The organism is Pseudoxanthomonas sacheonensis, from assembly GCF_031455975.1.
Taxonomy (GTDB): domain Bacteria; phylum Pseudomonadota; class Gammaproteobacteria; order Xanthomonadales; family Xanthomonadaceae; genus Pseudoxanthomonas_A; species Pseudoxanthomonas_A sacheonensis_A.
Window position 1 is genome coordinate 114183 of the sequence record NZ_JAVDTT010000002.1, and the last position, 57373, is coordinate 171555.

Annotated in this window: 53 protein-coding genes, 1 tRNA gene and 1 pseudogene (2 of these 55 only partly in view); 21 read left to right on the forward strand and 34 right to left on the reverse strand. The window is 64.4% G+C overall.

What is annotated here, in order from left to right; all coding sequences use genetic code 11:
- Positions 1 to 455 carry the 3' portion of a hypothetical protein gene (locus J2W94_RS07650; RefSeq protein ID WP_310091872.1) on the forward strand. The gene continues 118 nt to the left of window position 1, outside the view, so 455 of the gene's 573 nt are visible here — the last part of the coding sequence; its start codon lies beyond the left edge, outside the window; its stop codon occupies positions 453 to 455.
- Here the strand turns inward: J2W94_RS07650 and rarD are convergent, their stop codons facing one another.
- The 9 genes and pseudogenes from rarD to groES form a co-directional block, all read right to left on the reverse strand.
- Positions 456 to 1370: an EamA family transporter RarD gene (rarD, locus tag J2W94_RS07655; RefSeq protein ID WP_310091874.1), complete on the reverse strand. Its 915-nt coding sequence runs from the start codon at positions 1368 to 1370 to the stop codon at positions 456 to 458.
- A gap of 74 nt (positions 1371 to 1444) precedes the next feature.
- Positions 1445 to 2338: pseudogene (gene yedA / locus J2W94_RS07660) on the reverse strand (drug/metabolite exporter YedA); the annotation flags it as partial.
- 223 nt (positions 2339 to 2561) lie between these two features.
- Positions 2562 to 3383: a bifunctional transcriptional activator/DNA repair enzyme AdaA gene (locus tag J2W94_RS07665; protein ID WP_310091876.1), complete on the reverse strand. Its 822-nt coding sequence runs from the start codon at positions 3381 to 3383 to the stop codon at positions 2562 to 2564.
- Between the two features lie 89 nt (positions 3384 to 3472).
- Entirely contained in the window at positions 3473 to 5659 is a 2187-nt protein-coding gene (locus J2W94_RS07670; RefSeq protein WP_310091878.1) for a carboxy terminal-processing peptidase, read from the reverse strand.
- A gap of 165 nt (positions 5660 to 5824) precedes the next feature.
- A complete protein-coding gene (gene lipA, locus J2W94_RS07675; RefSeq protein ID WP_310091879.1) occupies positions 5825 to 6871 on the reverse strand; it encodes a lipoyl synthase in 1047 nt (348 codons plus the stop codon).
- Positions 6872 to 7380: 509 nt separating this feature from the next.
- A complete protein-coding gene (locus J2W94_RS07680) occupies positions 7381 to 9558 on the reverse strand; it encodes a hypothetical protein (protein WP_310091880.1) in 2178 nt (725 codons plus the stop codon).
- A gap of 26 nt (positions 9559 to 9584) precedes the next feature.
- Positions 9585 to 11522 (reverse strand): esterase/lipase family protein, encoded by a 1938-nt coding sequence (locus tag J2W94_RS07685; protein ID WP_310091881.1) that lies wholly within the window; start codon positions 11520 to 11522, stop codon positions 9585 to 9587.
- Positions 11523 to 11648: 126 nt separating this feature from the next.
- Positions 11649 to 13295, reverse strand: coding sequence for a chaperonin GroEL (groL, locus tag J2W94_RS07690; protein WP_310091882.1), 1647 nt, complete (start codon positions 13293 to 13295; stop codon positions 11649 to 11651).
- Positions 13296 to 13367: 72 nt separating this feature from the next.
- Positions 13368 to 13658: a co-chaperone GroES gene (groES, locus tag J2W94_RS07695; RefSeq protein WP_093285903.1), complete on the reverse strand. Its 291-nt coding sequence runs from the start codon at positions 13656 to 13658 to the stop codon at positions 13368 to 13370.
- Positions 13659 to 14205: 547 nt separating this feature from the next.
- Here groES and J2W94_RS07700 point away from each other — a divergent pair.
- From J2W94_RS07700 to accC, 6 genes are all read left to right on the forward strand, one after another.
- The gene (locus tag J2W94_RS07700) at positions 14206 to 14631 is read left to right on the forward strand and encodes a helix-turn-helix domain-containing protein (RefSeq protein ID WP_310091883.1); all 426 of its coding nucleotides are present in this window, start codon (positions 14206 to 14208) and stop codon (positions 14629 to 14631) included.
- 78 nt (positions 14632 to 14709) lie between these two features.
- Complete coding sequence (locus J2W94_RS07705) at positions 14710 to 17016, forward strand: protein-disulfide reductase DsbD family protein (protein ID WP_430540570.1); 2307 nt, start codon at positions 14710 to 14712, stop codon at positions 17014 to 17016.
- A complete protein-coding gene (locus J2W94_RS07710; RefSeq protein ID WP_310091884.1) occupies positions 17013 to 17612 on the forward strand; it encodes a TlpA disulfide reductase family protein in 600 nt (199 codons plus the stop codon). The genes J2W94_RS07705 and J2W94_RS07710 overlap by 4 nt, the downstream gene beginning before the upstream one ends.
- Before the next feature lie 226 nt (positions 17613 to 17838).
- Positions 17839 to 18279, forward strand: coding sequence for a type II 3-dehydroquinate dehydratase (gene aroQ, locus J2W94_RS07715; protein WP_310091885.1), 441 nt, complete (start codon positions 17839 to 17841; stop codon positions 18277 to 18279).
- Between the two features lie 64 nt (positions 18280 to 18343).
- Entirely contained in the window at positions 18344 to 18814 is a 471-nt protein-coding gene (gene accB / locus J2W94_RS07720; RefSeq protein ID WP_310091886.1) for an acetyl-CoA carboxylase biotin carboxyl carrier protein, read from the forward strand.
- A gap of 87 nt (positions 18815 to 18901) precedes the next feature.
- Positions 18902 to 20269 carry an acetyl-CoA carboxylase biotin carboxylase subunit gene (gene accC, locus J2W94_RS07725; protein ID WP_310091887.1) on the forward strand — a complete coding sequence of 456 codons (1368 nt, stop codon included), beginning with the start codon at positions 18902 to 18904 and terminating at the stop codon, positions 20267 to 20269.
- A gap of 35 nt (positions 20270 to 20304) precedes the next feature.
- On the opposite strand, the gene J2W94_RS07730 is transcribed toward accC, so the two are convergent.
- Together J2W94_RS07730 and J2W94_RS07735 are read right to left on the reverse strand one after the other, a co-directional pair.
- Positions 20305 to 20664: a hypothetical protein gene (locus J2W94_RS07730; protein ID WP_310091888.1), complete on the reverse strand. Its 360-nt coding sequence runs from the start codon at positions 20662 to 20664 to the stop codon at positions 20305 to 20307.
- Positions 20661 to 21557, reverse strand: a complete 897-nt coding sequence (locus J2W94_RS07735) for a hypothetical protein (RefSeq protein ID WP_430540571.1) — start codon at positions 21555 to 21557, stop codon at positions 20661 to 20663. The genes J2W94_RS07730 and J2W94_RS07735 overlap by 4 nt, the downstream gene beginning before the upstream one ends.
- A 262-nt stretch (positions 21558 to 21819) precedes the next feature.
- On the opposite strand from J2W94_RS07735, the gene prmA reads away from it, so the two are divergent.
- From prmA to J2W94_RS07780, 9 genes are all read left to right on the forward strand, one after another.
- Entirely contained in the window at positions 21820 to 22740 is a 921-nt protein-coding gene (prmA, locus tag J2W94_RS07740) for a 50S ribosomal protein L11 methyltransferase (protein WP_310091890.1), read from the forward strand.
- 66 nt (positions 22741 to 22806) lie between these two features.
- On the forward strand, positions 22807 to 23718 hold the full coding sequence (locus tag J2W94_RS07745; protein ID WP_310091891.1) for a DUF3426 domain-containing protein: 912 nt from the start codon (positions 22807 to 22809) through the stop codon (positions 23716 to 23718).
- Between the two features lie 126 nt (positions 23719 to 23844).
- Positions 23845 to 24114, forward strand: coding sequence for a DNA-binding transcriptional regulator Fis (fis, locus tag J2W94_RS07750; RefSeq protein ID WP_310091892.1), 270 nt, complete (start codon positions 23845 to 23847; stop codon positions 24112 to 24114).
- An 88-nt stretch (positions 24115 to 24202) separates the two neighbouring features.
- Entirely contained in the window at positions 24203 to 25804 is a 1602-nt protein-coding gene (gene purH / locus J2W94_RS07755; protein WP_310091894.1) for a bifunctional phosphoribosylaminoimidazolecarboxamide formyltransferase/IMP cyclohydrolase, read from the forward strand.
- Positions 25805 to 25962: 158 nt separating this feature from the next.
- Positions 25963 to 27246: a phosphoribosylamine--glycine ligase gene (purD, locus tag J2W94_RS07760; RefSeq protein ID WP_310091895.1), complete on the forward strand. Its 1284-nt coding sequence runs from the start codon at positions 25963 to 25965 to the stop codon at positions 27244 to 27246.
- A gap of 149 nt (positions 27247 to 27395) precedes the next feature.
- On the forward strand, positions 27396 to 29309 hold the full coding sequence (locus tag J2W94_RS07765; protein ID WP_310091896.1) for an MFS transporter: 1914 nt from the start codon (positions 27396 to 27398) through the stop codon (positions 29307 to 29309).
- A gap of 150 nt (positions 29310 to 29459) precedes the next feature.
- Entirely contained in the window at positions 29460 to 29765 is a 306-nt protein-coding gene (locus tag J2W94_RS07770) for a CD225/dispanin family protein (protein ID WP_310091897.1), read from the forward strand.
- A 53-nt stretch (positions 29766 to 29818) separates the two neighbouring features.
- The gene (locus J2W94_RS07775) at positions 29819 to 30145 is read left to right on the forward strand and encodes a CD225/dispanin family protein (RefSeq protein WP_310091898.1); all 327 of its coding nucleotides are present in this window, start codon (positions 29819 to 29821) and stop codon (positions 30143 to 30145) included.
- Positions 30146 to 30149: 4 nt separating this feature from the next.
- Positions 30150 to 30566 (forward strand): DUF2752 domain-containing protein, encoded by a 417-nt coding sequence (locus J2W94_RS07780; protein WP_430540572.1) that lies wholly within the window; start codon positions 30150 to 30152, stop codon positions 30564 to 30566.
- A 114-nt stretch (positions 30567 to 30680) separates the two neighbouring features.
- Here the strand turns inward: J2W94_RS07780 and J2W94_RS07785 are convergent, their stop codons facing one another.
- From J2W94_RS07785 to J2W94_RS07810, 6 genes are all read right to left on the reverse strand, one after another.
- On the reverse strand, positions 30681 to 31580 hold the full coding sequence (locus J2W94_RS07785; protein ID WP_310091900.1) for a hypothetical protein: 900 nt from the start codon (positions 31578 to 31580) through the stop codon (positions 30681 to 30683).
- 77 nt (positions 31581 to 31657) lie between these two features.
- Positions 31658 to 32581, reverse strand: coding sequence for an NAD(+) diphosphatase (gene nudC, locus J2W94_RS07790; protein ID WP_310091901.1), 924 nt, complete (start codon positions 32579 to 32581; stop codon positions 31658 to 31660).
- Positions 32582 to 32615: 34 nt separating this feature from the next.
- Positions 32616 to 33002, reverse strand: a complete 387-nt coding sequence (gene erpA, locus J2W94_RS07795) for an iron-sulfur cluster insertion protein ErpA (protein WP_310091902.1) — start codon at positions 33000 to 33002, stop codon at positions 32616 to 32618.
- A gap of 79 nt (positions 33003 to 33081) precedes the next feature.
- Entirely contained in the window at positions 33082 to 33837 is a 756-nt protein-coding gene (locus J2W94_RS07800) for a DUF6776 family protein (RefSeq protein ID WP_310091903.1), read from the reverse strand.
- Between the two features lie 183 nt (positions 33838 to 34020).
- Complete coding sequence (locus tag J2W94_RS07805; protein WP_310091904.1) at positions 34021 to 34431, reverse strand: bactofilin family protein; 411 nt, start codon at positions 34429 to 34431, stop codon at positions 34021 to 34023.
- A gap of 45 nt (positions 34432 to 34476) precedes the next feature.
- Positions 34477 to 35193 carry a DUF6776 family protein gene (locus tag J2W94_RS07810; RefSeq protein WP_310091905.1) on the reverse strand — a complete coding sequence of 239 codons (717 nt, stop codon included), beginning with the start codon at positions 35191 to 35193 and terminating at the stop codon, positions 34477 to 34479.
- 186 nt (positions 35194 to 35379) lie between these two features.
- On the opposite strand from J2W94_RS07810, the gene J2W94_RS07815 reads away from it, so the two are divergent.
- The 3 genes from J2W94_RS07815 to J2W94_RS07825 are packed head-to-tail and all read left to right on the forward strand — an operon-like array spanning position 35380 to position 40364.
- Entirely contained in the window at positions 35380 to 36000 is a 621-nt protein-coding gene (locus tag J2W94_RS07815) for a DUF4126 domain-containing protein (protein WP_310091906.1), read from the forward strand.
- A 60-nt stretch (positions 36001 to 36060) separates the two neighbouring features.
- Positions 36061 to 37944, forward strand: a complete 1884-nt coding sequence (locus J2W94_RS07820; RefSeq protein ID WP_310091907.1) for an EAL domain-containing protein — start codon at positions 36061 to 36063, stop codon at positions 37942 to 37944.
- A 2-nt stretch (positions 37945 to 37946) separates the two neighbouring features.
- Positions 37947 to 40364, forward strand: a complete 2418-nt coding sequence (locus J2W94_RS07825) for an ATP-binding protein (RefSeq protein WP_310091909.1) — start codon at positions 37947 to 37949, stop codon at positions 40362 to 40364.
- Here the strand turns inward: J2W94_RS07825 and bfr are convergent.
- The 3 genes from bfr to J2W94_RS07840 form a co-directional block, all read right to left on the reverse strand.
- Positions 40337 to 40807, reverse strand: a complete 471-nt coding sequence (gene bfr / locus J2W94_RS07830; RefSeq protein WP_310091910.1) for a bacterioferritin — start codon at positions 40805 to 40807, stop codon at positions 40337 to 40339. The two genes, J2W94_RS07825 and bfr, sit on opposite strands and share 28 nt — an antisense overlap.
- A 114-nt stretch (positions 40808 to 40921) precedes the next feature.
- The gene (locus J2W94_RS07835) at positions 40922 to 41146 is read right to left on the reverse strand and encodes a (2Fe-2S)-binding protein (RefSeq protein WP_310091911.1); all 225 of its coding nucleotides are present in this window, start codon (positions 41144 to 41146) and stop codon (positions 40922 to 40924) included.
- Positions 41147 to 41210: 64 nt separating this feature from the next.
- A complete protein-coding gene (locus J2W94_RS07840; protein ID WP_430540573.1) occupies positions 41211 to 41813 on the reverse strand; it encodes an RNA pyrophosphohydrolase in 603 nt (200 codons plus the stop codon).
- A gap of 119 nt (positions 41814 to 41932) precedes the next feature.
- Here J2W94_RS07840 and J2W94_RS07845 point away from each other — a divergent pair.
- Positions 41933 to 42009: transfer RNA gene (locus J2W94_RS07845), tRNA-Met, on the forward strand.
- Between the two features lie 187 nt (positions 42010 to 42196).
- Positions 42197 to 43498 carry a tyrosine-type recombinase/integrase gene (locus tag J2W94_RS07850; protein ID WP_310091912.1) on the forward strand — a complete coding sequence of 434 codons (1302 nt, stop codon included), beginning with the start codon at positions 42197 to 42199 and terminating at the stop codon, positions 43496 to 43498.
- A gap of 111 nt (positions 43499 to 43609) precedes the next feature.
- Here the strand turns inward: J2W94_RS07850 and J2W94_RS07855 are convergent, their stop codons facing one another.
- From J2W94_RS07855 to J2W94_RS07920, 14 genes are all read right to left on the reverse strand, one after another.
- The gene (locus J2W94_RS07855; protein ID WP_310091913.1) at positions 43610 to 43906 is read right to left on the reverse strand and encodes a helix-turn-helix transcriptional regulator; all 297 of its coding nucleotides are present in this window, start codon (positions 43904 to 43906) and stop codon (positions 43610 to 43612) included.
- A gap of 58 nt (positions 43907 to 43964) precedes the next feature.
- Positions 43965 to 45152 carry a TrbI/VirB10 family protein gene (locus J2W94_RS07860; RefSeq protein ID WP_310091914.1) on the reverse strand — a complete coding sequence of 396 codons (1188 nt, stop codon included), beginning with the start codon at positions 45150 to 45152 and terminating at the stop codon, positions 43965 to 43967.
- On the reverse strand, positions 45149 to 46135 hold the full coding sequence (gene trbG, locus J2W94_RS07865; protein ID WP_310091915.1) for a P-type conjugative transfer protein TrbG: 987 nt from the start codon (positions 46133 to 46135) through the stop codon (positions 45149 to 45151). Before trbG ends, J2W94_RS07860 begins: the two co-directional genes overlap by 4 nt.
- Complete coding sequence (gene trbF / locus J2W94_RS07870) at positions 46135 to 46845, reverse strand: conjugal transfer protein TrbF (RefSeq protein WP_310091916.1); 711 nt, start codon at positions 46843 to 46845, stop codon at positions 46135 to 46137. Before trbF ends, trbG begins: the two co-directional genes overlap by 1 nt.
- Positions 46846 to 46847: 2 nt before the next feature.
- A complete protein-coding gene (trbL, locus tag J2W94_RS07875) occupies positions 46848 to 47966 on the reverse strand; it encodes a P-type conjugative transfer protein TrbL (RefSeq protein ID WP_310091917.1) in 1119 nt (372 codons plus the stop codon).
- 4 nt (positions 47967 to 47970) lie between these two features.
- Positions 47971 to 48273, reverse strand: coding sequence for an entry exclusion lipoprotein TrbK (locus J2W94_RS07880; RefSeq protein WP_310091919.1), 303 nt, complete (start codon positions 48271 to 48273; stop codon positions 47971 to 47973).
- Between the two features lie 5 nt (positions 48274 to 48278).
- Complete coding sequence (gene trbJ / locus J2W94_RS07885) at positions 48279 to 49016, reverse strand: P-type conjugative transfer protein TrbJ (protein WP_310091920.1); 738 nt, start codon at positions 49014 to 49016, stop codon at positions 48279 to 48281.
- 5 nt (positions 49017 to 49021) lie between these two features.
- Entirely contained in the window at positions 49022 to 51439 is a 2418-nt protein-coding gene (gene trbE, locus J2W94_RS07890) for a conjugal transfer protein TrbE (protein ID WP_310091921.1), read from the reverse strand.
- A complete protein-coding gene (locus J2W94_RS07895) occupies positions 51436 to 51696 on the reverse strand; it encodes a VirB3 family type IV secretion system protein (protein WP_310091922.1) in 261 nt (86 codons plus the stop codon). The genes trbE and J2W94_RS07895 overlap by 4 nt, the downstream gene beginning before the upstream one ends.
- Complete coding sequence (locus J2W94_RS07900) at positions 51693 to 52037, reverse strand: TrbC/VirB2 family protein (protein WP_310091923.1); 345 nt, start codon at positions 52035 to 52037, stop codon at positions 51693 to 51695. The genes J2W94_RS07895 and J2W94_RS07900 overlap by 4 nt, the downstream gene beginning before the upstream one ends.
- A 161-nt stretch (positions 52038 to 52198) precedes the next feature.
- The gene (gene trbB, locus J2W94_RS07905; RefSeq protein WP_310093648.1) at positions 52199 to 53110 is read right to left on the reverse strand and encodes a P-type conjugative transfer ATPase TrbB; all 912 of its coding nucleotides are present in this window, start codon (positions 53108 to 53110) and stop codon (positions 52199 to 52201) included.
- A 38-nt stretch (positions 53111 to 53148) separates the two neighbouring features.
- Complete coding sequence (locus J2W94_RS07910) at positions 53149 to 53616, reverse strand: CopG family transcriptional regulator (protein WP_310091924.1); 468 nt, start codon at positions 53614 to 53616, stop codon at positions 53149 to 53151.
- Entirely contained in the window at positions 53613 to 55568 is a 1956-nt protein-coding gene (gene traG, locus J2W94_RS07915) for an IncP-type conjugal transfer protein TraG (RefSeq protein ID WP_310091926.1), read from the reverse strand. Before traG ends, J2W94_RS07910 begins: the two co-directional genes overlap by 4 nt.
- A 200-nt stretch (positions 55569 to 55768) precedes the next feature.
- Positions 55769 to 57373: the 3' portion of a M16 family metallopeptidase gene (locus J2W94_RS07920; protein WP_310091929.1), read on the reverse strand. 1302 nt of this gene lie beyond the right edge of the window; only the last 1605 of its 2907 coding nucleotides appear in the window; its start codon lies off the right edge, out of view; its stop codon occupies positions 55769 to 55771.

The following is a 57373-nucleotide window of genomic DNA, read 5'->3' on the forward strand; positions in this document are numbered from 1 at the left end:
AGCATCCGCGCTGCAGCAACTGCCACATCCCCGGCGATGCGCCGTTGCAGTTCGATGCGCAGACGCCGCACGCGATGGGCGTGGTGCGCGGCCCTGAAGGAAAGGGCGCGCTGGGCCTGCCCTGCGCCACCTGCCACGCCGAAGCCAACCCACCGGCCAGCTACGGCCCGCACGCACCTCCGGGCGCGCCGCACTGGTCGCTGCCGCCGCCGGAACACAAGATGGCGTGGATCGGACTGCCCGCTGCGCAGTTGTGCGCGATGATCAAGGACAAAAAGAGCAATGGCGACCGCGACTTCGCCGCGCTGCTCAAGCATGTGGGCGAAGACAAGCTGGTGCTCTGGGGTTGGAATCCGGGCGCAGGCCGCGCGCCGGTGCCGGTGCCGCATGACCAGTTCGTGGCCGCCTTCAAGCTGTGGGCCGATGCGGGCGGTCCCTGCCCGGGCGACGCCTAGCTAGCTCTCGGTCGCGACGATCGGCGCAAGCTTGCGCGAGCGCCAGACGCCGTCGATGGCGAAAATCGCCAGCCCGATCCAGATGAAGACGAAACCGATCGCGCGATCGCGGTCGAAGATTTCGCCGAACACCAGCACGCCGATCAGCAACTGCAAGGTCGGCGCGAGGTACTGCATGAAACCCACCACGCTGTAGGGAATGCGTCGCACCGCATAGGAAAAGCCGATCAGCGGCAGCGCGGTCAGCACGCCGCCGAATACCAGCAGCGCGTCGGTCTGCCAGCTCCAGCTGCCGACGAATCCGCCGCTACCATGGCTCTCGAGCCAGACCAGCGCCGCGACCGCCGGCAGAAACAGGTACAGGCTTTCGATGGCCAGGCCGGGAATGGAATCCACCACCGCCAGCTTGCGTATGAAACCGTAGAAACCGAATGAAGCCGCCAGCGACAGCGCGATCCACGGGAAGCTGCCGTAGTTGAAAGTCAGCCACAGCACGCCGGCGGCGGCGATCGCCACCGATACCCACTGCGCTACGGTCAGGCGTTCGCGCAACAGCAGCACGCCCAGCAGTACGTTGAGCAACGGATTGATGAAGTAGCCCAGGCTGGTTTCCACCACGTGGCCGGCGTTGACGGCCCAGATGTAGAGTCCCCAGTTGAAGGCGATCAGCAGGCCGCTCAGGGCCAGCATCCAGGGTACGCGTGGCCTTGCCATGGCTGTACGCAACCATTGCAGGCCTTGGGTGAGGCATAAGCCGATAACGACCAGCAAGGCGCTCCACACGATCCGGTGCATCACGATCTGCAGCGAAGGCACGTTCTTGAGCAGATGCCAGTACAACGGCATCAATCCCCAGATCACGAACGATCCCGCCGCGGCCCACAAGCCGCGACGGTCGATGGTCGCGGCGGTCATTCGATCTGCTCCGGACTGGCTTTGAGAGCGGCCGGCTTGGAGTTGCCAGGTTCGGAGCCGCTCAGCTTGGGGCTGCGCCCCTTACCCAGAGTGATGGCGACCACGCCCAGCAGGATCACCGCCATCGCACCCAGATCGTGAGCGGTGAACTGCTCGGCGGCCAGCCACGCGCCCAGCATCACCGCGATCACCGGATTGATATACGCATAGCTGCCGGCGAGGGTGGGACGCACGTGGTGCAGCAGCCAGACATAGGCGGTGAAACCGATGATCGAACCGAAGGTCATCAGGTAGACGACGGACAACGTGCCTTTCAGCGTCGGCATGCCGTGGAAACTTTCGCCGGTGACGAAACCCGCGAGCAGCATCATCAGCCCGCCGGTCAGCATCTGTCCGGCAGCGGACATGAAAGGCGAAGGCAGATCGCGGCCCTTGCTCCAGATCGAGCCGAAGGCCCAGGCGATCGGCGCGATCAACAGCGCCACCAGGCCGGCGGGCGTGGCCGACAGCGTGCTGCCCGCGTTGAGCCAGAGCACGCCGATGAAACCGATAGCGATGCCGATCCATTCCAATCCGCTCGGGCGTTGCCCGCGGGCCAGCGAAAACAGGCCCATCCACAGCGGCGTGGACGCAATGGCGACCGCGGCCAAGCCCGACGACACCCATTGCTCGGCGATGCTGACCATGCCGTTGCCGATGCCCATCATCAGCAAACCCATCAAGGCCATGTTCTTCCATTGCGCGCGCGTCGGTGCCGCTTCGCCGCGCAGGCGCAGCACGGCGAACATCATCGCTCCGGCCAGCAGGAAACGGCCGCCCGCCATCAGCAGCGGCGGATAGCCGCCTTCCAACGCGAAGCGGATGCCCAGATAGGTGGAACCCCAGATCAGGTAAACGGCAGCCAGCGCAACGGCGACGGCCAAGCCGCCGCGCGCCGGTGAGGCCACGTTGGAAACGGAGGAGTTCATGGGGGACACCCGATAGTCAGACCGATATTGTAGTCCCGCACTTCAGTGGACGGCAGCCGGGCCGCGTTGAAAGCTTTGGCATGCTGTGTTGCGTCTGGCTCAAGCCGGCGGTCTATCTTGCAGAACGATTCCGTAGGAGCGACGCGAGTCGCGAAGCTCTGAAACCGTCATGGCTTCGCGACTCGCGTCGCTCCTACAGCAAACAAGATGCGGACGCGGACATTCACGCGGCGCGCTCGCGTTCCAGCAGAGCCTGTTTCAACGGCAGGCCCCAGCGATACCCGCCCAAGGAACCGTCGCCACGGATGACGCGATGGCACGGCACCACCACCGCGATGCGGTTGTTGGCGCAGGCGCTGGCCACCGCGCGCGTCGCCTTGGGCGAACCCAGCGCGTCGGCAAGTTCGGCGTAACTGCGGGTTTGGCCGGAAGGGATTTTCATCAACGCATCCCAGACGCGCTTTTGGAAGGCGGTGCCCATCAGATCCACGGGCACGTCGCTGCTGCGGCCCGCCAGACGCTCGGCCACCGCCCGCAAACGCGGAGCGAGGAAGTCGTCGCTGCCCGCGTCCACGCGCTCGATCCTTGCGTGCGGGAATTCCTCGCGCAGGCGCTTTTCCAGCACTTGCGCATCGTCGCCCAGCTCCACCGCGCAGATGCCGCGTTCGGTAGCCGCGACTAAAGCGCTGCCCAGCACGGTGTCTACCAGCGCCCAGCGGATTTCCATTCCCGCACCGCCCGCGCGATAAGTGGCGGGCGTCATGCCGAGCTTGACCGCGCCCTGTTCGTACACGCGCGAGGGCGAGCCGTAGCCGGCGTCGTAAAGCGCAGCGCTGACGTCGTTGCCGGCGCGCAGGCCGGATTTCAGCGCACCGAGTTTTTTCTGCGCAAGGTATTCGGCGGGACTGATGCCGTAGCGGGCCTGGAACTTGCGCTGCAGATGCGAGGCGCTGAGTCCGACCGCGGCAGCCAGCTCGTTCAAGGTGGGCTCGCCGCCGTCCAGCAGCTCGCGGGCGCGTTCTAGTTTTTGGTCGTGGTTTTCCATGGCTCAAAGCGTAGCGGGCGCACTGGGCGCCCGCTATCCGATTCTTGCTGTTGCTGCTGTTTCCTTCTCCTTCGGGAGAAGGAAAGCAATCAATCCGCCCAGCGTCCCGGCATGGTCGATACCGGCAGCACCTGCGCCGACAAGGTGCGGTCGTTGCCCAGCACGTCGATGGCGTCGCCCAGGATCGCGGCCGATTCGCGCAACAGCGGATCGGGACGCTTGTCGGCCAGTTTCTCGCGGGCGGCGTCCTTCACGATATCGCGCTCGTTGGCGCCCAGGCCATCGTCGGCCGCATCGTCGGCCAGCGGATCCAGCGCCAGGCCCAGGGCCTTGCGTTCGGCCTGGCGTTCCTTGCGCTGGGTGTCCTGCTTGTCGCGTTCGGCGCGGCGCTCGGCTTCGTTGAGCGATACGTATTTCTTGGCGGCCTCGGCGCGGAAATCGGTCACGTCCTGCGACCACCACTGGAATTCCTTGTCGGTGGCCACGCGGGTGGCGTGCAGCGCTTCCAGGCGCGGCAGCAGCGGCGCGAAGTTGCCGTACTGCGTGTGCGGCACCGCGGCGATCTTGGTCCACGGCAACGCGTTGTCGTAGGTGCTCTCGCCGTATTCGGTGGCGTCCACGCTGACCGGGAACGCGATATCCGGCACCACGCCCTTGTGCTGGGTGCTGCCGCCGGCGACGCGGAAGAACTGCGCGATGGTCAGCTTGACCGAACCGAAGCGCGGCGTTTCATTGGCCGGCCAGCGATCCAGATCGGCCAGGTTCTGCACAGTGCCTTTGCCGAAAGTGGTCTCGCCGATCACCAGACCGCGTCCATAATCCTGGATGGCGCCGGCGAAGATTTCCGATGCGGAGGCCGAACCGCGATTGGTCAGCACCGCCAGCGGGCCGTCCCATGCCACGCCCGAAGTGCGGTCGGCATTGACGGTGACGCGACCGCCGGACTCGCGCACTTGCACCACCGGGCCCTTGTCGATGAACAGGCCGGTGAGTTCCACCGCTTCGTCCAGCGAACCGCCGCCGTTGTTGCGCAGGTCCATGACCACGCCATCGACGTGGTCGGCCTTGAACTGGACCAGCAGCTTGGCGATGTCGCGCGTGGCCGAGGTGTAATCGTTCGGATTCTTGCGGCGGCCCTCGAAGTCCTGATAGAACGCCGGCAGCTTGATCACGCCGATGCGGCGCGCCGGTTCGCCATTGGCGGCGGGCAGCTCGATGGTCTCGGCCTTGGCCGCCTGCTCTTCCAGCTTGATCTTCTGCCGGGTCAGGGTGACCTGCGCGTGCTTGCCGTCCACGCCGCTTTCGGCGGGGATGTATTCCAGCCGCACCTGCGTATCTTTCTTGCCGCGGATCTGCGCCACCACGTCGTCGATGCGCCAGCCGATCACGTCGGTCATCGCACCGGATTTGCCCTGACCGACCGCGACGATGCGGTCGCCCGGCTTGAGCGTGCCGTTCACGTCGGCCGGACCGCCGGCGATGATCTCGCGGATCACCACCACGTCGTCCTGGCGCTGCAGCTGCGCGCCGATGCCTTCCAGCGACAGCGACATGGACTGGTTGAAGTTCTCCGCCGTCTTCGGAGTGAAGTAATCGGTATGCGGATCGATCGCATTGGTGTAGCTGTTGAGGAAGGTCTGGAACACGTCTTCGCTCTTCAGCTCATTGACCGTGCGCTGATAGGTCGCATAGCGCTTGTCCAGGGTCTTGCGGATCTCGTCGGGCTTCTTGCCGGCCAGTTTCAGGCGCAGCCAATCGTTCATCACCGACTTCTTCCAGACCTCGTCCAGTTCCTGCGTGTTCGCGGCCCAAGGCGCTTTCTCGCGGTCGTATTCCCAGCGCTGGTCGCCGGTGAAATCGAAGTTCTGCTTCAACAACGTGCGCGCGTAGGCGACGCGCTGGCCGACGCGCTGCTTGTACACGGCGAAGATGTCGTAGGCCGGCTCCAGTTCGCCGCTGCGGATGGCGTCGTCCAGTTCGGTTTTGTAGGGGCCGAACTTGGCGATATCGGCGGCGGTGAAGTACTGCTTGCCGCCGTCCAGGGATTCGAGGTAACGCTTGAAGATGTCTTGCGACAGCGCATCGTCCAGCGCGCGCGGGCGATACGCGTAGCGGCTGTCGGACAACAGGCCGTACACCTGCTTGGAGGTGGAGGCCTGGTCGGCGGTGGGCCCGGCGGTACCGGCCAGGGGCTCGCCGTCGGCACGCGCAAGCAGGGCGAGCGGTGCGACCAGGGCCAGGGAAAGGAGGGCGACGGCGGGACTCTTCAATTTCATTCGGCTACTCGTTGGCCATGATGGCCTATGGGGATGCTGCGGAAAGCTCTGACCTGGCGACAGTGCCGAAAGTTGCGGCCCGGCGCCTTCCTTTGCAGCCTAGCGGCGGGGCGCCCGGGAAATGTGAACGCTTCGTTTCCGCACGGAGCGCGTTAGGGGCTCGGTTCAGTCGGCGACGCCGGCCTGCTTGGCCTGCAGGTCGGCATGATAGGACGAACGCACCAGCGGGCCGGAGGCGACATGGCTGAACCCCAGCGCCTTGCCGTAGCGCTCCAGCTCGGCGAATTCGTCCGGCGTCCAGTAGCGCAGCACCGGATGGTGGTGGGCGGTGGGCTGCAGGTACTGGCCGATGGTGATCATGTCCACCTCGTGCGCGCGCAGGTCGCGCAGGGTGGCTTGCACCTGCTCCATGGTTTCGCCCAGGCCCAGCATGATCCCGGACTTGGTAGGCAGGTGCGGGTGCTGCTGCTTGAACTTCTGCAGCAAGGTCAACGACCACTGATAGTCGGCGCCCGGACGCACGTTGGTGTACAGATCCGGCACCGTTTCGATGTTGTGGTTGAACACGTCCGGCGGGTTGGCCGCCAGAATTTCCAGCGCCCGGTCCATACGGCCCTTGCCGCGGAAATCGGGGGTCAGGATCTCGATGCGCGTGCCGGGCGAATGCTCGCGGATGGCGGCGATGCAGTCGACGAAGTGCTGGGCGCCGCCGTCGCGCAGATCGTCGCGGTCGACCGAGGTCACCACCACGTACTTCAGAGCCATGTCGGCGACGGTGGTGGCCAGGCTGAGCGGTTCGCCGGCGTCGGGCGGCTTGGGACGGCCGTGGGCCACGTCGCAGAACGAGCAGCGGCGGGTACAGACCTCGCCCAGGATCATGAAGGTGGCGGTGCCGTGGCTGAAGCACTCGTGGATATTGGGGCAGCTGGCTTCCTCGCAGACCGTGACCAGACGGTTCTCGCGCAGCTTGGCCTTGAGCCGGGCCACCGAGCCGTCGCTGGGGATGCGGACGCGAATCCAGGAAGGCTTGCGCAGCACCGGCGCATCCAGGAACTGCACCGGCGAGCGTCCGATCTTGTCGCCGCCCATCTGCTTCACACCGGCCTGGAGCGTGCCGGCGTCCGGCGACGGCGCAGCAGGGGCGGGCGAGGTCACTACTTGAAGGGATATTTCCCGGGAGGAAATCGGGCGGGCGCCGGCGTCGTTGCTCATGCCGCGATTCTAGCCCCTTAGCCACCGCAGAGGCACTCGCACCGGGCATGGGGGCGGGAAACAGTGATCCACGGGAATGTGGCCGAGCCCGTGCCGAATCCTGCGAACCCGTACCCGGACGCCCGGCTTTGGTGGCCGTGGCGCGGGCAAAAAAAAGCCCGCAACGGCTAGGCCAATTGCGGGCTTGCTCCCTCCCCCACGTCGGGATGCGGCCGCATCGTGAAGGACGCCTCGCAGGTCTTGCACGCTGCACTGCAAAATAGAACTAGGGGGTTTAGTAGTGATGTTTCCGCGCCGCTTTCGTGATAACGGTTACAACCCTTGTGCGAACTGGCGATGGCTCACGCATGGACGTCAACGGAGGCTTTCTGCGGAGTGCAGGACGAACAGGTCGCACAGAAAAATGAATAGGCGAATCACCTTTTTACTGCGCACTGCAGCAAGCGCTCTTTGACTTCCTCCATCGAGCTTCTGCAGGGCTCCTTTCTGAATGGCCTGCGCGGATCCGGTTACGGCAATAACTGCGGCTGGGCGTCGTACCACTGCTTGGCGCGCAACAAATGGAACTGGTTTTGCGCCCCGTCGGCCTGCACACCCACGCTAAGCATTCCCCACTTGGCGTAGAGACTGCCATGGCGGTTCTGTCCGCGCAGGCGCAGGCGCGCCTGCAGGTCGAAGCGATCGTTGCTGGCGTCGATGCGGTCCAGCACCAGCGTGTCGCGCTGCCACTGCACCCTGCCCTGCACCTGGGCCTGGCCGGCGTCGACCAGCTTGAATACCCACTTGGGATATTCCTTCCGCCGCGAGAACAGCGATAGCAAGAAGCCGACGTCCTTCATCTTCACGCTGGCGTTGCCGCCGACGCTGAGCGGTTTGTTCCAGTCCATCCGCGCGCGCGGCAGATCGATGCGCGCCCACCAACCGCTGCGCGTCTCGCCGCCGGGTTCGCTGAAGCTGATGTTGTCGAGCGCGATGGCGCTGCCGTCGACGGCGAAATTTCGATTGACCAGATCGGCGCGGCGCAATCGGGTGTCGATACCGATATCGCCGCGCAGTGCGATGCCGGCCACGCGCATCCGAGCCTTGCGCCCGGCCAGACGGATCCAGCCGCGCCCGATATCGCCCTTCGCATCCAGATGCAGATCGCCGCTGAGCACGCCGCTGCCGCCATCGAAACGGAGGTGCTGGCTGGGTAGATAACGGTTGTAGACGCGCAGGTCCGGAATGCGGGCGCCCTTGAAAGTCAGGTGCGCGCGCAGCGAATCGCGCAACAACGCCAGGTCTTCGCCAGCGGCGACGTCCAGATGCAAGTCGCTGCCCTGCACGTAGGGCGCGCTTAGATTGTCGTTGGCGGCGACGTGGAAGCGGCTCAGGACGATATTCAAGGTCGGCAGCAGCCCGCCGTTGGCGCCGGCATCGAAACGCCCCTCGGCGCGTCCGCTGCCTTCGATCCGGTTGCTCATTACTTCGGCCACCACGGCCACTTGCGGCACGCTGAAGGTGCTGCCGGCCGCGACCTTGCCGTTCGCCACCTGCACATCGGCGGCGACGTCGCCCGCGCCGTCCAGCGTCAGCCACGGAGCCTTGGTGAAGAAACGCCCTAGCCAGCGCAACGAAGAGAACCGCCATTGGCCGGCGACGTGGCCGGACGTGCGCGGCAGCAGACTGCCGAAATCCTTCAGCGGAACCTGATTGCCGGCGATGCGCAGGTCCGCGTCCAGGCCGAACGCGCCGCCGGCCTGCGGCGGCATGTACGCGGTCAGCATCATGTCGCGATCGACCTGCAGCGCGAGCTGCACGTGGTCGGTGTGGATCGCGCCCTTGGGATCGGTGCTGAGCAGCGGCATCTGCCAGCGCAACTGGCTACCCGGCGCAAGCGCGCCGCGGGAAAATTTCAGGCGCGCTTTGGCCTGCCCCTGGCCGGGCACGGTCTTGAACGAACCTTGCCCGTTGGCATCCAGCGCCACCGCCATGGCGGCGGTAGTTCCCTGCAAGTCGAGTTCGATATCGCTCAGACGCAGCTTCTGCAACCCTTGCGCCTGCGCGCGGATATGGCGGGCGATGGCGAAACGGAGGTCGAGCTTGCCGTCGCGCAACCATTCCTGGCCTTCCTGGGTCAGGCGTGCGTCGGTGAACTTCGCCGTCGAAGACAGCACCTGCATCGGCCCGCCGCGCAGTTGTTTGACGAAGGCGAATTCGGCGCTGCCTTTGCCTTCCAGCGACAGCGTGCCGAAGCTGCCGCGCCGCACGCTGTCGCTGGTGATGCGGTCGAAGCGCAGTGTCCAGCCGCCCTCGCCCGGCGCGGGCGCGGGTTGTTCCGCATCCGTGCGATCCACCGCGCCGGTCACGTCCGTGACCCAGACATAGGGCACATGCACTTCCCGGCGCAGCAACGCCAACAGGCCGATGCGGCCGCTGGCGCGCGCGGCCTGGATCGACCATTGCGTATGCCGCACATGGCCCCGCAGCTTCACCTCAGACAACGACACCCGGCCCGGCCACCAAGTGCTGCCGCTGGCCCATTGCATCTGGAATTTCTCCGGCTTGCGATTGACCGCCGAATGGCCGAGCGAAGTGTTGAGGAACAAGTTGCCGGCGATCAGATACAGCGCGTACGCAAGGACCAAGACCAGGGACAGGCGCACGGTCCAACGTAGCAGGCGTCGATTCGGCGCGGGCGGGTTCATCGCTCTAGGATGCATGAAGCGCGTGTTCAGCGGTTACCGGGCCGATCGTCCGCCGCTATATCCAGGCGCAGGATCCGTCGCAACTCCAGGATCGCCGCCGGCGTCTCTTGGACGCTATGGCCCGAAGGGATCGCCTTTTCCGAAAGCGCGCCATCCAGATGCGAACTCGCATAGGGAACCAGGCCGTCGCTGGACTGCGCCAACGGCACCGACGGATCTTTCCAGCCGACGATGCTGTGATAGGGCAGTCCCGCTTCGATCGGCAGATCGGCGGTGCTGCGCATGAACAGCGAGCCGGGCGTGAGATCGTCCGGCCCGGTCGGAGGACGGCCTTTGTGGAAGCCGATCCGCTTGAGTTCCTGCTCATCGATCTTGTTGCGCTGGAACAATTCGGAGGTGTCGCGCAAGACAGTGAAGGGCAACCGGATCGCGCGCCGCACCAGGCGCAACGCCCAACCTTCGCTGACCTCGGCGCCCCGATGCGGCGTGGCCAGGAATACGGCGCGACCGACCTCAGGCAACGGGTGGAACACGGTCAGTTGCCGCACCATCGGCTCCTGCGCCAACGCGGCAGCCTGCGCCGGCGGAAACGATTGCGACAAGCGCTGCAACACCTGCTCACCGCTGTCGCTGACCAGCAACCGCGCGATCACTCCGCCCATGCTGTGACCGACCAATACGGCACCGTGGCTGGCGCGGTCGTCGCCTTCCGGATCGAAATGCGTGAACGTCGCGCGTAAGGCCTCATCGATGCGCGCGCGGCTGTTCAACAGGCTCAGATTGGTCGGGTAGAACACCTGCCAGACCTGGTAATGCCGACGCAACTCGTCGTCGCCCAGCAGTTCGTTGGCCAAATTCACCCAGGCTTCCGGACTGCTCGCCAATCCGTGCACCAGGATCACCACGCGCTTGTCCGGATCGTAGGGCTGGGTGAGATAGACGCGCGGATCGAAAGGGCTCTGCTGGCGCGGACGCAGCAGACTGGAAAGACTCAACCGTGCCAGTTGCGAACGCGCCAGCCACACGCCGTAGGCGGCCGAGAAATTCGCCGCCAGCGGAACGCTGCGCCCGGCGATCGTTTCCTGTTCGTAGCGATAAGGGTTGTAGACGTCGATATGCACGTCCTCGGTCGCCAACACTTCGTCCAGGGTCTCGCCCTCGAAGCGCAGCGTGCTGGTCACCGGCAGATAACGGGTATCGCGATAAGGCGGATCCGGCGGTGCGGTCCCCGTAGCCGGCACGGCCGTTTTCAACGGCGGGAACACCGCCACCAGGCTGCTGCCGAAGCCATCGCGACCGTATACCGCGCGCAGGTTGTCGAAACCCAGCGTGTCCGATGCCAGCAGCATCTCGGGCGTATCGTCCTGCTTGCGGTCGAAACCATGCAGCGAGATACGCAAGCGGAGATTGTGGATCTGCTGGATCTGGTCCGGCGCGCTTTTGCGCGCATGTGCGAGCTCGAACAGCGACTGCGCCGTCACCTCCACCGCGCGGTTGTACAGGCGCAGCACGCGCCCCTGCCGCGATTCGAACACGCGCTGCTCTGGCGTACGCGCGGTCATGAACAGATAGGCGTACGCCCAGCGCGCGGTGTCCATCGCCTCGTGCGCAGCCACTTCCGGCGCCGCCTGCATCGCCTCGGCCGCCGCCTGCATGCGCAAGGTGCGTACCTCGGCGATGGTCGCCAGCCAGATTTCTTCCGGCACCGCTTTTCGCAGTTGCCCGGCGCAGGGCTCAGGCTCGCGCCGGCAGCTCTCCGCGTCCAGTCCGGCCGAGGTCAGACTGGAGGCCGCGTCCGCGCTGAGCCGGCCGCTGCCGAGCACGTCGGCGCGACGCGCGAGATCGGCATCGCCCGCGCGCTGCTCCCTGACTTTGACCACCGCGCAACCGTTGAGCAGCGCCAGCGCCAGTAGCGCACAGGCCAGCGCTCCGGTTTTTCGCGAATTTCCGTCGACGATCATCATGTCCTGGGCGAATGTCCTGGTGGCACGCCCGCAAGCGGCGGGTCTAGCGTATGCGAAACGCACATAAACGAAAGGCCCGCACGGGGCGGGCCTTTCGAGATTGCAACACCAGGTCGCAGGGTGGGATCAGAAATCCATGCCGCCCATGCCGCCCATACCGCCGCCGCCATGACCGCCGCCGGCCGGCTCTTCCTTCTTCGGCGCTTCGGCCACCATCGCTTCGGTGGTGATCATCAGGCCGGCGATGGACGCCGCGTTCTGCAGAGCCGAACGGGTGACCTTGGTCGGGTCCAGGATGCCGAACGCGATCATGTCGCCGTACTCGCCGGTCGCGGCGTTGTAGCCGTAGTTGCCGCTACCGGCGACCACGTTGTTCAACACCACCGACGGCTCTTCGCCGCAGTTGGTCACGATTTCGCGCAGCGGCGCTTCCATCGCGCGCTTGGCGATATTGATGCCGTGGTTCTGGTCTTCATTGGCGCCCTTCAGGTCGCCGATGGCCTGCAACGCGCGGATCAGCGCGACGCCGCCGCCCGGAACCACGCCTTCTTCCACTGCAGCGCGCGTGGCGTGCAGGGCGTCTTCGACGCGGGCCTTCTTTTCCTTCATCTCGATCTCGGTCGAAGCGCCGACCTTGATCACGGCCACGCCGCCGGCCAGCTTGGCCACGCGTTCCTGCAGCTTCTCGCGGTCGTAGTCCGAAGAGGTTTCTTCGATCTGCGCCTTGATCTGCTTGATGCGGGCTTCGATGCCACCGGTTTCGCCGGCGCCGTCGATGATGGTGGTGTTTTCCTTGGAAACCTGGATCTTCTTGGCGCGGCCCAGATCCTGCAGCGTTGCCTTCTCCAGCGACAGACCCACTTCTTCGGAAATCACCACGCCGCCGGTCAGGGTGGCCATGTCTTCCAGCATCGCCTTGCGACGATCGCCGAAGCCGGGCGCCTTGACCGCGCAAACCTTGACGATGCCGCGGATGGTGTTGACCACCAGCGTGGCCAGGGCTTCGCCTTCGACTTCTTCAGCGACGATCAGCAACGGCTTGCCGGACTTGGCCACGCCTTCCAGCACGGGCAGCAGGTCGCGCACGTTGGAGATCTTCTTGTCGTACAGCAGGATGAACGGGTCATCCAGGTCGACCGACATCGATTGCTGATTGTTGACGAAGTACGGCGACAGGTAGCCGCGATCGAACTGCATGCCCTCGACGACGTCGAGTTCATTGTCCAGGCCCGAGCCTTCTTCAACGGTGATCACGCCTTCCTTGCCGACCTTCTTCATTGCGTCGGCGATGATGTTGCCGATCGACTCGTCGCTGTTGGCCGAAATGGTGCCGACCTGGGCGATGGCCTTGTCGTCGGCGGTGGGCTTGCTGATCTTCTTCAGCTCGGCCACAGCGGCGATGACGGCCTTGTCGATGCCGCGCTTGAGGTCCATCGGGTTCATGCCGGCGGCGACCGCCTTGGAACCTTCGCGGATCAGCGCCTGCGCCAGCACGGTGGCGGTGGTGGTGCCGTCGCCGGCGTTGTCGGAGGTCTTGGAAGCGACTTCCTTCACCATCTGCGCGCCCATGTTCTCGAACTTGTCGGCAAGCTCGATTTCCTTGGCGACGGAGACGCCGTCCTTGGTGATGGTGGGGGCGCCGTAGCTCTTCTCGAGCACGACATTGCGGCCCTTCGGACCCAGGGTGGCCTTGACGGCATTGGCGAGGATGTTGACGCCGCGCACCATGCGGGCGCGCGCGTCTTCACCGAAACGGATTTCTTTGGCGGACATTGTTTATTGCCTCAATTCAGATTGCGGAAATGAAATTCGGATTTCGCCTACGACTGCGCCGCAGGCGGGAAATCAGCCGAGGATCGCGAAGATGTCGTCTTCCTTCACCACCAGGTAGTCGGTGCCGTCCAGCTTCACTTCGGTGCCGCTGTACTTGCCGAACAGGACCTGGTCGCCGACCTTGACCTTGGGCGCGCGGACGGTGCCGTTGTCCAGGGCCTTGCCGTCGCCGACGGCGATGACGTTGCCCTTGATGGGCTTCTCGGTGGCGGAGTCCGGAATGACGATGCCGCCAGCGGACAACTTCTCTTCTTCGACGCGCTTGATGACGACGCGGTCGTACAACGGCTTGATATTGCTCATTTCAATCCTCTTAAGTGATTGATTGCACTGGGAAAGGGGCGGCGATGTTAGCACTCGTACCGGGTGAGTGCCAGCAACGCAGACAGACAAAAACCCCGGCGACGCCGGGATGCTAGACAGATGGGGTGCCCGCGGGCCCTATTCAAGGGCAACCCGAGGGCAAAAAAAGAGCGCGCATGACAGGGGCATGCGCGCTCTCGTGGAGATGGTGTCGTGTCCCTGCTAGGCCTACCTCACCCTGCGCCTCTCCCCCCGCCGACGTCCTGTCGAAGCCGACTTCCTGCCAGCAGGGCTACAAATACCAACCCGACCACGCCGTGGGAAGACAGGGACAGGACAAAAAGCGACTAAATGAGGTTAGTTTCGGTACCTTGTAGGTGTAACTCTTCAATTATATTGAGATAAATTGTGGAACTGCTACCAAAAGCAGACACTATGTGTCTAATATTGGTCACCTGCTTAGTATTGGTAGCCTTTTGGCTTCTGTGAGACGCATTGTCTCCGGTAAGGTAGGGTTCCCCCCGAGATGCTAGGCCAAGGAGTGCCGATGATTCAGCAAGAAAGGATTCGTCTGGCCCGCCGCGCAGCAGGGATGTCGCAGAAACAATTGGCCGAGGCCGTAGGCGTACAACGCAGCGCCGTCAGTCACTGGGAAGCGCCTCTGGGCAAGAATCCCAGCGTCTCCCATCTGCGCAAACTGGCCGAGGTGACCCAGGTGCAATTCGAGTGGCTGGTGACCGGCCGCGGCGAAATGTCCCTATCGCGCGAAGTCCAACTGGACTCCATCGCCACCGCCGACGCCCTGTTGATCGAAGACCCGCTGGAGTTCCGGCTGGTGCATGCGTTCCGTGAAGTGCCGCTACGCGCCCGGGTTTCATTGCTGGAAGTCATGGAGGAACTGGCGGCGCAGCGGACCGGCCGCGCCATCGGCCGCCGCAACGGTTCGCGGCCGGGAATTCCCGTCACCGGTTAACCTTATGAACTGCGGCGCGCGCGCGCGGTCGAACACGACCGCTTATTTTTGCGCCGCCCGATAAGGAAAACCGATCCGATGACCCTCCTGCCGCGCCTGCTGGCCCTGCTTGCCTTCGCTCTTCCGGCGATGCCGGCCTTCGCCGTCAGCGAAGCGGAACTGCTGCCGGTGAACCAGGCTTTCGCGTTGACCGCCGTCGCGCCCAGCCGCGACCGCATCGAAGTGCAGTGGAAGGTCGCCGACGGCTACTACCTATACCGCCATCGCATCGACGTGCAGGTCGACGGCGCGGGCTTCCAAGCCGGCAAGTTGCAACTGCCGAAGGGCAAGGCCTACCGGGACGAATTCTTCGGCGACGTGGAGACCTATCACGAGGATCTGACCGGCGTACTCGCCGGCGAGGCGGCGGCCGGTACCGATAGCGTGGCGCTGAAGGTGAAGTACCAGGGCTGCGCGGACGCGGGCATCTGCTACCCGCCGCAAACCCGCAGGCTGGTGGTGAAGTTGCCGGCCGCCAGCGACGCTAGCGGACTCGCCGCTCCGCTCGGGGCCACCAACGCCGGTGGCTTGCCACGGTTCGGCCGACCGGCCGCGTCCGGCGCCATCGAGGCCTTGCCGTTGCCGCAGGAGCAGGCGTTCGCCTTCGAAGCCATCGCCTACGACGGCAACCAGCTGCTGCTGCGCTTCACTCCGGCGCCGGGCTACTACCTGTATCGCGACCGCACCACGATGAAACTCGAGGGCGCCAAGCATCTCGCACTGGGCCGCCCGCGCTGGCCGAAAGGCGAGTCGCATCGCGACGAGCATTTCGGCCAGGTGGTCGTCTATTTCGACCAAGTCGAAGTGCCGGTGCCGGTGCTGCGTAGTTCGGCTGAGGCCGCCGACGCCACTCTCTCGGTGACGTTCCAGGGCTGTCAGAAGGACGGCATCTGCTATCCGCCAATGACGCGTACGACAAAGCTGTCGATACCGAAAGGCCACGTCACGCCAACGACAGAGGCCGAAACCACCGCTTCGCAGCTGATCCCCGCCCTGCCCGGCGTAAGCCCGAATGCGACCTCGCCCGCTTCGATTGCCGATCTGGCCGTCCCAGCTGCTGCCGACACTGAGTCGTCTCAGCAAGTCGCCCGCACCACCCCGCCTGCCGACGTGCTGCGCAAGGCCGGTAAATCGACGAGCGTGTGGGTGGCGCTGCTGTTGGCGCTCGCCGGCGGACTGGTCCTCAACCTGATGCCGTGCGTGCTGCCGGTGCTATCGCTGAAGGCCTTGTCGCTGGCCGACAGCGGACGCGGCGGAAGCCATGCCCGCACCAGTGCGCTCTGGTACACGGCCGGCGTGCTGCTGAGTTTCCTTGCCATCGGCGCCATCGCCCTGAGCTTGCGTGCGGCGGGACAGGCGCTGGGCTGGGGTTTCCAGCTGCAGCAGCCGTTGGTGATCGGGGCGTTGGTGTATCTGATGTTCGCGGTGGGCCTGAGTCTGTCTGGCGTGTTCGCCTTGGGCCATCGTTTCGCGGGAGCCGGGCATGAACTCACCGCCCGCAGCGGCCCGGCCGGGGATTTCTTCACCGGCGTGCTGGCGGTGGTGATCGCCAGCCCGTGCACGGCGCCGTTCATGGGCGCTGCGCTGGCCTTCGCCTTCACGGCGTCCACGCCGGTGGCGTTGCTGGTGTTCGCGTTCCTGGGCCTGGGCCTGGCGCTGCCGTTCCTGCTGATCGGTTTCGTACCGGGACTGGCGCGACGCCTGCCCAAGCCGGGCGCGTGGATGGAAACGTTGAAGCACTTTCTGGCCTTCCCGATGTATCTGACCGCGGTCTGGCTGTTGTGGGTGCTGGGCAAGCAGCGCGGCGTGGACGCGATCGGCCTGGCGCTGGTCGGACTGGTGCTGCTGGCGCTCGGACTGTGGTGGTACCAGCGTCTGCGCCTGCAGGTCGCGCCGCTGCGTCGCACGCTGGCGGTATTGCTGCTGCTGGCCTCGGTCGCGCCGTTGGTGCTGGTGCATCGCCTTCAGCGCGAGACCGCCGGCCCGGCCGCAACGACAGCCGAGGCCGTCCCCTATTCGGCGGCGAAACTGGCGGCACTGCGCGCCGAAGGCCGCGTGGTCTTCGTGGACATGACCGCCGATTGGTGCGTGACCTGCAAGGCCAATGAGAAAGCGGTGTTGGGACGCGAGGATTTCCGCGCTTCGATGAAGCAGGCCGATGCCGTCTTCATGCAGGGCGACTGGACCAATGTGGACCCGGCCATCACCGAATTCCTGGAAGCCCACCAGGCCGTGGGCGTGCCGTTGTACGTGGTGTTCCCCAGCGATGGCGGCGAAGGCGAAGTGCTGCCGACCGTGCTGACCCAGGACCGGGTTGCCGAAGCGCTGGCGCGCGCGAAGCGATGAAACTGACCACCGCGCGCGTACTGGTGGTTGCGGTAGCGGCCGGCGCGCTGGGTGTGCTCGCCAGCCTGTGGTGGAGCGGAAGCCCGCTGCTGCGCAGCGATACCGGCCAGGGTGCGTCGCAGGCCACGAGGGAGAGTTCCGCATCGCAGCCGCCACCCGGGGTGAAGCCCGCCCGAGCGGGCGAACCGATGCCGACGATCGCGCTCCCGGACCTGCAGGGACGAATGCAATCGCTGCCTGACGCTTATGCAGGACGGCCTTTGCTCATCAATGTATGGGCCAGCTGGTGCGGACCCTGCATCGAGGAGATGCCGGAACTGGATCGATACGCCCGCATCCAGGGCCCGACGGGGGTACAGGTGATCGGGCTGGCGCTGGATACGCCGGCGAACATCCGCGAATTCCTCGGCCGGGTGCCGGTGAACTATCCGATCCTGGTGGACACACCCGGCCCCGCCGATGCCAGCGTGTGGCTGGGAAACCGCAAAGGCGTGTTGCCGTATTCGGTATTGGTGGACGCCGACGGCAAGATCCTGAAACAGAAGGTCGGACCTTTCGCCTCTGGGGAAATCGACGGCTGGGCCGACTTGCCCTGAATTCCGGGCGCAGGTGGGAGCGGCGTCCCGCCGCGAGCTCTTGATTGGTAGCCAAGTTGTGCATGCCCATGCGTCTGAGATTCAAAAAGCTCGCAGCGGGACGCCGCTCCCACGACTCCCGGGGCCTGACAATTTTGAAACAATTGTTTAAAACACCAGTAACTTCTGCGAACTGGACAGTATTGGCGTCTTCACGCAGACTGCGGCGCTTCCGCTGGAGCGTTCGATGGCAAAGCTGCTGGTCCTGCACGGCCCCAACCTCAACCTGCTCGGAATCCGCGAGCCGGACGTTTACGGCCGCACCACGCTGGCCGAGATCGACGACGCCCTGTCCGCACAGGCCACGGCGGGCGGGCACGAAACCGAGAGCCTGCAGTCCAACGCCGAGCACCAGCTGGTCGACCGCGTGCAGGCCGCGCGCACCGACGGTACCGCCTTCATCCTGATCAATCCAGCCGCCTTCACCCATACCTCGGTAGCCCTGCGCGATGCGCTGGCGGCCGTGGCGATTCCCTTCATCGAGATCCATCTGTCCAACCCGCATACCCGCGAACCGTTCCGCCACCACAGCTACTTCAGCGATCTGGCGGTGGGCGTGGTCTGCGGCTTCGGCGCCGACAGCTACCGCTACGCGATGGAAGCCGCACTCAAGCGGCTTACCGCCTGACCCCTCCCTTTCTTTTCCCGACTCGCGCCGTCGCCGGCGCGGGCGTCCAACCACAGAGGCCAACATGGACCTGCGCAAGATCAAGAAACTCATCGACCTGCTGGAAGAATCCAATCTCGCCGAAATCGAGATCAAGGAAGGCGAAGAAAGCGTGCGCCTGGCGCGCGTGCCCAAAGGCAACTATCAAGCCGCCGCGCCGGTCTACGCCGCACCCGCCGCCGCCGCGCCCATGCCGATGTCCTCGCCCACCGAATCGGCGACCGGCGGCAGCGCCAAGCCCGTCGGCGGCGACCAACCGGAAGGCCACGTGATGCGCGCGCCGATGGTCGGCACGTTCTACACCTCGCCCTCGCCGGACAAGCCGGCATTCGTCACCGTCGGCCAGTCGGTGAAAGCCGGCGAGACCCTGGCGATCATCGAAGCGATGAAGATGTTCAACCCGATCGAGGCCGATGTGTCCGGCACCATCCTGGCGGTGCTGACCGAAAGCGGTTCGCCGGTCGAATTCGACCAGCCGCTGTTCGTGATCGGGTGAGCGCGGCTTTCGAGCGGCACCGCCGTGAGCCCGCGAACGCCCGCCGGCTATACCCGTGGGCCGGACAGACTGCAAAGGACATGACTCATGCTTGATAAAGTTGTAATAGCCAATCGCGGCGAAATCGCGCTGCGCATCCTGCGCGCCTGCCACACGATGGGCATCCGCACCGTCGCCGTGCATTCCACCGTCGACCGCAACCTCAAACACGTGGCCATGGCCGACGAATCGGTGTGCATCGGTCCTGCGCCTTCCAGCGAAAGCTACCTCAACGTGCCAGCGATCATCGCCGCCGCCGAGGTCACCGACGCGCAGGCGATCCATCCGGGTTACGGCTTCCTTAGCGAGAACGCGGACTTCGCCGAACGCGTGGAGCAGTCCGGTTTCATCTTCATCGGCCCCAAGGCCGACACCATCCGCCTGATGGGCGACAAGGTGGAAGCGATCCGCGCGATGAAGGCCGCAGGCGTGCCCTGCGTGCCCGGTTCCGGCGGTCCGTTGGGCGACGACATCGTCACCAACACCAAGATCGCGCGCGAGATCGGCTACCCCGTGATCATCAAGGCGGCCGGCGGCGGCGGCGGGCGCGGCATGCGCGTGGTGCATGCGGAAGGCGCGCTCAACAGCGCCATCAGCACCACCAAGGCCGAAGCCAAGGCCGCCTTCAGCAACGATCAGGTGTACATGGAGAAATTCCTGGAGAACCCGCGCCATGTGGAGATCCAGGTGCTGGCCGACGGCCAGGGTGGCGCGATCCATCTGGGAGAGCGGGATTGTTCGATGCAGCGCCGCCACCAGAAAGTGGTGGAGGAAGCGCCGGCGCCCGGCATCAGCGAAGAACAGCGCAACGAGATCGGCAAGGTCTGCGTGGACGCCTGCATCCGCATCGGCTATCGCGGCGCCGGCACGTTCGAATTCCTGTACGAGAACGGCCGCTTCTACTTCATCGAAATGAATACCCGTATCCAGGTGGAGCATCCGGTCACCGAACGCATCACCGGCATCGACCTGGTTTGCGAGCAACTGAAAATCGCCGCCGGGCAGAAGCTGTCTATCAAGCAGTCGGACATCGTATTGCGCGGCCACGCCATCGAGTGCCGCATCAACGCCGAAGATCCCGATACGTTCGCGCCGAGCCCCGGCCTGATCTCCGGCTTCTATCCGCCGGGCGGTCCGGGCGTGCGCGTGGACACCCACATCTACACCGGTTACCGCGTACCGCCGAACTACGACTCGATGATCGGCAAGCTGATCGTGCACGGGCCGGACCGGGAGACCGCGATCGCGCGCATGCGCGTGGCGCTGAGCGAAATGGTGGTGGACGGCATCAAGACCAACATCCCGCTGCAGCAGTCGATCATGCGCGACACCGGCTTCCAAGCCGGCGCGCAGAACATCCATTACCTGGAGAAGCGGCTGGCGGAGCGGAAGAACAAGACGATCGCCTTGGTGTGAACGAAGCCTTGGCGTGAACGAAAGCGCCGCCGGTCCTATTTGGACGGCGGCTGCTGGGTACCCTCAAGCGGCCGCGCGCCGATGCTGGAAACGGGATTGCCCACCACGATGGTTTCCGACGAACCGTCCGGCCACACGATCTTGAAGGTGCTGCCCGGCGGCAGCGATGAGAAAGGCACGCCGCTGGTCGCGCGATAGACGGCCGCGACCTGGCTCGCGCCCTTGCTCCTGACCTCATGCGCGGAATCCACCGAGATCACCGAGATCTGCGTCAGCCCGCGGAACTCCGGTCGCGTGGTTTCGATCACCACTCCCGCCGCCAGCGCGGCATAAGCCACGAACAGCAGCACCCAGAACCAGTTCTTCGCTTTTTGCGCAAAGCGCTTGTGAGTCATTTCGCAACTCCGATATCAGCCATAAGACCCTCCACCATTCCGTTCAAATTGTCCGCTCCTTGCCGCGGCACACCGGCATCGAAAACGAAACTGTAAAAATCCTGCGAACTGTCGCGCGAACAGATCCCGCCATTGGCGCAGTACGACGTCATCAATACGCTGCCGGGGCTGCAATCGTTGCCGAGACGGCACGCCGCCAGCAACCAGGCGAGTTCCGCCAGCTGCGTGCCGGAAACGCTGCCCAGGTAGGCCTCTTGGCCGCTTCCCGCGATGCCCATGGCGGGTGAAATCGCCACGTAGGCATCGGGGTTTCCGGACCGGCGTACGCGCTCGACCAGGTCCTGCTTGTATTCGTTGCCAGCGAACAGGGGTTCGCCCATCGCCAGCAGCGCCGCTTCGGCGGCCAGACTGCCCGCACGAGCCGCTTCGAGTCGTTTTGCACGCAGCGCGGACAAGGAAAAGTCATCGACCGGCGCGAACCGCGCGCAACGCCGGCCGACGCGGTCGCGCGCCGCTGCCATCGCCACGGTCGCAGCGCCCTTCAATTTCGATATCGCCCGGGTATCGGCCGCATACCCGGTCGGATTAGCGGCGTAAGCGGCGCAGTAGTCCAGCACGCGGCTCACCATCCACAAGGCATCCGGGTCTCCCGCCGTTTCCCGCGCGCGCAAGCTCTGGACGTAGGTGTAGAGATCGCCTACGCCTTCGAAATCGTTGCGCGAACTGCTGCCCGCGCGCGGGGCGGAACCGGAACGCTCGCGCGAACCTGCGTCGAGAACCTCTATTCCGTTTCCTTTCCCTTCAACGCGCGGCGTCATGCCGGCCAAATCCATCACGCCCCGATTCCAGCCCACGGCAACGAGCAGTCCGGCGACCGCAAGCAGCAGGAACATGGATTTCGTTTTCGACATGAGCATGAGGAGCTGTTGGCTGCTGTCCAAGTTGGCCGTGCGAGAGCGTCTGAGAATCCCAAGAGCGGGTCGATCGGGACCTCACCTCGGGCCATGCGAATCCCCTGGCCCCGAACCGGCGGACGACAATTCGGCGACCGCACCGTAGTCTAATGCACACCTCCCGCGCAGCGCGGCCGATTCTTGGCTTTTTTCCGAATCGGATGCGCCGTTCATCTGCAAACCCCATCGACCGAGCGGCAACATGCCTTATCTGGAACTTTCCCTTCGTTGCAGCGAATCCGACCAGCCGCGCTACGAAAACGCGCTGGAGGATGTCGGTGCGCTGTCGGTCACACTATTGGACGCCGATGCCGACACCAGCAACGAACACGCGATCCTCGAACCCGGCGTAGGCCAGACGCCGCTATGGCATGCACTGGTGCTGACCGCGCTGTTTCCCGCGGAAGCCAATGCGCTGGCGCTGCTGGCTGCGCTGGAATCGTTCGATCCGGGCCTGGACTGGTCCCACGTCGGCTTCCGCAGCGTGGAAGACCAGGACTGGGAACGCGCCTGGATGGACCAGTACGTGCCGCTGCGTTTCGGCGCACGCACCTTTATCGTTCCATGGAATCAGGCGCTTCCCGAAGACGCGGACAACGCCGAGGCGGCGGTCGTGCGACTGGATCCGGGCCTGGCCTTCGGCTCCGGCACGCATCCCACCACCGCGCTGTGCCTGCGCTGGCTGGATCAACTGGCCGGCGAAGGAAAACTGCAGGGTGCGACCGTGCTCGATTTCGGCTGCGGCTCGGGCATCCTCGCCCTGGCCGCACTCAAGCTGGGCGCCGCCAGCGCCGTCGGCGTGGACAACGATCCGCAGGCGCTGACCGCCAGTTTCGACAATGCCGAACGCAACGGCATCGGCGACAGGCTTGCCGTCTATCTGCCGCAGGACGAACCGCTGGCCAGCTATCCGGTCGTCGTCGCCAATATCCTCGCCTCGGCCCTGGACGCGCTGGCCGAAACCCTGGCCGACCGCGTCGCGCCCGGTGGACGCATCGCGCTGTCGGGCATTCTGCATGGGCAGGAGGAAGAGTTGCTGATCCGCTACACGCCTTGGTTCGATCAGCTGACCGCTACCCAAGAGGGCGACTGGATGCGCATCGACGGCCTGCGTCGAGGATGATGCTCTTGCTGAGGGCGCCAGTTTTCGCGCTTCTCCCTTGCTGCTCCGGCATGCTTGAATAGCGGCATGTTCTTTTCCTGCCCGCATTGCCGCGACCTGGTCGCCACCGACCGGGAAACCAACCTTCCTCCTGTCCTGTGCCCGCGCTGCGGCGGCGTGCTGCGCAAGGAAACCACCAAAGTGCCGGCAAAGGGCAACCCCAGCTTCGCCAGTTTGCTGCATGGGACGGCGCCGGCTCCTGCGGTCGCGGAAACCGATGCGCCGCAACCCGTGCAGGAAACGACGGACGACGAAACAGGCGACAGCGATAAGGTCGAAGCGACCACCGATGACGGCCCCCTTAGCGACGCCCCCAACGACGAACCGTCGGTGGGAGTCGATGAGATAGAAACGACCGACCTCGCACCGGATGAAATCGCAACGCGAGCGCAGGAACCCGCCGCGCTGTCGTCCGCAACGCAATACCAAGATCCCAGCTTTACCCGGCAGCGCCTACAACCCGCGACGCCCGTGCATACCGCGAAGTGGCAATGGGCGGCGCTGGTCGTGCTCGCAATGACATTGGCGCTGCAGGTGATGGTGGCCGATCGCGTCCGCTTGGCGGCCGATGCGAGCTGGCGGCCGATGATTTCTTCCCTGTGCGGGCTAGTGGGATGTTCGGTGCCGACCTGGCACCAACCCGGTGCATTCGCGATGCTGAGCCGCGATGTCAGCCCAATCTCAGGCACCCCAGGCGGATTGAACGTGCAGGCCACTTTCCGCAACGACGCGCGTTGGTCGCAGGCTTGGCCCGTCCTGCTGTTGTCGCTTTCGGATGCCGATGGCCGCGTGCTCGGTTCGCGCGCCTTCTCGCCGAAGGAGTACCTCGGCGCCGCGGCAACGCAAACCGAACTCGCCCCAGGCCAAAGCGCCCAGATCGAATTGAAACTGCATGAACCGAACCCCGATGTAGTCGCGTTCTCGTTCGACTTTCGCTAGTCGAAAGCAAATTTGCGATCAAAGGGATGCAGCCGCGCAAATCACGCGCTAGACTCCCCTCCCCGTCGAAAGTCGTGACCCGCTCGACGGTTTCCAGCAACGAGTTTGGCCAGGGGATCGTCCTTCGTGAATGCCGCCGCTCGCCACGATACCAACCGTGGCAATCCAAAACCCCCGTTGCGCGAGCATGTGGCGCAATCGGTGCGCCGCTACCTGCGCGATCTGGATGGCAGCGATGCGGACGATGTGTACGAGATCGTGCTGCGCGAGATGGAAATTCCCTTGTTCGTCGAAGTGCTGAACCACTGCGAAGGCAACCAGAGCCGCGCCGCGGCCTTGCTGGGCATCCATCGCGCCACCCTGCGCAAGAAACTGAAGGACTACGGGCTGGTCTGAGTTCGCATGGCGAACGAAGCCGTTTGCGCGCGGTGGTGCTGCGCTGCGGAAGTTATAATTCGCGCCACCTTCCCGCACCGCCCTTCCCATGACTTCCGATCTCCAGTCCGGCCTTCCCGTGAAAATCAGCCGGGCGCTGCTGTCCGTTTCCGACAAGACCGGCCTGGTCGAACTAGCCACGGCGCTGGCCGCCCGCAACGTGGAACTCCTGTCCACCGGCGGCACCGCCAAGGCATTGCGTGACGCGGGGTTGGCCGTACGCGATGTCTCCGAGGTCACCGATTTCCCCGAAATGATGGACGGCCGGGTCAAGACCCTGCATCCCAAGGTCCACGGCGGCCTGCTGGGACGCAGCGGCACCGATGATGCGGTGATGGCCGAACACGGCATCGCCCCGATCGATCTGTTGGTGTTGAACCTGTATCCGTTCGAGACCGTCACCGCCGATCCTGCCTGCACGCTTGCCGACGCGGTGGAGAACATCGACATCGGCGGACCGGCGATGCTGCGTTCGGCCGCCAAGAATTTCGCGCGGGTCGCGGTGGCCACCGATCCGGCGCAGTACGCCGGCATTCTGGAGGAACTCGGCGGCAACGACGGCGCATTGTCGGCGAAGACGCGTTTCGCGCTCTCGGTCGCCGCCTTCAATCGCGTCGCGCAGTACGATGCGGCGATCAGCAACTATCTCTCCGCCGTGGACGATCCATCGCGCGACGTGCCGGCGCGCGCGGCGTTCTCGGCGCAGGCCAACGGCAGCTTCGTCAAAGTCATGGATCTTCGCTACGGCGAGAACCCGCACCAGCAGGCGGCGTTCTACCGCGACCTGTACCCCGCCCCCGGTTCGCTGGCCACCTTCACCCAGCTGCAGGGGAAGGAACTGAGCTACAACAACATCGCCGACAGCGACGCGGCCTGGGAATGCGTGCGCCAGTTCGACTCGCCGGCCTGCGTGATCGTCAAGCATGCCAATCCGTGCGGCGTGGCGGTGGGCGTGGCCTGCGGCGATGCCTACGAACTGGCCTACGCCACCGACCCGACCAGCGCCTTCGGCGGCATCATCGCCTTCAACCGCACGCTGGATGCGGCGACCGCCAAAGCAATCCTGGACCGCCAGTTCGTCGAGGTGCTGATCGCGCCGGATTACGACGAAGGCGCGCTGGAATACGCGAAGAAGAAGGCCAACGTGCGCGTGTTGCGCATCCCGCTCGCGCCGGCCTCGAAAGGTTTCGTCGACACCAAACGCGTGGGCTCGGGGATGCTGATGCAGACTGCCGACGATCGCGTGGTGACGCGCGACGAACTGCAGGTGGTGACGAAGCTGGCGCCGACCGAGGCGCAGTTTGCCGATCTGCTGTTCGCCTGGAAGGTGGCCAAGTTCGTCAAGTCCAACGCCATCGTCTATGCGAAGGACAATCGCACCATCGGCGTGGGCGCCGGCCAGATGAGCCGGGTCTATTCGGCGCGCATCGCCGGAATCAAGGCGGTCGATGCGCACCTGGTGGTGCCGGGATCGGTAATGGCCTCGGACGCCTTCTTTCCGTTCCGCGACGGCATCGATGCGGCGGCCGAAGCGGGCATCAAGGCGGTGATCCAGCCGGGCGGCTCGATGCGCGACAATGAAGTCATCGCCGCGGCCGATGAGCATGGGTTGGCGATGGTGTTTACAGGTGTCAGACACTTCAGGCATTGATTGTCCGGACGCGATTCCAGCGGACGCTGAAGGCGCTTTTCAACAGCCGAACGGCTGATCGTCCACCTTGATCCCGCTTTTCGCGTTGGTCGTACACTAGAGCCACATCAAAATGGATCCCAGCGTTCGCTGGGATGACGATCTTCGGAGATGCGCGCATGAAAGTTCTTGTCATAGGCTCCGGCGGCCGCGAACACGCCCTGGCCTGGAAGCTCGCCCAATCCGAGCGCGTCGCCGAAGTCATCGTCGCCCCCGGCAATGCGGGCACCGCGACCGAAAGCAAATGCCGCAATGCCAACGTCGCGGTCACCAATATCGACGGGCTGCTGACCCTGGCGCGCAATGCGAAAGTGGATGTCACCGTGGTCGGCCCCGAGATTCCGCTGGTGGCCGGCGTGGTCGACCGTTTCCGCGAAGCCGGCCTGCGCATCTTCGGGCCTACCGCCGCCGCCGCGCAGCTGGAAGGCAGCAAGGCCTACGCGAAGGATTTCCTGGCCCGGCACGGAATCCCGACCGCGTTCTATTCGGTGTTCACCGAGGTCGAGCCCGCGCTGGCCTATCTCCGCGACAAAGGCGCGCCCATCGTGGTCAAGGCCGATGGCCTGGCCGCGGGCAAGGGCGTGATCGTGGCGACGACGCTGGCCGAGGCGGAGGCCGCCGTCACCGACATGCTGTCCGGCAACGCCTTCGGCGATGCTGGCGCGCGCGTGGTGATCGAGGAATTCCTGGACGGCGAGGAGGCCAGCTTCATCAGCATGGTCGACGGCGTGACCGCGTTGCCGATGGCCACCTCGCAGGACCACAAGCGGGTGGGCGATGGCGACACCGGCCCCAACACCGGCGGCATGGGCGCGTATTCGCCTGCGCCGGTGGTCACCCCGGAGGTGCATGCGCGGGTGATGCGCGAAGTGGTGAACCCGACCGTGCGGGGCATGATCGCCGACGGCATTCCCTTCACCGGATTCCTGTATGCCGGGTTGATGATCGATGCGGCCGGCGCGCCCAAGGTGATCGAATTCAACGTGCGCTTCGGCGACCCGGAAACGCAGCCGGTAATGATGCGCCTGCAGTCCGATCTGCTGGAGCTGGTGGAAGCGGCGATCGACCAGCGTCTGCACGAAACCGAAGCGCGCTGGGATCGGCGCCCTTCGCTGGGCGTGGTGATGGCCGCGCAGAATTATCCGGATACGCCGCGTCTGGGCGACATCATCAATAGCTGGGACGTACCCGATGTGGCCGACACCAAAGTCTTCCATGCCGGCACCCGCATCGAGGGCGACCACGTGGTGACTACCGGCGGGCGCGTGCTGTGCGTGTGCGCGCTGGGCGACAGCGTGGCCGACGCACAGCGCAAGGCGTATGCGGAAGTCTCGGGGATTTCGTGGAACGGGGAATTCCACCGCCACGACATCGGCTGGCGGGCGATCGCGCGCGAGGGTTAAGAACGACCGACTCTCCCGCACCGCAGGCATCGCACGGTAGGCCTGAGCTCGCCCAGGGGTAGCGGATCCTGCTACTCGCCTCGCGATGCTTGCCCTAGGTGCGGGAAGCAAACGGCAAATGCTAGTCTCCGCGCATCCAAGGAGCACGCATGTCGAGCCATAGCCAGTTCGCCTTACTGAAACAGCGGCGCTTCCTGCCGTTCTTCGCCACTCAGGCGTTCGGCGCCTTCAACGACAATGTCTACCGGCAGGCCATCATCGGCCTGCTGATCTACTTGGGCGTCAGTACCGATCAGAAGACGCTGTACACCAACTTAGCGCCTGCCTTATTCATCCTGCCGTACTTTCTGTTCTCAGCCACTGCCGGTCAGATCGCCGAAAAGCTGGAAAAGTCCAAGCTAATCCGCATCACCACGACGATGGAGATCGGCATCATGACGCTGGCAGCGGTGGGATTCCTCACCCAGAACATGATCGTGCTGCTGGTGGCGCTGTTCTGCACTGGCATGCAATCCACGTTGTTCGGGCCGGTGAAATATTCCATCCTGCCATCGGTGCTCAGGCCGGAAGAACTGACCGGCGGCAACGGGCTGGTCGAAATGGGCACTTCCCTCTCGATCCTGCTGGGCATGATTTTCGGCGGCATGATCTTCGATGCCGCGGGTGCCAATGGACCTGTCGTCGCGGCCACCGCGATTGTAGTGCTGGCGGTAAGCGGCAATCTGGTCAGTCGCGCCATACCACGTGCCGAAGCTGGAGCGCCGGATCTCAAGATCAACTGGAATCCAATTCCCGAATCGTTTGCGATCCTGCGCATGGCCAAAAAACAGCCGGCCGTGCGCAATGCCATTCTTGGGGTATCCTGGTTCTGGTTCGTCGGCACGGTACTGACTTCGCAGCTGCCGACCTATGCCGAGATCAATCTAGGGGCGCCCGAGCGCAGCGCAAGTCTCTACATTTTCGTCCTGGCTTTGTTCTCGGTGGGTACGGGAGTGGGTTCGCTGCTGTGCGAAAAGCTTTCCGGGCGCACGGTGGAAATCGGTCTGGTGCCGCTAGGGGCGTTCGGCATCAGCGCGTTCCTGCTGGATCTTTACTTCGCACGCAGCGGCGCCCCGGCGGCTACCGGGTTGTCGGTAATGGAATTCGTGCGCGCTGTCGGCAGCTGGCGGATCATCGTGGACCTGGTGGGCATCGGCCTGTTCGCCGGCTTCTTCGTGGTGCCGCTGTTCGCATTGATCCAGAGCCGCACCCCGCGCGACGAGCTTTCGCGGGTGATCGCCGGCATGAACATCCAGAACGCGGCCTTCATCGTGTTGGCCGCGGTGGTCTGCATCGTGCTGCAGCGCTTCCTGGGCTGGACCATTCCGCAGCTGTTCCTGGCCCTGGCCATCGCCAACGCGGTGGTGGCGATTTACATCTTCACCATCGTTCCCGAATTCCTGATGCGCTTCCTCAGCTGGGTGCTGGTGCGCGCGATGTACCGTTTGCGGCTGCACGGCATCGAAAAGAACGTGCCCGACGAAGGCCCGGCGCTGCTGGTCTGCAACCACGTCAGCTACATGGATGCGTTGATCCTGTCGGCCAGCGTGCCGCGGCCGGTGCGCTTCGTCATGTACTACAAGATCTTCAACATCCCGGTGATGAGCTGGATCTTCCGCACCGCTAAGGCGATCCCCATCGCCGGCGCGCGCGAGAGCCCGGAGTTGATGCAGCGCGCCTTCGCCGAGATCGATGCGGCGCTGGCGGACGGGCAGATCGTGGGCATCTTCCCCGAGGGCGCGTTGACCCGCGACGGCGAGATCGCGCCGTTTAAATCCGGCCTGGAAAAAGTGCTGGAGCGTAGCTATGAAAGCGGGCGTCCGGTACCGGTAGTGCCGATGGCGCTCAAGGGCATGTGGACCAGCATGTGGAGCCACCGCGACGGGCGCATGCGTCGTATGCGCGTGCCGCGCCGCTTCCGCGCGCGTGTCGAGGTGGTTGCAGGCGAAATCATCGACGGCAACGGCGCTACCGCGGAACAACTGGAGGCCCGGGTCCGCGAACTGCGTGACGGCGACGCGTAGCGGCCCTGCTCTGATAGGCCCTGCTCTGATAGGCCCTGCTCTGATAGGCCGTGTTCCGGCAGGCCGCGTTCGGTTACGCTTGGCGGCGGGGAAACACGAATTAATCGAAGTCCGGGCCGTTCCGCAGTCCCGGCGTCACCGGAGTCTTGTATGAGTTACGTGCCTCCGCCTCCGGGCGGCTATCAGGATTACATCCCCAACCATCTGGTTTGGGCGATCCTGAGCACCTTGTTCTGCTGCCTGCCCTTGGGCATCGTGTCGATCGTCTATGCCTCGCAAGTGGACGGGAAGCGTGCCGCCGGCGATATCGCCGGCGCGCTCGAAGCCTCGGGCAAGGCGAAGTTCTGGGCCATGCTTTCGGCCGGACTGGCACTGATCCCGATCCTCCTGTATCTGGTCTTCGTAGTCGTCCTGGGCGGCCTTGGAGTGCTGGGCGGACTGAGCGGCGTGAATTAGACTGTCACCGACACCCATCCTGTCCCAGCAACCATCCAGAACGGAGAATCCAGATGAGCTACGTACCGCCGCCCGCTTCCGCCGCCCCCGGCAGCATCCCCAACTATTTGGCCTGGTCGATCATCGCGACCGTATTGGCAACCTGTCTGTGCTGCCCACTGGGCCTGGTAGGCATCGTGGCCATCGTATTCGCGAACAAGGTCAACACCTTGCTCAATCAGGGCGACATCGCGGGCGCGCAGCGCGCTTCGGCCAACGCAAAGACCTGGTGCTGGGTCGCCACTGCATTGGCGATCATCGGCCTGCTGATCAACATCGTCATGTTCGCCACCGGTGGCGCCGAATCCTACATGCAGATGATGCAGCAATATCAGTCGTAGGCTGATGTCGTTCGTATTACGGCCAATGCAAATAGCCGTACTGACAACGGCCGCGCTCGCGGCCGTTGTCGGTTTCTGGCTGTTGCGTAATTTCGATCCCAATGCGGCCGGCAGCCTGTTTCCGAAATGCATGTTCCATGCCCTCACCGGTTGGTACTGCATCGGTTGCGGCATGACCCGCGCGCTGCATGCGCTGGCCCATGGCGATGTGCCGGGTGCGTTCTCGATGAATCCGCTGGCCATGACGATGCTGGCCATCTCGCCGCTGCTGGGGGCGTGGAAATTGGGCTGGCAACCGAAGTGGCTGCGGCCGTTGATCGTAGTACTGGCCGAACCGAAATTCTGGCTGGTGCTGCTGCCGCTGTATTGGATCGCACGGAATCTGCCGTGGTTTCCGTTTACGTTGCTGGCGCCGGGCTGAGTCGTAGCTTCTACGTCGCCATCCTTGGCGCAACAGAACAGGCTTCGGAACGTCCGGCCCGGCCATCCGTGGCCGGGCGTTCGCTGACCTGCGAGGCAGTGCCTCGCAAACAGGTCAACTCACCCACCCCGCGATCACGAACAGCGCCAACACCGCCATCCACAACAGCAGGATGCGCCACACCAGGCTCATGGCATCGCGCAGTTCGGGCAGCTCGCGCATGGCTTGGACCATGCCTTCCTCTGCGTACTCTTCCGCTTCTTCGGCCAGCTCGCTCTTGACGCTGGCGCGCGCGGCAGCGCCCAGGAAAGCGTTGTCCAGCTGCCAGTGGTTTCCATTCGCCTGACGCCATGCGTTGAATACCGCATCGAAGTTGCCGACCAGCGCCATCGACAGCGTCATCAATTGCGCCACCGGCCAGTCCAGCACCGCGGACAGGGCCCGCGCGCCTTGCCGTGTTTCGGTAGGCAGGCTTTGTGCGAATTCGCCTTCGACCGAAAACGCGGTCAGCCGGTACAACAAGGCGCCCACCGGCCCCAGCACTAGAAACCAGAACAGCACGCCGAACCAGCGATGCAGGGCGTTGCGGAACACCGCTTCGACCAGTGCCGGGCCATCGGCAGCGACGGCCGCGCCTTCCGGCCACAGCCGCGCGATGGCCGCGCGCCGCGTCGGCGGATCGTGCGCATCGATAATCGCTTCCACATCGACATCCAGGTCGCGCGGACCCCACGCATAGACCAGCGCGGCGATCCCGAACAGCAGTCCGAGGAAACCCAGCAGCAGCATGGGCGCGCGCAGCGTCCATTGCAGCAAGGCGACGATCAGCAACGGCGGCAGCAGCGCCAGCGAGATGCCGTAGCGTCCGCGCCAGAAACCGCCTTCGCCCGCATTGGCATCCAGCCACCGCAGCCAGTGGCCGTACCAGTGGTAATGGCGCGCGGCCGTCACCAGCGCCGGCGCCACATGCCCGAGCACCAATGCAATGACGACAGCAACCAAAGTGATCGACATGTGTGTCCCTCCGTGGGCGATTCTAGCGTGGCTAGTCGTGAACAGCGGGTCGCGGCCGCTCGGGACACACTCGGGACTCAGGCAGGGCCCGCCATGATCCCTTCATACCAATGTTCGATAAGCGAACGCGCGATGGAGATGCGCGGCGACAACAGCATTCCCGATGCATCCTCGCCCTTGCGCTGGCGCGCCGCGGCGATTTCTTCGATGCTGAACCAGCGCGCGTCCTCCAGTTCGCCGTCCACTTGCGGCTGGTCGGGTTCGGCGTCGGCGATGAAACCCAGCATCAAGGCGCCCGGAAACGGCCAGGGCTGCGCACCCAGATAGCGGCAGCTGCGCACGCGCACGCGGGTTTCCTCGAACACTTCGCGGACCACGGTCTGTTCCAGCGATTCGCCCGGCTCGACGAAACCGGCGATCACCGAATAGCGTTGCGCGGGCCAATTGGCCTGGCGACCGAGCAGCAGGCGTTCGCCATCGCTGACCGCCACGATCACCGCCGGATCGACCCGCGGGTAATGGTCGGCGCCGCACCGGGTGCAATGGGCCACGTAACCGGCACGGCGGAATTCGATGGCGCCGCCGCAGATGCCGCAGTAGCGCGTGCGGCTGCGCCAGTGCTGCATCGCTCGCGCGAAGGCGAAGGCGCTGGCTTCGGCGGCGGGCCATGAGGCGGCGGCACGGCGCAGATCGATGCGTTGCGGAGCGGTCAGCGGCAGTGCTTCGGCTTCCACCGAAAACCAGGCGACGTCGCCATGCAGACCGAGCAGGACCGCGGTTCCCGGCCCGCCGCCCAGCGCCGCGCCGGTGGTGACCAGCAGTTGTCCCGTTTCATCGGCAAAGGCATTGCCGTCGGCATCCAGCACGATGACGCGCGCCTGCGGCCACAGCCGCGCCTGCGCATCGGCATCGTCGCGCAAGGCATCGGCACGGTTGATCGGTTCGCCGGTGAAGGCGAAACCGGAAAGTTCGGCGGGGAATTTGAGGCGGGTGTCTGTCACGGCGCAGGCATGATACGCGGCGGCAGGCGCGCGCTCACATGCTGAAGCTGCTTCCGCAACCGCAGGTGGTCTTGGCGTTGGGATTGCGGATCACGAACTGCGCGCCTTGCAGGCTTTCGGTGTAGTCCACTTCCGAGCCCATCAGGTATTGCAGGCTCAGCGGGTCCACCAGCAGGGTCACCTGGTCGGTATCCACCGCCACATCGTCGTCGGCGCGGTTCTCGTCGAACTCAAAACCGTATTGGAAGCCCGAACAGCCGCCGCCCTGGATATAGACGCGCAGAGCCAGCGCCTGATTGCCTTCCTCGTTGATCAACTCCCGCACTTTGGCCGCGGCCGCGTGGGTGAAGTTCAGCGGGCGATCCAGCGACTGGTAGTTCGGCGCAGGCATGGCGCCTGGCAATGAAACGAGCGTGCTCATGGGACCAGGATGGGGCCGGACGGCGGTCGGTTCAAGCGGAGGTAGGGATCACTGCGTCTCGCAGGGCTATCGAGAGCGTTCATGGGGACGGGGGCGTGACCGCCGCACCGGCCAGCGAATCGGCCCAGGAGAAGGACTGTTCCATCGGGCTGCCGCTCTGTGGGACTAGGCGCACGGCGACGCGGGTCGGCTTGAAATCGGCGGGCAGCACCAGATCGCCTTCGACCTGCTGGAAGTACTTGAACGAATATTCGACCCCCGGCGCATTGGGCTGTTGGCGCAGATCGGCCCAGGCCAGGCGCTGCAATTTGCCCGCGCGAGTCCCTTCCACCGAGACCTGCAGGCGTCCGGCATTGACCGCGCCGCGGTTGAGGTTCTGGGTCAGGGTAGCGACGAAATGCCAGCTCAACTCGCTGGAGGGCTGCAGTTGCAGCTCGTGCACGGCCAAGCCGCGGCGCTGGGCCGTGGCGCCCACGAAACGCTCGTAGAAGGCCACGTCGGCGCGCAGGCCGGCGATTTCCTCGTCGCGCTCGGCCAGCGTGCTCTGCAGGTCGCCGTTGGCGTCGCGGCTTATCTGGTCGGAACGGGCCAGAGTGGCGGCGCGTTGTTCCAGCTGGTCGATCTTGCGTTGCTGGTCCTGCAGCTGCGCCGATGTCGGTCGGTTGGCATCCGCGCCGCCGAATACCTCCCACAAGCCCCAGCCACCGAAGGCCAGCGCCAGCAACATCAGTACAAGGGTCGCGTACAGGGTGCTGCGCGCTATCGGCGACAGCGGCTGCATTTGCGGCTTGGTCTGGGCCGGCTTGGTCTGGGCCGGAGTGGGCGGATCGATCATAGACCGAGCATAGCCCTAACCGGTTAAGGAACCTCTGAACGCAAGGCCGGCGGCCCTCCCGCCCCTCCGGCATTATTGATCCGGCCCGGTTGTGTGGGAGCGGCGTCCCGCCGCGAGCTCTTGCTTTGTCTTGCCCCGCAAAAGCTCGCGGCGGGACGCCGCTCCCACTCAGCTCGCGTCAACTCAGCCGCTCGACGCCACCAGGGTCGCGACCGGCGCCATCGCCGTTTCCGCATCGACATGGATCAGTCGCCCGGTAAGGGTCGCGCCGGCGCGCATTTCCACGACCTTGTAGTGCACGTTGCCCAGTACGCGCGCCTTGGCCGCCAGTTCCACCCGCTCGGCGGCGTACACATCGCCCTGCAGCTGGCCGTTGAGGATCACCACCGGCACCTGCACTTCGCCCTCGATCCGGCCCTGCTCGGCCAGGGTCAGCACGGCGCGTTCGCCTTCTTCGGCGATGACCTTGCCGTGGATGCGGCCTTCGACGTACAGCCCGCCGCTGAAGACCAGATCGCCGTGGATCGTGACCTGCGGGCCGATCAGCGTATCGATGGGATGACCGTCGTGATGAATCGGCTTGTTCTTGAACATGTGGGTCTCCGCTGGCAACTAAAAAAATAGGAAAGCGCTTGGCGCTCAGGTATTGGCGTTCTTCCAGTCGAAAGCCTGCTCCACCGCCACGTCTTCCCCGTCCAGCAGCACGCGTACGCGCTGCGGAGTGAAGTCGCGCGGCAGCATCACCTGGCCCTCCAGGCTCTGGAAATAGCGGAAGGAGAATCCCTGCCCCTGCATGCCCGGTCGCTGGTTCAGCTCGGCCCAATCCACCGTGGCCAGCTTGCCGGCGCGTACGCCTTCGAGCACGAAACGCATCCGGCCCTGGCTGATCGCGCCGCGGTTGAGGTTCTGGGTCAGTACGATCTGGTAGTGCCAGGCGCTGCCGACGCCGGGGGCGAACTCCGACGAAAACACGTTCAGCCCCTTGCGCTGCTGAGTGGGGCCCACCAGGCGTTCGTAGAAAGCCACATCGGCGCGCAGAGCGGAAATTTCCTCGTCGCGCTCGGCCAGCGCGCCCTGCAGATCGCCATTGGCGTTGCGGCTGATTCTGTCCGACACGGCCAGCGTGGTTTCGCGTTGGCTCAGTTGCTTCAAGCGGACTTGCTGATCCGCCAGCTGCCGTTCCGCACTGCGCATGCGCTTCGTCGCATCGGCCAAGGCAGGCGCGGCGCGGATGCCTGCCCACTGCCAGGCCAGTCCGAGCGACAGCAGCCAGATCGCACCGACCGCAACCACCCAGGGCCAGCGGCGCGTCTCTCGGCGTTGCACGATCTGGTAGCGGGAAGGGATTGCGGGCATCGGGGGAATCCGGATATTCGATACTTGGAGGTAAGCCCAAGGACGCATCCACCTTCCTGGCGGACACGCGTCCGGCGATACCCAAAGCGACTCAGGTACCGCCCGGGCAACGGGCCTATACTCGGTAACGGTTGGACGGCCCCCTGTGACCGTCCGGTATGGGCCCAGTCTAGGCGAATCGTCCTCATGTCCGAAGCGCATCTTTTCGTAATTGGGATCCTGTTGGCATGGATGGCCGGGATCCGCGTGTACCTGACCGTGTTCGGACTGGGGGTGGCCGGCGCGCTCGGTTGGCTGGACCTGCCGCCCGCGCTGCAGGTCACCGAGTCCTGGTGGGTACTGGGCGCGTCGGGCGCGTTGGCGCTGACCGAATTCTTCGCGGACAAGATCCCGGGCGTGGATTCGGGTTGGGATCTGTTGCAGACCCTGGCGCGGGTACCGGCGGGCGCCTTCCTGGCGGCGGCGACGCTGTCGCCCGACGGCCAGCTTGGCACCGGCGCCCTGGTGGCCGGCGCGGGCGTCGCGCTGACCAGCCACCTATTGAAAAGCGGTTCGCGCGCGTTGCTCAATACGTCGCCGGAGCCGGTCAGCAACTGGACCGCCTCGGTGACCGAGGACGTAGTGGTGGTCGGCGGCCTGTCGTTGGCCTTCGCCCACCCCTGGCTGGCGTTGACGTTGGTGGTAGGGGTCAGCGTGGTCCTGGCGTTGGCGGTTTGGTGGGTCTGGCGCAAACTGTCCAGGGGGCTCCGCAACCTGATGCAGGGCCCCCCGCCCATGGCCGGACCGATGGAAGGACCCCGGCCGTGATCCAGGTCCACAATCTTGTGAACTTCGTCGCATAATGGGCCTCATGCTTGGGGAAGCCTGATGTCAGCTATTGAACCCACATCCCGTCCGCAGGACGAGCCCTTACGCTCCCGACTGCGCGCCGAAAAGCCACCGTCGCATTACTGGCGTCGCTGGACCGACGACGCGCCTGCGGAAGAGCCGGCGATTACTACCGTCACCGCGGCGGCCGACACTGCGGCCGCGGAACCGCGGGCGGCCGAAGGCAACGCCGCCGCCGCCGCCGCCGTCGTCGCCAACGACACGCGCAAGCACGAAACCGGCGAGACGCCCTTCCGGATACTGATCGTGGAAGACGATCGCGGCCAGGCGCTGTTCGCGCAGAGCGTGCTGCACGGCGCCGGCATGCAGGCCGAAGTGGAGATGGCGCCGGACGCCGTGATCGCGGCGATCGAGCGTTTCAAGCCCGATCTGGTGTTGATGGACCTGCACATGCCGGGGCGGGACGGGATGTCGCTGACCATGCAGATCCGTCAGCGCCCGGACTTGCTGCACCTGCCCATCGTGTTCCTGACCGGCGATCCCGACCCGGAGCGCGAGTACGAGGTGCTGGAAAGCGGCGCTGATGATTTCCTCACCAAACCCATCCGTCCACGCCATCTGATTGCGGCGGTGTCCAACCGCATCCAGCGCTCGCGGCAGCGCACGCCGCTGGCGACCGCACCGCAGTTGGCGCTGAACCCCGAAACCGGCTTGCCCACCCGCGCCTATCTGATGCTGCAACTGGGCAACGCGCTGGAAGAAAAAACGCCGGGCGGTTTGTTCTTCGTCGAAATCAGCGGCACCTTGGGCCTGCGCGAGCGCTACGGCTACGCGAACTTCGAAAATCTGATGGCCGCTGCCGGGCGCCAGTTGGCGCTGGCCGCTGCGCCGCATCCGCTTGCGCGGCTCAACGACAACAGCTTTCTGGTGCTGGCCAAGGATCTGGACGCCGAGGCCATGGCGGCGTTCGCGAGCAGATTGCGCGAACAACTGGGCCTGCACGACTTCCCGGTGCGCACCGACGAAACTCTGCGCCTGGGCGGTGCGGTGGGCTATGCGGCGGTGCCGCACACGTTCTCCGACACCGGCAGCGCACTGGAAGCCACCGAGCGCGCCGCGTTGCTGGCCCGCCAGCAACCGGAGGGAGTCGCCGCCTATACGCCGCTCGAAGCCAGCGGCGAAGAAGACGGAATCTCGCTGCTGGATACGGCTCTGGAGCTGGCCTTCCAGCCCATCGTCTCGGTCGCCGGCAACAGCCTGGCGCAATACCAGGTGTTCCTGCGCATGCGCCAGGCGGACGGCACCCTGGTGCCTGCGGCGCAGGCCGTGCCCGCAGCGGAAATGGCCGGACGCATCGTCGAGCTGGATCGGCAGGTGATGGAACGAGTGCTGGACCTGCTTGCCCAGTCCCAGAGCGATGGCAGGCTGCTGAGGCTGTTCGTCTCGCAATCGCCGCGTTCGCTGGCGCGCGAGACGTTCGCCGACTGGCTCTTGCAGGCCATCGCCGAGCGCGGCATCGAAGGCACCTCGTTGATCATCGACCTGCGCCTGGACGATGCCTTGATCCACTCGGTGACCCTGCGGCAGTTCTGCAACCGGCTGATGGCCGCAGGCGTGCAGTTCTGTCTCAGCCAGTTCGAGCCAGGCCGCGAAGCCGAAGCGCTGCTCACCCAGCTGCCGCTCGGCTACTTGCGCGTGGCCAGCCGTTACGCCACTGCCCATCACGACCCGGCCCTGCGCGACCAGCTGCGCGGGATGATCGACCTGGCCCATCGGATGGGATTGCAAGTGATCGGGCAACAGATCGAAGACCCCCAGGCCGCAGCGGCGATGTGGATGGGCGGCGTCGACTTCATCCAGGGCAACCTGGTGCAGGGAGTCGGCAGCGATCTGGGCTTCGATTTCCAAAACGCGGTCCTGTAGCAATGAACCGGCTCGGGCGTCTGCCCGTAGCGCCCTGGCTGGCACTGGCGGCGATTCTGCTGGTCCTTGCGGCGCTGCTGCTGCCCTCGTTCGGTATCGCCGGACCTTGGCCGTGGGTGGCATTGGCCAGCGCGGGTGTGGCCGGCCTCGCCTGCCTGATCGTCGCCCTGCGCATGCGCACGCTGGCCGCTTATTACGAAGGCACCGAAGCGCGCGCGGCGATGGCCGAGTCCGAACGCGACAATCTGCAACGGGACCTGCAGCGCCACGACCGCCTGGAACAGCAATTGCTGCTCGCCAAGCAAGCGGCCGAGTCGGCGGTGCTGGCCAAGGGCGAATTCCTGGCCACCATGAGCCATGAGATCCGCACGCCGCTCAACGGTATCGTGCCGATGCTGGATCTGCTGTCGCGCGCGGCCTTGCCGCCCGACCAACGCGACATGCTCAACACCGCGAGCGCGTCCTCGCAGCAACTGCTGCGCATCGTCGACGACATCCTCGACTACTCCAAGCTGGAAGCGAACAAGCTGGAACTGGAAATCACCGGTTTCAATCTGCGCGAAGTGTTGGACGGCGTGCTGCAGCTGATGCAACGCCCGGCCGAGAACAAGAACATCCGCCTCAACCTGCAGCTGGATCCTGCGGTACGCCTGCCCGTACGCGGCGACCCGGTGCGCATGCGCCAGGTGCTCAGCAACCTGATCGGCAACGCGGTGAAGTTCACCGAGCGCGGCGCGGTCACGGTCAACGTGCGCAGATTGGGCGAAACCGCGGCCCAGCATCTGCTGCGTTTCGAAGTGCGCGACACCGGCATCGGCATCGATGCGGAGACGCAGACGCGGTTGTTCAGTTCGTTCAGCCAGGCCGACGCCTCCACCACCCGCCTGTACGGCGGTACCGGGCTGGGCCTGGCCATCTGCAAGCGCATCATCGACCTGATGGGTGGACGCATCGGCGTGCATTCCGAAGCGGGGCGCGGCGCCACGTTCTGGTTCGAAGTGCCGCTGCTGAAGGTGATCGGCGACCTGCGCACCCAGGACTCCAGCCTGGAACTCACCCGTGCGCTGCTGGTCAGCCCGGAGGCCCGGTTGCGCCAACGCCTGTCGATTCTGCTGCCCAGCTGGGGCATCCAGCTGACTTGCGTGGATACCACTCAGGAAGCGCTGGAGCGTCTGCGCTCCGTGCAGACGTCCGGGACCACCAACTTTTCCATCGTGCTGGGCGATCTTTCCTCGATCCGCGCCAGCGCGCGCGCCTTGCATCGCGGCGTCACCCGCAACAACCTCGTCGACGGGATGCGCATGGTCTGGTTGTACGGCGATGAGGAGATCCCCGATGAATTGCGCGACGGCAGCATCTTGCTGCCGCGCCAGTCGCACGGCGCGGACTTGCACGCCGCGCTCTCTTTCGCTCCGCCTGTTTCCGAACCGGCGACCGTAGGCTTCGACGAGATTCCGCAGCGCGACGAGCTGACGGCGGTGAAACCAGCGCCGGCGGTTCCCGCGCCGTCCAGCGCCGATACGCCCGCTGCCGCCATCGCTCCAGTGAGTGGACTGCCCACCGTCACCCGACTGCTGCTGGTGGAAGACAACCCGGTCAATCTGGCGGTCGGCGAAAAACTTCTGTCTGTCCTGGGCTATAGCTGCGACATCGCCATCAACGGCCAGATCGCGCTGGAGAAAATGGCGACCGGCATTTACAGCCTGGTGCTGATGGACTGCCAGATGCCGGTGCTGGACGGCTATTCGGCCACGCGCGAATGGCGCGACCGGGAAGTGCTGCAGGGTTCGAAGATGCACCTGCCGATCGTGGCCATGACCGCGAACGCCATGGCCGGAGACCGGCAGCGCTGTCTGGATGCGGGCATGGACGACTACCTGTCCAAGCCGGTATCGCGCGAGCAACTGGAAAACTGCCTGCAGCGCTGGTTGCCGGGTCGGGCCAGTTTCAGCCTGCGCGCTGCGCAGCCGACGATCGATGCCGGCGTTCCGGCCTCAACGCCGCCGCCGCGCCCCCCCGTGCCGTCGATCTTCCCGGTGCTCGACCACAGCATGCTGGACGAGCTGCAGGAAATCGCCGGCGATGAAACCGCACGCATCGTCGGCCTGTTCCTGGAAGATGCGCCGCGGCTGATCGCCCGCTTGGAATCGGCGTCGACGATCCCCGATCTGGACGCGATGCGCGACGCCGCGCATACGCTCAAGTCCTCCAGCGCCAACGTCGGCGCGATGGCGCTGTCGACTGCGGCCAAGCGCGTGGAACTGGGTGCGCGCGCGCAGAAACTGGATCGCCCCGCGGTGGCGGTGGCGTTGGTAATCGCCGAATACGCGCGCGCGCGCATGGCCCTGCAAGGCTACATCGCCGAACTCAATCGCGACTCCGATACGACCGCTCAGTCTTCCAGCTTGGTCAGCAGGTAGTTCGGTTCGCCGATGCGGTCGATGACCGACAGTTGGGTCTCTATCCAGTCGATGTGTTCTTCTTCCGATTCCAGGATATCGGCGAACAACTGGCGGCTGACGTAGTCGCTGACCGTTTCGCAATGCGCGATGGCCTCGCGCAGCAACGGCAGCGCCTCGTATTCCAGGGCCAGGTCGCATTGCAGAAGTTCGCGCGGGTTCTCGCCGATGCGCAGCTTGCCCAGCATCTGGAAGTTGGGCAGGCCGTCCAGGAACAGGATGCGCTCGGACAGTTTGTCCGCGTGCTTCATCTCGTCGATGGATTCTTCGTATTCGTGTTTGGCCAGTTCGTTGAGGCCCCAGTTCTTCAGCATCTTGGCGTGAAGGAAATACTGGTTGATGGCGGTCAGCTCGTTGTAGAGCGCCTTGTTGAGGAACTCGATGACCTTGGCGTCGCCCTTCATGGCCGTGCTCCGGTTATGGGGAAGGCGGGCAGGTTAACGGCTCGCGCGGGGCGATGACGAAACGCGAATCGTGCTCATCTTGCGGCGAACAACCGCCGGGTGGAGTCCGTTGGCTCAGGCGGCCTGGGAAATGCCCGCGCCCAGCATCGGCACGGAGAATGCATTATTGCGGCGCTCGGGCGCGTGGGCGTCGAGGATCCCGGCGGCCGTTTCCAGGCAGGTACCGCAGGTGGCGCCGCAGCCGGTACGCATGGTCAGCTCGGCCACGCTGCGTACGCCGCTAGCAGCGGCTTCGCGGATCTGGTGGTCGGTGACTCCATTGCAGATGCAGACGTACACGGGGCGGTGGATTCCTGGCAGGCCGGCTAGGCTTGCCCTATTCCATCGCGAATGAGAATGATTGTCAATTCTTTCCGGGACCGCCGCTGCCGCCACGTTTGGCTGGCGGTCGGGAAGTGGGGTGCGGTCTGCCCAGGCCTAGCTCGGGCATCCAGGCATCCAGCAGCATCTGCGGCACCGCATGCGCGCCGGCCACCAGCCGGGCAAAGGGGGCCAGATGGCGCAGGGCACGGGCATAGACCCCGCGCTTGAACATCACCACGTGCTCCATGGGGTACCAGAAGTCCACCCAGCGCCAGTGGTCGAATTCGGGGGTCTCGGTGAGATCCAGGCGCACATGCGACTCGTCGCCCACCAGCCGCAGCAGGAACCAGACTTGCTTCTGGCCGATGCAGACATGGCGTTCGTTGTGGCGCACGGCACGGTGCGGCAGCCGGTAGCGCAGCCAGCCTGGGGTAGCGCCCAGAATCTCGACGTGCTCGGGCAGCAGGCCGGTTTCCTCGCGCAATTCGCGGTACATGGCCTCGACCGGCGTCTCATCGGTGTTCATGCCGCCCTGCGGGAACTGCCAGCCATCCCGGCGCACCCTGCGCGCCCAGAACACCCGCCCATCCGGGCCCATCAACACTATGCCGACATTAGGTCGGTAGCCGTCCGGATCGATCACGATGCGGACTCCTGAAATCTACTGAGTCCGACTGTGCCACGCCCAGACGGATGTCTCAAGCAAAGCAGTTCTCATTGACAGGCGAGGGTCAGGCAGGAAAAATGCGCGGTTCAATGCACGGCTATGTAGCTCAGCCGGTTAGAGCACAGCACTCATAATGCTGGGGTCGGTGGTTCGAGTCCACCCATAGCCACCAATCCGTGCATTGAAGACGTCCAACGCAGTCCAAAAAGAGCCGGAAAACCCTTTAAGAACGGGCCTTCCGGCTTTTTTATTGTCCGATGCAGTGCGACCCAGCGGGTAGAAATCCGACGGTAACTGACGGTAACTTTGACGGTAACTGGTAAAGCCCAAAAGGCAGTTACCGTCAGAAGGACCTCTTTGTGCCTCTTACCGACATCGCAATCCGCAAGGCGATCCCCGGCGCAAAACCGACCAAACTCACGGATTCAGGCGGTCTGTACGTACTGCTTAAGCCTGATGGTGCCCGCTGGTGGCGTTGGGACTACCGTCGCCCGCTGACGGGCCAACGGAATACCCTCAGCCTGGGTACCTACCCGGATACCGGCCTGGCCGATGCCCGTACCAAGCGCGACGAAGCCCGCAAGCTCCTGGCTCGCGGGCTGGATCCCGGCGAACAACGAAAAGCGACCAAGATGGCCCGCAAGGAGGGTGCGGCCAACAGCTTTGAAGTCATCGCCCGTGAATGGCTGGCAGTCAAAGCGCCTGAATGGACCTCCAAGCAGCACAACAAGGAACGGGACCGGCTGCAGAACCACGCTTTCCCCTGGATCGGCAAGCTGCCGATCACCGAGGTAGGTGTGGCTGAGATCCGCCCCCTGCTGGATCGAATTGCCAAACGTGGCCACCTGGAACAGGCGCATCGCCTTCGCTTTCAGCTGAGCCGGGTGTTCAAATACGCGATCGCCGCGGAGTACGCATCGAGGGACCCGGCAGCCGACCTCAGCGCCACCCTGCCCTCACGGCGAAAGCACAACTTCCCCACCATCACCGATCCTGTCCAGGTGGGCGAACTGCTTCGGGCCATAGATGGCTTCGTTGGCACACTCCCCGTCGCCTGTGCCTTGAAACTGGCGCCGATGCTGTTCGTACGCCCTGGAGAGCTCCGCGCGGCCGAATGGTCGGAATTCGATCTGGACCATCCGGACGGCCCTCGCTGGAGCATTCCTCCCGCCCGCCGCAAGCTGCGCAAAGCGGAAAAGGAAGACCCCAAGACACAACCGCATATTGTCCCGTTACCCACTCAAGCGCTGGCAATACTCGACGAGCTACGCCCCGTCACAGGAAAGAGGCAGTATCTGTTTCCAGGCGCACGTAGTTGCAAGCGTCCCATGTCGGATATGACCGTCAACGCAGCCCTGCGACGGCTGGGCTATGACAAGGAGACGCTGACGGGGCACGGGTTCCGACACATGGCCTCAACGCTGCTGAATGAGCTGGGCTTCAAGTCCGATGCCATCGAACGGCAGCTCTCCCACAAGGAACCCGGAGTACGAGGCGTCTATAACAAGGCCGAATATCTGCCGGAGAGAAAGAAGATGATGCAGGCCTGGGCTACCTATCTCGATGCCTTACGGAAAGATCCAAAGAAAATCGTGGCCGTCAAACGCAAACCGCGCGGCAATCCAGCCAACAACCTCGTTGAAACACGTAAAGCAAGTTGAGCTTGAGAAATGACAGCTTGAGAAATGTGACCAGCACTGAAGTACAACGCAAAACATGGCAGGCTCAAGTAGCGGCGTACTCGCGCGGTCAGTTATTCAAAGCATCTGTTTCTAGGAACCGGTTTTCTGGCAACTTGCGTCGGCTTCAGCGATTTGCTCCAAAAGTGCGCGCACATCTTCAACCCGCCAAGCTGTGATGCGCAGTCCCAGTGCACGAGTTGGTTGCGGATAGCGGCCAGATTTAACTCCCGCCCACCACGTCGATCGCGAAACGGGAATGATGGCAGGAATCTCTGGCTTGCCGGCCGCCGAGGGTCTCCCCACGATTTGCACCAAACGCAGGTAGCCAGTTTCCGGCAGTTTATGCATGCTCGATTCACCCATCAGAGAATAGAGAAGAACTTTCAAATCTTAGTTGCGACAACGCAGGCAGACAGGCTCTCTCACATTTTCGCGGACACCCCAACTACTGCCTATTTGGCTGAAAGATTAAATCCCGGTTCACCATTACACGTAGCGGGAATCCGGCACGTACCGTCAACGTAGACTGCAGATTGAGGTTGCGACGTGTGACCTGTTGGCCAGCGCCGGTGATGGTCTCCTGCACACTATCGCGGGTGGAGACAATGACCGTGCCTTCATCGCTGTCTTCTTCGGGCGCAGCCAACTGCCCACCCAATGCAAGCAGAGTGGAGAGCACGCTGCCACCAATGAAACGTCCCCAATGATTGTCCACTGCATCTTCCAAGCCCGCCTGACCACTGGCGTCGATGGCTTGCAACCGATCAAGCACAATCGAGGAGCCATCCGGGCGGATCAGCCGGCTCCAGACGAGCAGCACCCGGCGTTGGCCATAGGCGATCTGGCTGTCGTATTGGCCCAGTAGTCGTGAGCCCTGCGGGATCAACAACAGGCGGCCTGTCAGGCTGTCGTAGACGTGCTCGGTGACGGTGGCGATGACCTGCCCCGGCAGATCGGAGTTCAAGCCGGTCAGCAGTGCGGCAGGAATCACCGTGCCCGCCATCAACTGTGCCGGCGAGCGCGGTTGCTGGATTGTTCCGGATGCGTAAATCCGTGCATCCGGCTCCGCGTCGACAAATGCCCGCTTGTGGGTCTGCCGGTTCTGGGCGGCCTGCTCGTCTTCCGCGGGCACAGCAATGCCGGTCGCAGGTCTCGGGGCAACAACGTTAGCCGTAGCATCCGTCGTGGCAGCTGGTGCGTCGGTCGCTCGCGGCTGATTCTTCTGGAAGAACACCTGCGCCTTTGCCGCGGTTTCGGCCTCGGCTTGCCGGCGCTGTTCTTCAGCACGCAGCGCCTGCTGTTCTGCATCCGGACGAGAATTTACTTCGTCGGATGCTCCTGCATTAAGCGGCGAGGACTCGGGGGCCGGTGTTGGGGAAAGTATGTGCCGATAGTCGCTGGGCAGGGCTGCCAATCCTTCAGCACGGGACACACGCTCGACGTTGTGTTGCTCGGTCGCCTCCGACGCCGGTTCTGGGCTGCGGTCACGGAAGGCCCAAAGCGTGGAGAGCAGCACGATCAGCGCCAACCCGCCCAGCAGAACGGCGAGCGTGCGGCGATTGAGGCGCGTGACCGGCTTCGGCCTGGCCCGCAGCGCCAACTTCTCGGGATCTTCCTTGCCAGCAACGCTCATCGCTTGCCAGCCCTAGGTCGCTCACGCGTCCGCCCGTCGGTCCGAGTAATGCGCACCACCTGTGCCTTATCGCCGCCCAAGCGCAGCTCGGCCGCGCCGAACAGGCGATCAACAATGTAATAAGGCGCTCGCACCCGGTAGTTGACCAATTGCGTGTCGCCGGCGGCGCCGATCACGAACAGCGGTGGCAATTCGCCTTGGCCGATACTGACCGGGAACTGGATGTAGACCTTCTGCCCATCGTCGAAGGCGCGTAACGGCCGCCAGGCCGGTGCATCGCCGGTGATGGCATAACGGAACTGCAGTCGATCGAGGGCAATGCCCTCGATGGGCGTCTGGGCCTGCGCGCTTTGCTCACGCTGATGCAGCGAGCGCACTAGATCCCCTGGATACTCCCACGAGACAGAGGCCATCCACGTTCGGGGCGTGGAAGACAGTTCCAGGTGATAACTGCGGCGGTCGGTGCTGACCACGAGGTTCGTCTGCAGCTCGATGCGCGTGGGTTTGACCAACACGTGCACGCGCTCTTCCGCACCACCACCGCTGAGGGTGTCGCCGATGATCCAGCGCACCGTGTCACCGGCCGACACCGAAACCAGCTGCTCACCTGCCTCCAGGGCGATATCGGTGACGCGTCCGGGACTGGCGTACACCTGATACAGGGCACCAGCACTGTAGGGCCAGACCTGGGTTGCATTGACGAAGCCCTCGCCTAGCGGCTCGATGCGGGCCGCGCGATTCGCAGCCGTAACTTCGCGCTGCGGATCAACCGGCTTCGCCGGCAGAGACTTTGAGGGTGGCAGGGGTTTCAGCTGCCCCGGGAGCGGCAAGGGCATCGGCACCTCCACGACCTGCACCGGTGCGGGTGGATCCGGAAGCGGCACCGCTTCAATCACTTCATCCAATGCAATCTCGGGCGCCGGCTGCAATCCCGCGCAGGCAACCAACCCCGCGCACATCACCAAAAACAAGATTCTCCTCATTACCTTTCCTCTCCTGTGGTCGTGGCCGAGCCCAATTCCCGGCTCCAGTCCAGACCGTTGACGTAAATTCCCAAGGGGTTCTTCCGCAGTCGCACCACATCGCGCGGTGGTTGCAGCACGAGCGTGACAATGCCGGTCCAGCGTTCGGTCGTACTCAACGCGCCATTGACTGAGCTGCGTTCGATCCAGCGCACCTGAAACGAGGTGGTCGAAGCGCGGACTACGCTGATCACTTCCACCGCCACCGTGACCTTGCCCACCCGTCCAAACGGATCGTTGTTACGGGCGTATTCGTTGAGCGCAACCGCACCGCGGTCGGTGCTGTAGTCGTAGGCTTCCAGCCAACGTTCCCGCAGCACCACTGGATCCAGAGGCAGCGAGCGCACGTTGCGGATGAAACGCTCCAGTTCTCGTGCGACCTGTGCGTCATTCGGTCGATAGGTCTCCATAGCGGGACCGATCGCACGTGCCTCGCCCTCCTTGTCGACTTCCACCACGTAGGGTGTGATGGTCGAACGGCCCAGTTGCCACAACAGGCCACCGACCACGATCAACGACAGCGTCAAACACCCGAAGGCCATCAGCCGCCAGTTGCGCGCCTGCAGCCGTGCTGCGCCGATACGGTCGTCCCAGACCTGGCCCGCCTTTTGGTAAGGCGTAGCCGGTTGCGGCGTGTCGGAGTACCGCACGCCGGTTCGCTTGAATCGCATGCTCAATCTCCTCTATGAAGGGTCGGACCGGAGCCACCGCCACCACGGTCGGAGGACCGGGCCACGTGCACCGCAGTACTCAGACCTCGCGCCACCTGCTGGCGACGTTGCATCCGCTGGGCCCAGGCCGGAGAACCAGCACTACTGGATTTGCCGCCAGCCAATGCAGCGGCCGACGCTTGAGAAGCTTGCGGGGCCTGCCGGTTCCCTGCGCCCAAAGTGCTCGCGCCAATACGCGCCGCGCCTACTACTGCCGCACCGGTAGCCGTCGTGACACCCCCCGCGGCCAGCGCAACGCCAGCGGCCGCACCAGCACCCAGTTGCGGTCCGCCGGCGACCAGACCAGTCGCAATACCGGGACCAAACAAGCCCAGACCGAACAAGGTCAACGATCCCAACATGATCGCCAATGCGTGATCAATGGTGGGCTGCGTCCCCGGCGGCAACTCGAACTCGTTGAACAGGCCGGCACCGATGCCGACGATGACCGCCAGCACCAGCACCTTGATGCCGGAAGACATCACGTTGCCCAATACTTTCTCGGCCAGGAACGATGTCTTGTTCCACAAGGCGAAGGGCACCAGCACGAATCCGGCCAGCGTGGTCAGCTTGAACTCGACCAAGGTCACGAACAGCTGCACTGCCAAAATGAAGAAGCTCAGGATCACCACGATCCAGGCCAGGAACAGCACGACGACCGTGTCCAGATTCAGGAACACATCCGGAAATCCGTTCAAGGTTCCCATATGGTCAATCAGCGGCATGGCCGCCTCCACGCCCACTTCAGCCAGCCGCCCCGGTCGCAACAGGTCCGACTCGCTCAATGTCGAACCCGAAGCCACCAGCCCCAACCCGGCGAACGAGCGGAATATGGCGTTCGACAGCATGCTGAAGTTGGTCAGGATGAAGGCGAACGCGCCGACGTAGAGGATCTTCTTGATCAGCTTGGCGATCACATCGTCGTTGCCGCCCATGGCCCAGAACAATCCGGCCAGGGTCACGTCGATGACCACCAGCGTGGCCGTCAGAAACGCCACCTCGCCACTCAGCAGGCCGAAGCCACTGTCGATGTAACGGGTGTAGACGTTGAGGAAATGATCGATGACACCTAGATCTTCCATGCGATCACGGCGGCGGGTTACGGGGGAACATCGGGATGGGCATGAAGCGAGGCTTCGATTCACCCATGAAAACCTTTCGGGCCGCCAAGGCCGAGGCCGCGCACAGTTCCTCTTCGACCTGGTCGCGTTCCTCGACGCACAACCGCCGCAGCTCCTTGAGCCGCTCGGGATCGCGAGCCAGCTCATCCACCAATTCGGGCGATGGCTTCGGTGTGGGAGCAATGGCAGGCGCCGGCACTTCGCGGTCACAACCGGACAGTGCGCCCGCCATGCCCAACAATAAGCTCGCCGTTGCAATCATTCGCATGCGGCTCATTCCTCGAACAGGTGCAGCGCTTCGACGGTGTAGTTCGCATCGCCGGTCATGAAGCGCCGGCGTTGCTCGCGGGCGCGCTCTTCCGCAGCGACCCCGCGCGCCTGCTCCAGCGCCGTCGCCCGGCCCTGCGCGGCCTGCAACTGCTGGGTCTGAATCAGCTGCCGCGATTGCAGGGCCAGCAACTGGTTGGTCGCCTGAGCGGCCTGCAAGGCGCCGACCGCCGACTGGCTGGCGCCAACCAAGTCGGTCAGCACCGATTCGTCGGCTTGTGCATTCTCCATGGTTAGGGCCTGCATCTGCACCGCCGTGCGCAAGGCTTCGAGCGAACTGCCCCAGCGCTCAAGCGCATCGTTCTGCAACTGGCCTCTGGAGACCGCAGCCCCGTATTGGTCCGGATACAGTCGTGCGAACTGCCCTTGTGCTTGGGAGACGTCGAACGCCAGGCCTTTGGCCTGGTCCAGCAACTGTTCGGTCCGGGCCAACGTCTCCCGCAGCCGGCTCACCGAATCGAAATCCAGTTCCTGCAGGTTGCGCGCCTGATTGATCAGCATCTGCGCTTCGTTCTGTAGCTGCCGCACCTGGTTCTCGATCTGAGACAGCGTGCGCGTGGCGGTCAACGTGTTCTGCACGAAGTTCGAAGGATCGAACACCGCCATCTGCGCCTGTGCGGGCGCCACCAGACTCAACCCGATCGCAATCGCCAGGCCCGTGGCCCGACAAAGCTTGTTCTTCATGACACTTACTCCTCTAAGGATGGAAAGCTCTTCAGTAGTCCCGCGGCCCAATCGATCCCCTGCTGACGCAGCCATGCACCGAGGAAGCCCTCTTCCCCTGACTGCGCCAGCACCGCATCAATCGAACGCTGGTGTTCGGGTGTGGAGGCCCCGGCGAACGCCAACGCAATTGATCCCAGATCCAGATCGAACAGGCGATTGCCCAGCCGCGATTGGTAGTAGTAATCGCGCTTGGGCTGGGCCTGGGCGATGAGTTCGATCTGGCGCGTATTGAGGCCCATGCCCTGGTAGATTCCGCGGATCTCCGGCTCCAGTGCCTGCGGGTTGGGCAGGAACAGCCGGCTGGCGCAACTCTCGATGATGGCCGGGGCGATCACCGAGTCGCGCACGTCTGCCAGCGACTGGGTGGAGAACACCACCGACACGTTCTTCTTGCGCAAGGTCTTGAGCCACTGACGGATCCGGGCCGCAAAGGCCGGATCGTCGAGGAACAGCCAGGCCTCATCGAGTATCAACAAGGTCGGTGCTCCATCGAAGCGCGCTTCCAGATGGGTGAACAGATAGCGCAGCACCGCCAGCGTGGCGGCCTTGCTGTGCATCAGCTCTTCCATCTCGAAACATTGCACGTCCGCCGATCCGAGACGGTCATGATCGGCATCGAGCAACCGGCCATGGGCACCGCCCAGCACATAGGGCTGAAGCGCCTGACGAAGCGCATTGGACTGGAGCAATACCGACAGTCCAGTCAACGTGCGCTGCTCAACTGGCGCTGCGGCAAGATTGTTCAGCGCCGACCAGATCGCGTCCTTCTCACCCGGACCAATCGCGATGCCTTCATGGGTCAGACACGCTTCGATCCACTCTGCCGCCCAACTGCGATGACCGACTTGGTCGATGCGCGCCAAGGGCTGGAACGCCATATCCCCGTCACTGCCAAGATCGACATGCTCGCCGCCCAGGCCGAGGATCGTGGCTCGCGTTGAGCGTCCCAGATCGAAGGCGAAGATCCGCGAATGCCGGTAACGGCGAAACTGCAGCGCGAGCATGGCCAGCAACACCGACTTGCCAGCACCGGTCGGTCCGACCACGAGCGTGTGTCCCACATCGCCCACATGGGTGACCAACCGGAACGGCGTGGCGCCCTCGGTACGGGTCACGATCAAGGGCGGTCCGGCCAAGTGGTCGTTGCCCTCGGGACCCGCCCACACCGCCGAGAACGGCATCAGGTGCGCCAGGTTCAAGGTTGACACCAGCGCCTGTCGCACGTTGGCGTAGGCATGTCCTGGAATCGACGCCAGCCACCCTTCCACCGCATTGAGTGTCTCGGCCAGGGCAATGAAGCCGCGGCCCTGCACCACCCGCTCCACCGCCTTGCGTTGTTCCTCTACTGCACCGGCATCGACATCGCTGACCACTACGGTGGCAGTGACATAGCCGAACGCGACCGCATCGCTGCCCAACTCCTGCAGCGCGGCATCGGCATCGGCGGCCTGGTTGGCTGCATCGGTATCGACCAGCGGACTTTCCTGCTGGAAGATCGACTCCCGCAGCAGCGCCACGACGCTCTTGCGCTTGGCGAACCATTGCCGCCGCAGGCGAGTCAATTCATGCTCAGCCTGCGCCTTGTCCAGGCAGATGAAGCGCGTGGACCAGCGATAGGCGAAGCCCATGCGATTGAGCTCATCCAGCATTCCCGGCCAAGTCGAGTTCGGGAAGCCGCGCAACGTGATCACCCGCAAGTGGGCGTCCCCCAACTTCGGCGCCACGCCACCGCTCAACGGCGTATCGGCCAGCAAGGCATCCAGATGCATTGGCATTTCCGGCACCGCCACCGGATGGTGCTGGTTGGAGACCGTGCCATGCAGGTAGGTCAGCGTGGCCGCATCGTCCAGCCAGGCGATCTCCGGCATGACGCCTTCGAGCAGGCCCAGGAAGCCATCGGTCTCGGTAGAGAAGCGGCCGAGCTGTTCGCGCCAATCCACCCCTCGCACACCATTGGCTTCATAGAGCAGGCGCCCCGCACGTGCTCGCGACTCGGGCGCCGGCAGGTATACCAGGGTCAGGTAGTAGCGGCTCTCGAACAATGCCCCGGCTTCTTCGAACCGACCACGTCGTTCTTCATCGACCAGCCACGACAAAGCCTCCGGAAAAACCGAATCCGGATATCCGACTGCGGGTCGACGTCCGGCTTCGACGAAGATTGCCCAGCCGGTCCCCAGCCGCTTGAGTGCGTTGTTCAAGCGCGCGGCGGTGGCAACCAGTTCAACCTCGGTGGCGCTGTCCAGATCCGGCCCGCGGAAACGCGCGGTGCGCTGGAAGCTGCCGTCTTTGTTCAACACGATTCCGCGGCCGACCAGACCGGCCCAAGGCAGGTAGTCGGCCAGCACGGCAGTGCGGCGACGGTACTCGGCAAGGGCCATCACGGGCACACGTCCAGGTAAGGCTTGTGCTTGATATGGCGGGCGAAGACCTCGACGAACTGCGGATCGAGCTTCGCGCCCCATACCGCCAGTGCGTGGCCCACCACCCACAGCAAGGCACCCGGCAACCACAGCTGCAGGCCGATGCCAACCGCCGCAGCCAGCGTGCCGTTGACGATGGCCAGCGAGCGCGGGGCACCGCCCAGGAAGATCGGTTGGGTCAGCGCACGATGCAGCGGGATCTCGAAACCCGGGGTCATGCGACTACGGCGCCGCCAGCGAAACTGAAGAAGGACAGGAAAAAGGAAGAAGCCGCGAACGCGATCGACAGGCCGAACACGATCTGGACCAGGCGACGAAATCCACCGCCGGTATCGCCGAAGGCCAAGGTCAATCCGGTGACCACGATGACGATCACCGCGACCACCCGCGTTACCGGACCCTCGATGGACTCCAGAACCGATTGCAGCGGCCCTTCCCAAGGCATGTTGGAGCCGGCGGCCTTCGCGGTGCCGATCAGGCATATCGCCAGCAGAATCAGCAAGACACCATCGATGTGTTCGACCAGAAAATTCCTGGTGCTGATTCGGCGCGCTGCCATGGTCCACTCCCCGTGAGTTCAGTTGACCCTCTCACCCGTGGTTGCCGTCGCCTGCCGAGAGAGCGGGGGATGCGACGTCGAGTGAGAGGGCCAGATCAGAATCATCTCTGTCTCCTCGTTGCATGAGGAGGGAGAAAGAGCGGCGTGAAGAGTCTCTCCGTCTACGTGGACGCAGGCTCCAGTCGATAGCCGTCGTCTTGCAGACCGGTCACGCGCACGATGTCCTCTATGCGCCGTGCGTCACCGCGTCCACTGATGTACACGATCAAGTCGACGGACTCCGCGATCAGTGCCCGGGGCACGGTGACGACAACTTCTTGAATCAGCTGCTCCAGCCGCACCAGCGCGCCGTAAGCCGAGCCCGCATGCAAGGTAGCAATGCCGCCGGGATGGCCGGTGCCCCAGGCCTTGAGCAAATCAAGGGCTTCGCTGCCGCGCACCTCGCCCACAACGATGCGATCCGGCCGCAGGCGCAGGGTGGAGCGCACGAGGTCGGCCATGGACACCACGCCTGGCTTGGTGCGTAGCGGCACGTGGTCATCACTCAGGCACTGCAGTTCGACCGTGTCCTCCAGCAGGATGACCCGATCGCCGGTGCCCGCCATTTCCTGCAAGAGCGCGTTGGCCAGTGTGGTCTTGCCGGTGGAGGTGCCCCCGGCAATCAGAATGTTCCATCTCTTCCGCACTGCGTGGCGCAGAAGTTCCGCTTGCACCGAGGTCATCACACCCGCCTCCACATAGTTCGACAGCGGAATCACTCCGGCCGCACGCTTGCGGATGGCGAAGGTCGGCGCACGCGTGACTGGCGGCAAGACGCCCTCGAAACGCTCGCCAGTTTCCGGCAGCTCAGCTGATATCACCGGCGCGCCGGCATGCACTTCGACATGCACGTGCGCGGCGACCAGTCGGATGATGCGCTCGGCATCATTCGCCATCAGCGTCACCCCTGTCGGCTCGCGCCCGGTGCGCAATCGGTCCAGCCACAGCGAGCCATCCGGATTCAGCAAGACCTCGACCACTTGCGGATCGGCCAGCGCGGCGGCGATCACCGGTCCCATCGCGGTGCGTAGCATCTGTACCTGGCGGTCAATGCCGTTCGTACTGGCGTCTGTCACGCTGCCGTCTCAGGAGTACTGGTCGTCTCATTGCCTTCCGCGAAGAACTCGCCCTCACCCGGCGTCGCCTCTTCGATCACGTCCTTGACCAACCGTTGGCCGCGCTGCAGATGGCGCGCGAGCTGCTCAATGAACTGCTCGAAGCGAAACCGGCCTTGCGCCCGTGCCGCTTCCTGATGCGCCTCTGGAATCGGTGCAGTCACCGCCAGGTTGTGTCGGATGAACAGCGCGAGCGTCTCGATCAAGATGGTCTGGTCGCGCTCCAACCGCTCGAACTGCTGGCTCAATCGGTCCAACCGGCGCGCCATGGCGGCTTCACGACGGTCTCCGCCATCAGGCGACAGAAATGAGGCGAGCGCGGCGGCGATGATGCCGGACTTGGACAAGCCCTTCATTGCCGACAGCTCCTCCAGACGCTGAGCATGCTCGCGCTCTAGAAACACGTTAAGACGGGCGCGGCTCATAGCGTGATCCCCTCTAGCGGATCTGGCGAGACGCGACGCTGCGAACGAAGTGCAGGCAACGCAACCGCGGTATCGTCCAGCAACAGATCACTACGCACTGCGCCGGCCACATAAGCGGTAAGCGCGTCAGGCCGGGCGATGACGCTCCCTGTCCAGTGATCGGGCCGTGGCGTAGGCCGATCGACGTAGCCACTTTCCGACAACGTAGGCGGTGGGAGCAAACGCGGCAGGAAGTTGCGATCCTCGAAGTAGCGTAGTTTCTTCGCCCGAATTGGCGGATGCCCGGCGACCATCACGATCTCCTCGTCAGGCGGCAATTGCATTACCTCGCCAGGCGTGAGCAGCGGCCGCGGCGAAGACTGCATCGACACACTCACATGATCCAGCCAGAACGAGAATCGGTCTCCGCCGAAACTGCGGTGCTGGCGCACTTCGGTCGCCGTGCCAAGGGCTTCGGAGATTCGCGTTGCCGTGCGTTCGTCATTGGCGGCGAAGGCCACGCGTACGTGGCAGTTGTCCAGGATCGAGCTGTTGGGGCCGTAGGCCTTCTCGATCTGGTTGAGCGACTGGGCGATCAGGAAGGCTCGCATGTCGTAGCCGGCCATGAAGGCCAATGCCGACTCGAAGAAGTCCAGCCGTCCCAGTGCGGGAAACTCGTCCAGCATCCACAACAGTGGATGGCGTTGTGGGGGCTTTCCTTCGGCCGCATCGCTCGCGCTCACCGCCCTCCTGTCGAGCCAACGGCGAATCCACGGCTCTGGCGCAGGTGGCGGATCGGGGATCGTTTCGGTCAAGCGACGGCCGATCTGGTTGAGTAGCAGCCGGATCAGCGGCTTGGTGCGGGAAATGTCCGAGGGCGGCACCACCAGGTACAGCGACACCGGGCAATCGGCCTGTACGAGATCGGCGATGCGCCAGTCGCAGCGCGAAGTCACCTGCGCCACCGTGGGGTCGCGATACAAGCCCAGGAAACTCATCGCCGTGGACAAGACTCCGGAGCGTTCGTTCTCGCTCTTGTTGAGCAGTTCACGGGCGGCGCTGGCCACCACCGGATGGGTGGCATCGCCCAGATGCTTGACCGACATCATCGACCACAGCGCCGCTTCGAAAGGCTGCACCGGATCGGACAGGAAGTTGGCCACCCCGTGCAAGGTCTTGTCCGGTTCGGCATACAGCACGTGCAGGATGGCGCCGACCAGCAGGGCATGACCGGTCTTCTCCCAGTGGCTGCGTCGCTCCAGCGCACCCTCCGGATCGACCAGGATGTCGGCGATGTTCTGCACGTCACGCACCTCCTGCGTACCGCGGCGCACTTCCAGCAACGGGTTGTAAGCAGCCGAGTGCGCGTCAGTGGGGTCGAAGCGCAGACAGTGACTGAAACGTGCACGCCAGCCAGCGGTGATCTGCCAGTTCTCGCCCTTGATGTCGTGTACTACCACCGAATGCGGCCAGGACAAGAGTGTCGGCACGACTAGACCGACGCCCTTGCCTGACCGCGTAGGCGCAAAGGTCATGACGTGTTCCGCACCGTCGTGACGCAGATAGTCCCGATCTAGCTGGCCAAGGAACACACCAGAACGTGCGATCACCCTCGCCTCTACCGCATCGGTCCCCGTGCCCCAACGCGCCGAGCCGAAGGTTGTCGCTGGTGCATGTCGTCCGCGCCGCATAGGAGCGACGCCAGCGACCGCTGCGGCAAGCAGGCCGCCACCGGCCGCTATCAGCCCGCCAAGGTTGAAGACCCGCGGCGCCTGTGCCTCGAAAGTTAACCACCATGGGAACAGTTGCCACGGACGATAGACCGGCATGCCCCGCAGGTGGAACCAGGGCGCGCCTAGACGCTGATCGTGCCCCAGGGTGCCGGCGGTCCACTGCGTCGCTGACCAAAGGCCCACCAAAGCGAGCAGACAGGCCAAAGAGATCTGCAACAACGACATCTTGGTAGAGGCCATGCACATCGGCTCCATCCGTCCAAACCCCAATCCTCCCGCCATGCACTACGCCGGTGTATGGAGAAACCACCACCGACGCAGCATCTCCTCCCCGCTCTCTTGCGGCGATGCCTCGTTCGTGCAGTGCGCAATCGACCAACCTGGGCTTGCTGCTTTAGTCGGCGGTGTGGATTTCAACTTCCAAAGACCGGATACCCGGATCAGTGTTTGGCTGGATAGATGGCTATCCGATACGCACGGTCTTGGCGGAGATAGCGCTGCGCCGCAGCCGCCAGGTCGCGAACGGCCACGGCTTGATAGTCAGTTGCCGTCCTCCGGTGCCGACTTAGCGCAACCTGATCCGACTGAGCCGTGGTGACCAGCGAAAGCCAATAGGCATTGCTCTCCTGGTCATTGCGGAATTGATCGACGATCGGACGACGTGCTCTCGCCAACTCGTCTTCGCTGATCTGACCACCGGCCAAGTCCGCTGCGATCTCGTCCAGGACAGGAAAGAACCGATCGACGTCTACCGGAGCCAGGTCGAGCGAGATGCCGATGTAGCCATAGCCCGGGTTGGCATGCGCAAATAGCGCCTCGGTCGATGGCGCATAGGTCGCACCGTCTGTTTCGCGGACGCGCTCTATGAGCTTGAGCGATAGGACGCTGCGCAGAAGTTCAAGCGTTCGCATCGCTTGGGCATCGCTATCGTCGAGCGTAGGCCAGAACACCAGCGCCATGGCTCGATTGGCCTCACCCGAATGGTTTAGCACCACTGGACTGGGCGTGGCGGCCGGAAACGAAATGCTTCGGGCTTCGTCGAACGGCGGCTCGCTCGCAGATCGCACAGGCAAAGCGCCAAAGGTTTTGGCAACGAGCTCCGTTGCACGCGCTATGTCGACATCGCCCACCATGCCAATTTCAATCCCTCCAGATCGACTCGCGCGCAAGAGTGCCTGTCGCACTTCATCGAAGTTGCGTGCCAGCGTCTCCTCTTCAGGCGGAATTCCATAGCGCCGATCCCCGGAGCGCACGAGGCGGGGCACGTCGCGTTGGGCGACACCATTTGGTGTACCGTCCAACGTTCTTGTCTCGCTTCGAATGCCCTGGCGAAACTGCACCAAGCCTTCATCCCGATAGCCGGGTGCAACGAGGTAGGCTGTCATAAGCTGGAGCTGGAGTTCTAGGTCCTCCGGCGTGGTGCGACCGTCAAACGAAAATGCATTGGGGACCACGCCAACGCGCACGCCAACATTTCGTCCGGCAAGGATGCGTTGCAATTCCTCGGAGCTGTGGGCTTGCAGCCCTCCCCCGGTGGTCGCGCCGACGAGGAAACCCAGTCCCGGTTTATCCGCGGGAAGTTCCAGGATGCCGCCGCCGAAGCGCACGCTGACCAGAACAGAGTCGGCCGCAAACTTTGTAGGTTTGATATTGAGTCGAACATTGTTCGCGAAGCGGATCGTCGTGATGCCTAGGTCTTCGATCACACTGCGCTCCACCACGGCGCCGGAAGGACCGAAATCGGTGTAGGCAAAGCCTGGGGCCGCCGCTTCTGCCGCAACTGCCGTCCCGTGGCGACGGCCCGCATCGATGGCATTGCGCGCGCGCTGACGAAAATTATCGATCTCCTGGCTGGAGCTGAGGAAAACATGAGGAGACAGGCCGTCCCACTGGGCGCGAAATGCCTGATGGACAGCGTCAGGCGTCATCGACGGGGCGATGCGCTCAAATGCCGCAAGCTCGTCACCGGGCGCCATGTCGACGCCCCAATTGCTGAATTCACCTACGATCTCGTCCGCGAGCCCGCTGCTGGAGCGGGTGGAGGC

Bases quoted from the DNA above. Each gene is read 5' to 3' on its own strand.
- rarD (WP_310091874.1), bottom strand. From the start codon at position 1,370: ATGACCGCCGCGACCATCGACCGTCGCGGCTTGTGGGCCGCGGCGGGA.
- J2W94_RS07665 (WP_310091876.1), bottom strand. From the start codon at position 3,383: ATGGAAAACCACGACCAAAAACTAGAACGCGCCCGCGAGCTGCTGGAC.
- J2W94_RS07670 (WP_310091878.1), bottom strand. From the start codon at position 5,659: ATGAAATTGAAGAGTCCCGCCGTCGCCCTCCTTTCCCTGGCCCTGGTC.
- lipA (WP_310091879.1), bottom strand. From the start codon at position 6,871: ATGAGCAACGACGCCGGCGCCCGCCCGATTTCCTCCCGGGAAATATCC.
- J2W94_RS07680 (WP_310091880.1), bottom strand. From the start codon at position 9,558: ATGAACCCGCCCGCGCCGAATCGACGCCTGCTACGTTGGACCGTGCGC.
- J2W94_RS07685 (WP_310091881.1), bottom strand. From the start codon at position 11,522: ATGATGATCGTCGACGGAAATTCGCGAAAAACCGGAGCGCTGGCCTGT.
- groL (WP_310091882.1), bottom strand. From the start codon at position 13,295: ATGTCCGCCAAAGAAATCCGTTTCGGTGAAGACGCGCGCGCCCGCATG.
- groES (WP_093285903.1), bottom strand. From the start codon at position 13,658: ATGAGCAATATCAAGCCGTTGTACGACCGCGTCGTCATCAAGCGCGTC.
- J2W94_RS07700 (WP_310091883.1), top strand. From the start codon at position 14,206: ATGATTCAGCAAGAAAGGATTCGTCTGGCCCGCCGCGCAGCAGGGATG.
- J2W94_RS07705 (WP_430540570.1), top strand. From the start codon at position 14,710: ATGACCCTCCTGCCGCGCCTGCTGGCCCTGCTTGCCTTCGCTCTTCCG.
- J2W94_RS07710 (WP_310091884.1), top strand. From the start codon at position 17,013: ATGAAACTGACCACCGCGCGCGTACTGGTGGTTGCGGTAGCGGCCGGC.
- aroQ (WP_310091885.1), top strand. From the start codon at position 17,839: ATGGCAAAGCTGCTGGTCCTGCACGGCCCCAACCTCAACCTGCTCGGA.
- accB (WP_310091886.1), top strand. From the start codon at position 18,344: ATGGACCTGCGCAAGATCAAGAAACTCATCGACCTGCTGGAAGAATCC.
- accC (WP_310091887.1), top strand. From the start codon at position 18,902: ATGCTTGATAAAGTTGTAATAGCCAATCGCGGCGAAATCGCGCTGCGC.
- J2W94_RS07730 (WP_310091888.1), bottom strand. From the start codon at position 20,664: ATGACTCACAAGCGCTTTGCGCAAAAAGCGAAGAACTGGTTCTGGGTG.
- J2W94_RS07735 (WP_430540571.1), bottom strand. From the start codon at position 21,557: ATGTTCCTGCTGCTTGCGGTCGCCGGACTGCTCGTTGCCGTGGGCTGG.
- prmA (WP_310091890.1), top strand. From the start codon at position 21,820: ATGCCTTATCTGGAACTTTCCCTTCGTTGCAGCGAATCCGACCAGCCG.
- J2W94_RS07745 (WP_310091891.1), top strand. From the start codon at position 22,807: ATGTTCTTTTCCTGCCCGCATTGCCGCGACCTGGTCGCCACCGACCGG.
- purH (WP_310091894.1), top strand. From the start codon at position 24,203: ATGACTTCCGATCTCCAGTCCGGCCTTCCCGTGAAAATCAGCCGGGCG.
- purD (WP_310091895.1), top strand. From the start codon at position 25,963: ATGAAAGTTCTTGTCATAGGCTCCGGCGGCCGCGAACACGCCCTGGCC.
- J2W94_RS07765 (WP_310091896.1), top strand. From the start codon at position 27,396: ATGTCGAGCCATAGCCAGTTCGCCTTACTGAAACAGCGGCGCTTCCTG.
- J2W94_RS07770 (WP_310091897.1), top strand. From the start codon at position 29,460: ATGAGTTACGTGCCTCCGCCTCCGGGCGGCTATCAGGATTACATCCCC.
- J2W94_RS07775 (WP_310091898.1), top strand. From the start codon at position 29,819: ATGAGCTACGTACCGCCGCCCGCTTCCGCCGCCCCCGGCAGCATCCCC.
- J2W94_RS07780 (WP_430540572.1), top strand. From the start codon at position 30,150: ATGTCGTTCGTATTACGGCCAATGCAAATAGCCGTACTGACAACGGCC.
- J2W94_RS07785 (WP_310091900.1), bottom strand. From the start codon at position 31,580: ATGTCGATCACTTTGGTTGCTGTCGTCATTGCATTGGTGCTCGGGCAT.
- erpA (WP_310091902.1), bottom strand. From the start codon at position 33,002: ATGAGCACGCTCGTTTCATTGCCAGGCGCCATGCCTGCGCCGAACTAC.
- J2W94_RS07800 (WP_310091903.1), bottom strand. From the start codon at position 33,837: ATGATCGATCCGCCCACTCCGGCCCAGACCAAGCCGGCCCAGACCAAG.
- J2W94_RS07805 (WP_310091904.1), bottom strand. From the start codon at position 34,431: ATGTTCAAGAACAAGCCGATTCATCACGACGGTCATCCCATCGATACG.
- J2W94_RS07810 (WP_310091905.1), bottom strand. From the start codon at position 35,193: ATGCCCGCAATCCCTTCCCGCTACCAGATCGTGCAACGCCGAGAGACG.
- J2W94_RS07815 (WP_310091906.1), top strand. From the start codon at position 35,380: ATGTCCGAAGCGCATCTTTTCGTAATTGGGATCCTGTTGGCATGGATG.
- J2W94_RS07820 (WP_310091907.1), top strand. From the start codon at position 36,061: ATGTCAGCTATTGAACCCACATCCCGTCCGCAGGACGAGCCCTTACGC.
- J2W94_RS07825 (WP_310091909.1), top strand. From the start codon at position 37,947: ATGAACCGGCTCGGGCGTCTGCCCGTAGCGCCCTGGCTGGCACTGGCG.
- bfr (WP_310091910.1), bottom strand. From the start codon at position 40,807: ATGAAGGGCGACGCCAAGGTCATCGAGTTCCTCAACAAGGCGCTCTAC.
- J2W94_RS07860 (WP_310091914.1), bottom strand. From the start codon at position 45,152: ATGAGCGTTGCTGGCAAGGAAGATCCCGAGAAGTTGGCGCTGCGGGCC.
- trbG (WP_310091915.1), bottom strand. From the start codon at position 46,135: ATGAGGAGAATCTTGTTTTTGGTGATGTGCGCGGGGTTGGTTGCCTGC.
- trbF (WP_310091916.1), bottom strand. From the start codon at position 46,845: ATGCGATTCAAGCGAACCGGCGTGCGGTACTCCGACACGCCGCAACCG.
- trbL (WP_310091917.1), bottom strand. From the start codon at position 47,966: ATGGAAGATCTAGGTGTCATCGATCATTTCCTCAACGTCTACACCCGT.
- J2W94_RS07880 (WP_310091919.1), bottom strand. From the start codon at position 48,273: ATGCGAATGATTGCAACGGCGAGCTTATTGTTGGGCATGGCGGGCGCA.
- trbJ (WP_310091920.1), bottom strand. From the start codon at position 49,016: ATGAAGAACAAGCTTTGTCGGGCCACGGGCCTGGCGATTGCGATCGGG.
- J2W94_RS07895 (WP_310091922.1), bottom strand. From the start codon at position 51,696: ATGACCCCGGGTTTCGAGATCCCGCTGCATCGTGCGCTGACCCAACCG.
- J2W94_RS07900 (WP_310091923.1), bottom strand. From the start codon at position 52,037: ATGGCAGCGCGCCGAATCAGCACCAGGAATTTTCTGGTCGAACACATC.
- trbB (WP_310093648.1), bottom strand. From the start codon at position 53,110: ATGCTACGCACCGCGATGGGACCGGTGATCGCCGCCGCGCTGGCCGAT.
- J2W94_RS07910 (WP_310091924.1), bottom strand. From the start codon at position 53,616: ATGAGCCGCGCCCGTCTTAACGTGTTTCTAGAGCGCGAGCATGCTCAG.
- traG (WP_310091926.1), bottom strand. From the start codon at position 55,568: ATGGCCTCTACCAAGATGTCGTTGTTGCAGATCTCTTTGGCCTGTCTG.